Raw genomic sequence first — 51,614 nt, 5'->3', positions numbered from 1 at the left:
CACCGGCAACCATTTCGGTTCGCGCCTGGTGTTCGACCGCGATGGCTACCTGTTCATCACCCTGGGGGAAAACAACGAGCGCCCGACTGCCCAGGACCTGGACAAGCTGCAAGGCAAGATCGTGCGCCTGTATCCGGATGGCCGGATCCCGCAGGACAACCCTTTCGTCGGCCAGCCGGGCGTGCGCCCGGAAATCTGGTCCTACGGCCACCGCAACCCCCAGGGCGCGGCGCTAAACCCCTGGAGCGGCACCTTGTGGGATAACGAGCATGGGCCCAAGGGCGGCGACGAAATCAACCTGATCGAGCGTGGCAAGAACTACGGCTGGCCCCTGGCAACCCACGGCATCAACTATTCCGGTGCGCCGATTCCCGAAGCCGAGGGCAAGACCGCCCCGGGCACCGTGGGGCCACGGCATGTCTGGGAGAAGTCCCCCGGCATCAGCGGCATGGCCTTCTACGACGGCGACCGCTTCAAGGCCTGGCAACACAACCTGTTTATCGGCGCCCTGGCTTCCCAGGAACTGATCCGCCTGCAATTCGATGGCGACAAGGTGGGCCACGAAGAGCGCCTGCTGGGTGAACTCAAGGAGCGCATCCGCGACGTGCGCCAGGGGCCGGACGGTTATCTGTATGTGCTGACCGACGAGGACAAGGGCACGCTGTACAAGGTTGGCCTGGAATAAACCAATCCCTTCTTCTGTAGGAGCGAAGCTTGCTCGCGAAAAAATCTTCAACGATAACGCGTGTTGGCAGGATGAATCGCCGCTTCGCGGCTATCGCGAGCAAGCTTCGCTCCTACAGAGGCACTGCGGTCGGGTAGAGGATCACCGCCGCCTGCAGCTTGCCGCTTCCGAAACGGCACATCTTGGCGAACTCGCCGTGGCTCACCGGCAGGTGCTGGCAATCCATCGGCTGACGGTGCTGGCTGTGGTCGACATCGGGATCGTGCAGGTAGACGAACTCCTCGTCGCAGTCGGTGACCATCACCCAATGCGGGGCCTTGGAGCGAGTCAGGCGGTAGCTGCTGATCAGCACCAGGGGCTGGCCGCCGTCGGCCAGCAGCCTTGGCAGGTCCAGCGGGCCGCCCAGCACCTGCAAGACGTCGCTGCTATCCAGCTCTGTGCAGAATTCCTCGTGCACCAGGCGCATGACGTCTTTTTTATGCTCGTCGCGCACCCCACCAAGAAACAGCGGCCCGCGGGTATTGACCTGCAGCCTGACCCTGAAGCCCCGGCGCCACGCGGCCAACGCCAGCCCCTGGGGGCTGCAGCCGCCATGCCCGGAGGTCATGAACACGGTGGTCGCCTCGCGCCACAGCTGCAGCTCTTCGCGCCGCTCCAGGGCCCGTCCGGGTTGCAGCGCGCCCATGGCCATCAGCAGGCAGGCCGGGCCGCAGGTGAAATCGGTGGTCTGCTGGTAATAGGGCACGCTGATATTGCGGGTCTCGCGATGCTGCAGGATGCGCTTTTCCAGGCGCAGGGCATCGGCGTGATCCTCGTAGTAGTCGTGCAGCACGGCGAAGCGCCGGTAGCCGCTGCGTTCGTACAGGGCGATAGCCGTCGGGTTGTCGGTGCGCACCTCCAGCCGCAGGTAGGCGCAGTCATGCTCCCGCGCGCAGGCCTCGATCCGCTCCAGCAGGCGCTTGCCCAGGCCCAGCCCGCGGGCCTCGACCGCGGTGGCGATGGAGTACAGGCGGGCCAGGGACGTACCGCGATGGAACAGCACCAGGGCGTAACCCAGTAGCTGCTCCGCCTGCTCGGCGACGATCAGGCGCGCATGGGCGCGGCTGATCATCCACTGGAAGCTGCGCGCGGTGAGGCGATCGGTGGTGAAACACTGCTGTTCCAGTTGCACTAATGCGGGCAAATCCTCAGGTGTGGCAATGCGAAAGACAAGATCCATATAACCGCCGTAAAAGTTGCGTAACGAAACGAGACTTTCAGAAAAGTTCGTGCTTAATAGAAAAGGTCTTGTTCTTAAGCGGATCAAACATTATGTCAGCGGTACAAGGTCATTGGCGTGGAGTATCCGAGCAAAGTCTGCCGGCGACAATAACGCCGGTTAATTATTTTTCAACGGTGAGTGAAACTTCCAGTCAGTTGGTGATTATTGTCGAGCGCAAGGAAGATTGGGCTTCCTACTTCCCCAGCGAAGACATCCTCAGCGCCCAGGAGTACCTGGAACAGACCCGCGAAACCCAGCCCGGCAAGCGGGTCCAGGTGATCAACCTGTGCCGCAGCTACAAGTACCTGGGCCACGGTTACTACTGTTCGCTGCTGGCCGAGGCGCGGGGGCACAAGGTGATTCCCTCGGTGCGCACCATCAGCGAACTGACCCGCAAGTCGCTCTACGGACTGGCCCTGGACGACCTGGATAAAACCCTGGAAAAGGCCCTGAGCAATCATCTTTACAGCGATACCGAAGGTTTTACCCTGACCCTCTACTTCGGCAAGACCCATATCGAACCGTTACAGGAGTTGGCCCGCCAGTTATTCGAAGTTTTCCCCTGTCCGATATTGCTGGTGGACTTCAAACGAACTAACGGCTGGCATATCGAAGGCGTGAAGTCCGGGGCCTTACATAAGTTGCGCGAAGACCAGGAAGATCAATTCGCCCATTCCCTGGACAGTTTCAGCCGCAAGATCTGGCGCGTGCCGCGCTCGAAAAGACTGGCCCGGTATGACCTGGCCATCCTGCATGACCCCCAGGAAGCCTTGCCGCCTTCCAACGCCCGGGCGCTGGAGAACTTTGTCCGGGTCGGCAAGGGCCTGGGCATCGACGTCGAGCTGATCGAGAAGAAGGATTACCCGCGGATCGCCGAGTACGACGCCTTGCTGATCCGCGAAACCACCAGCGTCGACAACCACACCTACCGCTTCGCCAAGAAGGCCGAAAGCGAGGGCCTGGTGGTGATGGATGACCCGACCTCGATCCTGCGCTGCACCAACAAGGTCTACCTGACCGATCTGTTGAAAAGCCATCAGTTAGGCATGCCCGCCACCGAGATTCTCTACAAGGAGCGACCGGAAGATTTCGAGCGGGTTGGCGAACGCCTGGGCTTCCCGCTGGTGCTGAAGATTCCCGACGGTTGTTTCTCCCGCGGGGTGATCAAGGTCGAGAGCCAGCAGGCGCTGCTGGAGGCCACCGCCGAACTGTTCGAGCATTCGGTGTTGCTGCTGGCCCAGGAGTTTTTCTACACCGAGTACGACTGGCGCATCGGCGTGCTCAACCGCAAGCCGATCTTCGCCTGCCAGTACTTCATGTCCAAGGGCCATTGGCAGATCTACAACCACAAGGCCAAGGGCCAGGACATCAACGGCGAATGCCGCACCCTGGCGATCCACGAGGCGCCGCGGGCGGTGGTGGAGCTGGCGGTGAAGACCGCCAACCTGATTGGCGACGGCCTGTACGGCGTGGACCTGAAACAGTCCGGCGACAAGGTGGTGGTGATCGAAGTCAACGACAACCCCAACCTGGACGCCGGCATCGAAGATGCCTACCTGCGCGACGATCTGTATTCCCTGGTGCTCGAGGAGTTCGTCCGCCGCCTGGAACTCAAGCGCCGCGGACAGGCCTGGTGAACGGCCGATGATCAAGAGCTATCAGCTGAGCCAGGGTCGCCTGCTGGCGGTGGAGCGCCTGGACGCCGAGGTGATGCTGTTCAGCAACCCCGACCCCGCCGAACGCGATGTGCTGCACACCGGCTTCAAGCTCGACGAACACGCCCTGGCCTCGGCCCTGGACCCGGACGAGGTGTCGCGCATCGAGTTCCACCCGGACAACCTGTTCCTGATCTGGAAGCGCCCGGAGAACTACTCCGGCGGCGGCAGCCTGTCGTTCGAGGTGTCGTCCTGCGGCCTGCTGTTTTCCCCGCAGCGCCTGCTGCTGATTGCCCATGACGACAGCCAGCTCAGCGGCCTGGGCGCGCGCCAGGCCTTGAATAGCCCCCTGGATGTGCTGCTGGACCTGCTGTCCAACAACATCCATCACTACCTGGGGCACCTCAAGGTGATCAAGATGGTCGCCCGGGAGTTGCAGCAGCAGTTCAACGACTCGATGGAAAACCGCCACCTGATCCAGATGTTCAACCTCAGCGAAAGCCTGATCTATTACATCAACGCCATTCACAGCAACGGCGCGGTGCTGACCCGCCTGCGCAACCACGCCGAGAAGGAACATTTCAGCGCCGAGGCCATCGGCCTGATCGACGACCTGATCATCGAGAACAACCAGTGCTACAAACAGGCGGAGATCTATTCGACGGTGTTTTCCGGGCTGATCGATGCGCGCGGCAACCTGATGAACAACAACATGAACAGCCTGCTGCGCAAACTGACCCTGATCAACGTGGTGTTCCTGCCGCTGAACCTGATCGCCAGCATTGGCGGCATGTCCGAATTCAGCATGATGACCGCCGGCACCCCCTGGTGGATTGCCTACCCCTTGTTCCTCGTGGCGATGCTGCTGGCGGCAGGGGGGATGGTGCTGGGGCTCAGGCGCCTGGCCGGCAGCGGCAAGTGCGCCTGAGCGTTCAGGCCGGTTGCAGGGTCAGCACTTCATAGCCGTCGCGGGTCACCGCCACCGTGTGTTCCCACTGCGCCGACAGGCGGTTGTCGCGGGTGACCACGGTCCAGCCGTCTTTCAGGCCGCGCACCCGGGCGCTGCCCTGGTTGATCATCGGCTCGATGGTGAACACCATGCCTTCGCGCAGCTCCAGGCCGGTGCCGGGGCGACCGAAATGCAGGATCTGCGGTTCTTCGTGCATCTGCCGGCCGATGCCGTGGCCGCAATATTCGCGCACCACGCTGTAGCCCTGGGTTTGCGCGTGTTTCTGGATGGCATGGCCGATATCGCCAAGGCGCGCGCCGGGGCGGACCAGCTTGATGCCTTGCCACATCGCCTCGAAGGTGGTGCTGACCAGGTGCTGGGCCTTGGGGCTGACGTTGCCGACCAGGTACATCTTGCTGGCGTCGGCGATAAAGCCGTTCTTTTCCAGGGTGATGTCGATGTTGATGATGTCGCCGTCCTTGAGGATGGCCTGCTCATGGGGCATGCCATGGCACACCACTTCGTTGATCGAGGTGTTGATCGAGTAGGGGTAGTTGTACTGGCCCTTGCTCGCCGGGCGGGCGCCCAGGTCGTGGCGGATGAAGCGCTCCACCGCGGTGTCCAGCTCCATGGTGGAAAGGCCGGGCGCGACCAGGTCGTCGAGAAAGGTGAACACCGTCGCCAGCAGGCGCCCGGACTCACGCATCAGGGCCAGTTGTTGCGGGGTCTTGATCAGGGGCTGGGTCATTCGCTGCGCCCCCGGATCAGGTCGCTCTTGTTCAGCAGCAGCTTGTTGATCAGGTCGTTGTAGGCCAGGTGCGGATTGAGCTCGGCCAAGAGGCCGATCTTGATCCAGAACTCGGCCTGGGCGTTGATGGAGCGATCCATGGCGTCGCTGGCGACGCGGATCTGTTCATGCAGCTGATCTGAAATCTTGACGATGCCCACGGGGTTTCTGTCCTGGTAAATATACGAATCATATATGTTTCATATATTCATCGGCAAACGGCAATCTCTCGACCGGGCTCAAGCCTGCTGGCGGGCAGGGCGGGTGGTTCTCCGTTCACGAAAGCCGCGAACCACCAGATACAACAGCGGACCGATGGAGACGAACACTGCCGTCAGCAGCAGATAAGGCAGCACCGACAATGCGGACTGGCCACGAGAGCGGGCGTCCCGGTACATCCAGATGCCGGCCAGGGTCGCTAGCAAGTACAGGTCGATCACCACCTGCGCGGTGTCGGCGCGGGACATCAGCCCGAGGCCAAACTCGATCAGCGATTGTTCCGCCTGCAGCATCACCGCGAAGGTGTAGCCGGCAAAGGCGATCAGGGCAATCAACGGCAATCCGACAGACTTCATGGGTTCCTTCCTTGGTGGCTGAATGAGGGCTGAGAAGCGAGCCGCGAGAGTAGCGCAGGCAGCGGTCGTCTCAAAGAATTGGCCATTGACTTGCCAGCAGCGTGCCGGTTAATTTCCTGGCCATGACTTTTTCCGCATTGCGTTCCCAGCCAAGCATTATTACCGCCATTCCTGATTGGCGGGCCTGACACTGCACCCAACCCGCCCTAGAGGCGGGTTTTTTCTTTCTGTCTCCGGGGCCTTCAACACAGCCAGGAGAGCCGTATGAACCATCCCGCCGAGCCCGACACGCAACTGGACCTGCTTGAGCACTACGTGAAGAAGATTCTCGCGGCGCCGGTCTACGACCTGGCGGTGCGTACGCCGTTGCAGCCGGCGCCGGCCTTGTCGGCGGCGCTGGGCAACCAGGTGCTGCTCAAGCGCGAGGACCTGCAACCGACCTTTTCCTTCAAGATCCGCGGTGCCTACAACAAGCTGGTGCAGCTCAGTGACGAGCAGAAGCGTCGCGGAGTGATTACCGCATCCGCCGGCAATCACGCCCAGGGCGTGGCGTTGGCGGCGCGGGAACTGGGGATCAAGGCGACCATCGTCATGCCTTCCACCACGCCGCAACTGAAAGTGCAGGGCGTCAGCAGCCGTGGCGCCGAGGCGGTGCTGCACGGCGAGAGCTTTCCCTTTGCCCTGGCCCATGCCCTGCAACTGGCCGAGCACAGCGGCCAGACCTTCGTCTCGCCCTTTGACGACCCGGACGTGATCGCCGGGCAGGGCACGGTGGGCATGGAGATCCTGCGTCAGCACTCCGGACGCCTGGACGCGATCTTCGTCCCGGTGGGTGGTGGCGGACTGATCGCCGGCATCGCCGCCTACGTGAAATACCTGCGGCCCGAGGTGCGCATCGTCGGCGTCGAGTCCGAACACTCCAACTGTTTGCAGCAGGCGTTGCGGGCCGGGGAAAGGGTAGTGCTGCCCAGCGTCGGCACCTTCGCCGACGGGGTCGCCGTGGCGCAGGTCGGCGCCCATTGTTTCGAGCTGTGCCGAGTGCTGGTCGACGAGGTGATCACGGTCAGCAACGACGAACTCTGCTGCGCGATGAAGGACATCTACGACGACACCCGCTCCATCACCGAGCCCTCGGGGGCGCTGGCGGTGGCCGGGATCAAGCGGTACGTGGCCCGCAGCGGCGTACAGGGCGAAACCCTGGTGGCCATCGATTCCGGGGCCAATATCAACTTCGATCGCCTGGGGCATGTGGCCGAGCGCGCGGCTTTGGGCGCGGTTGCGCTGGTGTAAGAAGGAGCAGGGCCTCTGCAGCCGCTGGCGAAGCCTGCGCACGAGCGCGAAGCGCTCGCCAACCGAACCACTGCTGCACCGCGTTGCCTGGCCTGGCGGCTACTGCGTAGCCGATCGCAGCCTGCGGCAGCGGCTACATCACCTGCGATGCAGCCGCCGCGGTCTGGATTATTCCGCGCGGGCCTTCTCGACTTTATCGGAGGCGGACCACAGGCGGTAGCGCACTTCAATGTCCTTGGGGGCGTAGATCACGATCGGCAGCTTGCTGTTGTAGCGCAGCACGAAGCCTTCGCCGACCACCGGCACGAACGCCTGCTTGCTGGTGCCTTCGGGACAGGCCATCAGGGTGCTCATCGGGCCGCTGACCTTGTCCAGGCGGTAGTAGGGATAACCCCAGCCATCCAGGTTTTTCTCTTCCAGGGTGCCGCCCAGGCGCTGACGGTTGCAGTCGACGGTCAGGGTCTTGCCGGCCAGCACCTCGACCTTGAAGTCTTCTTCCTTGGCCTGCTTGGGCAGATGGATCACCTGGCGCACAAAACCGTCTTCGGCCTTGGGGTAGGGCGCCACGTCTTCGAGTTTGGCCGCATGGCTCAGGGTGGAAATACCGCTCAACAGCACAGCGACGGCGGTGGAAACAGGAAAAAAGCGCATAAGGCCTCCTTGCAGGTTGATCGACGGCTCTCTCCATTTAGAGGGAGTCGCTTGCTTGAAACGCCGGGCAGTTTGACCGGGTAACGCCCGATCATGCAAACCGTGGCCCGCTTCGCCGCGGCAACTGACATGATGTATTCCTTCAATATCCAATGGTAAGTCAATGATTTATAAAGCATGACAACTGGCGGGAGGACGGTATGCATATGCTCCATCCTCTATCGGCGAGAGGCAGCTATCGGTTCCGCAGGAGGTCTTCCAGTCAGGCGAAAGTCCCAGGACTGAGGGTGAAAAAAAGCCTCACTGCTCAGAGCAAAATAGAATTTAGTAGAAGCGCAAATACGGCCTAGTCTAGGAATTGGCTTTCTCTTCCAGGGAGGTTTAGTCATGCCGTACGCCGTATTTCGGGGGTGGAATCCCGAGACGATATTCTTGCCATCATTGAATGGCCACTGCACCAACGGAGAGATCTGCCATGTTCTTATCTGCCTTGGAACTGCGCAATATCATTGAATGCAGCTTCCTGCCCAAACGCTGCGAGTGCACCCTGAGCCCCGACCTGCACATGACCGTAAAAGTCTATGGCGACCATGAAACCGACCGTGTGGACCTGGTGGTCACCGGTATCGATGCGGCGAGCCTCAACGGCTGCCGGGAAATCAACGACCTGATCGCCGAACTGCGCTACGACCTGGCCAATCATCCGGGAAGCCAGCCCATCACCCTGAAATCCAGGGCTCATTGATCGGCGGCTTTGCCAATGCCTGCGTTGCCTGCCTGGCCTGGATAGATCCCGGGCCAGGCGCAAACTCGACCCTCACCGCGAATAAAATCCCCGCCTGAATCTCACAGGGCTGCCTGCAACAACCTTGCATGCGGTAGAGCAGGGGCAGTCTTCAGTTCTGATAACTGCAGGCGTCCGACAGCTTGCGGTAGCTGATGGCCTCCAGCTTGCCCGCCTTGTCGATAAAGGTCATGTCCGCGGTGATCACCTTGCACTCCGGCGTCGCAGGCTCGGTCATCGACACCACCTTGGCCACATTCAGCGGCATGCCATAGTGATAAGGCACCGGCTGCACCTGGGCCGTGTCCGCCTGAGCCACACCCACGATCCCGACAAAAGCCAAGGCCCCGACCAGCAAAATACGCATGTTCATGAGAATTTCTCCGATAAGCCCGACACAAACCGTCATCGAGCGCGCCGCGGAGGGCGGCAGAGGATTCTGCGCTGCGCGGTCCCGTACAGTTTTCGGCTGGGGGATTAATCGAAGATTAAGTAGGGGGCTAATGATTTGTGGTGTGAAGGGAGATCGGTCAGGGGAAGGGGCTGTGGGCAGAAATGTTTACCCGTTGTTCAATCCCAGTGTGAGGCTTGAAGGCAAGGGAAGCCCCCTGCCTTTCAGATCATTTCTACTATTTCAGTTAACCAGTTCCATGGAGGGAGCTTGGTAACTCTGGTCAATTTCCACTCCTGCAGTTCTTGCCTTGGACTCGGCTTCCGATCTAAGCAGTAAAAGAGCTTTCAAGTGCTCGGGAAATAGCTTCCTCCAGTTAGGGCGCTCTTCCTCTTCGAAGCTGTTTTGCCAAAAGGTATTCAGTGAGGTGAATTCGATTTTTATTAAATAGGACCCGGTCTCTGTCGAGGCAACCGCCGAGTTTCGCAAGACCTTGATGTGAGCCAGGTAGTCGCCACTGTACAAGTACCAGTCATAGAACATGCCTGATGCTGCCCACTGCTCAAGACTCATTTTTCTGTCTGGATCAAAGAGCGGATGGCCCAAAGGACTTCGCCCGAATACCGATTTTTTCCAGTCGAATTTATCCAGTTCGGAACCTGGGATTCGTGGGTCCGAAGGGAAGTAGTATTTATGCCATCCCGCCGCCTTCAGTTTGTCTACGAGGCCGTAGATCAGCGTCCGATTTTCTTCGTGTGTGCTGTTATCCGGCAAGCCACGGAGCGTAACTTCAACCTCCTCGATGTTCTTGGAAACAGCATCGTCGGCCACAACACCAAGGGATACGACCTGATTCAACTCGAGGGCACTCTCTGGCTGAGTGATGTTCAGGCTCAATAGATCCCGGTCATCCCTGCTTTTATTGATCTCGTACCAGCATATATTGGTGGTAGCCAAGCAGTCGGAGCTGAACTTGACAGGGCTTTGTTTAAGTAGGTCTTCAATAGGTGATCCTAGTTGAATATTTATGCTCTTGGTTTCTTTTTTAATCTTGTACGTGCCTTCATTTGTAAAGCCATCACAGCCAACGAGCAATACAAGGGACAGTAACCAGAGTGTTTTCATTCCTTGCTCCTCTGACTGGCAAGCGTAACGATCCCATTAACCGGTCCATGGAGGGCGATACCGTGATAAAGCCTCTCATTTCTCTAGAGCTTTGATTCGAGGGTCTTGGTAGTTTTCATCCACCTCAATACCTGCTGTGCGTACCTTTTCTTCTCGTTCTTGCCGCATTTCAGCATATTTTTTCAAACGTGCAGGGAGTAACTCTCTCCAGTTACGTCGCTCATTTTTTTCTTCAAATCCGGAAAGCCAGTAGAATTCCTCAGTTTTGAAATTCAAGGTGATTAGGTAAGTTCCGCGTTCACCAGGTGTATCTTTGGAGTTTTTTCGCCAGGCGCGAAGATTTAAATGAACTCCATCCTTGAAAAAATACCAATTATAGAAGGAGCCGACTTTAAGCCAGGAGTCCATGTCCATTTCATAGTCCGGATCCAGCCAGGGATGGCTGCTTACATAAAATCCAAGTACATCATCTGGGCTGTTTATCTTTTTTGCCTGTGAACCACTTACTCTAGGGTCAGATGGAAAGAAGTAGTGCTGCCATCCCACAGCTTTTATAGAGTTTGTCAGCGCATAGATAAAATCTCTTTGATCCTTGTGGAGGCTGTTGTCTGGAAGGCCGCGCAAGGTCAACTTGAGGTTGCTCAGATTTTTGCCAAACTCTTTGCTGACAGCAGTTGTGATATCTGAAACCTGATTGATATTTAATATTTTATTATCAAGGCTGATATCTACTGAAGGAAGGTTACTGCTGCTGGAAGGATTCTGGACTTTATACCAGCACATATCCACTGTATCCATGCAGTCTTTAGAGAACTCGACCGGACTTTTTTGTAGTAGGCTTTGTGCAGATCCGTTGAGGTCTATGTGGATGAGTTGGCTTTTTGCATATGTGTTCTCGCTTTTATTACAGCCGGCCAGAAAGGTAATAATGATAAGGTAGGACAGTCTTCTCATGTTTTGTTTTTCCAGAAAGCGATACTTGATATCTGCATCTCCATGTAGGGTTTTCAATTTTGATCGATGCGCCATATTTTTTGTTAGCGACTTCTTGCGCTTATTGACAAATGACTCTACCTCGCTTTCGCTATGCTGAAGTGCTTCATGTTTTGCGTGAACACTTTCAGTATCGCCGTCCAACCATGCTTGCGCGATTCTGAGTCGCCAGCCTGCGCGGAGACTCTTGGATGAGGAATTGCTGAAGTAGCCTTGTATTTGTATAGAGCAAGCTCTCTTTCTTTGGCGGTTTGCTGCTCTCTGCAAAAAACTGTGCATGAGCTTGACTGAGAACCATCCGCAAGATAACGGCAATGTAGTAAGGGATTCTCATAAGAGTTACTGGCTTAGCCTGTCAGGGAAAAAAGATAGAGGTGGGTGGCTAGCCTTCCACTTTTTGGATGTTTCTATTGCTTCCTCTATTTGTTGTGAGGTCATTTTTTTTGCAATTAGAGGGAGCTTGTATTCAACATTTTCTTGCATTCCACCACCCCCGTCCAACTCCTTTAAAAGATAGATGAGGGCATACCCTTTTATAGGTTCGAAAGGAAAGCCGTAAGTATCGGGTTCATGGGCAAGATCCGAGCCGTAACCATATACTGTTGGGGCATAACCAGTTAAAGCTGCTTTTTCATTCCACTGACGAAAGCCTTCTGTGTCACCTTTTTCAAACAATATGGCCGCATATTCCATCATCGCTTTTGGGTAGCCACCCTCGGCGGATGCCTTAAACCACTTCTCAACTACTTCGGCACGGTTCCATGGCAAAAGAAAACCTTCACCCTGCTTGTACAGTATTCCCATCCAGTACTGGGCAATCGCATGACCGTTAGTGGCGGATTTTTCAAGCCAAGTGTTGTCCAGTGTCAGCTCGTACATTACATACATCGCTTCTGCATCTTTTGCAGAAGTTCGAGGTTCGGCAAGTTCTTTAGCTTTATTTAACCAATCAATTGGACTCTTCTGGTCAATAGGACAGTCCTTTGCCATTTTGCAGAGGTCATCCTTATCCCGGCCAAGTTGAATCATCGCGTATAAATTGCCTTGAGATGCGGCCGCCTCATACCACTTTTTTGCCTCAGAATTCATAAAGTGGTTCTTTTTTCTGAGTGCCTCTGCCAAGAAGTATTGCGACTCATCGTCTCCTGCCTCGGCTGCAACAGTCAAAAAAGGAGCAGCCGAAGTGGCTTTGAACTGATTGTATAGAATCAAGCCTTGCTCTTTAGCGGTCTGCTGCTCCGGCGAAAGCCCCGCGTTCACTTGACTGGAGAGCAACAAGAAAATAGCCGTCACTATGGAAGATATTTTCAAAAAGTGATCTCCGGTCAAAGTAGAAAGCGATGAGGTTGTTAGTGGTGAATGTCAATACCCAAGTTTGTCTGGGAAATACGAAATGGGCGGGTGAGAGGATTTCCATTTCATTGCAAACTCTTTTGCTTCTTCGATTTGGCTGGGCGTCATTTTTGCAGCAATTTCTGGAAGTACTTCTTCAAGGTAAGATTGAACGTTTCCGCCGCCACCATCCAAGTCAGATAGAAGAGAAGTTATTCCGTAGCCTTTTACAACATTATATGGAAAATCAAATCTTGACGGCGCATGAGCCAAATATGCCCCATAGCTGCTTACACCGTCTTCCAGGCCTGCCTCGGCAGATTTTTTAATCCATTTCCGTACATCAGATAAGTCGCCGCCGTTTTCATATAAAAAAACTGCGTACTCCATCATGGCTTTGGGGTAACCATTTTCGGCAGACTTTCTTAACCATTCACCTACAATGTTATCTCGCTTCCAAGGCAGAAAGAAGCCTTCACCTTGCCGAATGCCAATTGCCATCCAGTATTGAGCAATAGCATGATCATGCTCTGCGGATTTTTCCAACCAATCTTTATTTGATGTTACTTCATACATAATGAACATGGCTTCGGCATCGCCTTGCTCTGCTTTTGGTTTGGCCATGTCTTGAGCGTGTTTTAACCATCCTGATGGGGTTCTTTTCCCATCAGGGCAGTTTTTTAACGTTGCACACAGATCTTTTTTACTGCGCCCTAGCCGAATCATGGAGTAAAAATCGCCTTGCTCCGCAGATTTTTCATACCATGATTGTGCTTCTGCTGTAATAAACTGGCTAGCAAGGCGTAATTCTTCAGCCAGATAAAATTGGGCTTCTGAGTCTCCTGCTTCCGCCGCTATTCGTAAATATCTTTCAGCAGGCTTATATTGGTTAAACAAGCTTATGCCATGTTTTTTTGCGTCTGCTTGCTCTTGGTTTATTTGAGCTGAAACAGTACTGGAAATAAAAAATAATATTAGGGCGGCTATGGTGTTTGATTTGAGTAGCATATGGCTTCCATTTACTCGCTAGAGCCAACGTAGTCTGCTTGGCCGTGAGGTAGATAGGTGCGTCCGTAATATGTTTTTCGTGTGCAAAGTCCATCCAGGTTGGCGCCAAGCAAACTAACATGTTTCTTGTAGCGCTCTCTCATGCGATCATTTCGTACGTTGTATAGATTTTGCACGCCTTCGGACATAAAATTATCCATTTTCAGGCGGTTTTCACAATAATTCTGTTTCGGATTATCATCTTTAGTGCCGAATCTACTCATGCGCATACATGCATCTTCAAACTGTTTCTGGGCTGTAGAAATAGTTCCTTGTTGCTTGGCCCTTTCTACTATCCAACCTAAGATTCGCTCAATTGCCTGTTGTTGTAATAGATGTGCCTGAGATTTGTTGTAAGTGTGTTTGTCTTCCCTGGACTCAGCTTTTGAGTCAGATGCAACATCGATAATGTCGAAGCTTTCTGCTGCTGAAAGCAGCGTCATCAGCATCGGCCCTAAAGCGCTAGGAGTAGCATTTAGAACCCACATCTCAAGCTCAGCCTGATCACGGTAGGTCATTATGGTATGAGCGATTGGTCCGCCTCGTCCTCCTCCTGTCAAGGACTCATATAGAGACATCGCTATATCCCACCCCATCATATAAATCATCGCCACATTCATCCCGGCGGTGCCTATAAAGTTGAGCCTGTCGATAAAGGTTTCAGCTTCTTGAGAAACAAATACCAGTCGGTGGCCTTGGTTCTTATGCATCTCACGACGTATCAGGTTGATCAGTTCTGTTACCCCGTCGTACCCCACCTCAAACTCAAACTCCCCACCGCCACCGGCACCTACTATCAGCGATGCTTTGAGCCTCATGATAAAGCGGCCTTCGTGCAGCGAAATCGTTACGTCTGCGTTAGCGCCAGCGCCCAGCGAGCCGGTGAATCCCGCTGTGAGCCTTGCGAGACTGAACCATTGGCTTGCCTTATTGGCATTGTCTTTACCGGCCATGCCGGGAGTCGGTGCAGTACGCAGTAATACAACTTGCTGTGGGGGGGCCCAGTTCAAGGCACCTGTCAGCAGAACTCCTGCCTGGACTCCGGCAAACAGGCTGAATTCGGCCTTGGCGCCGTCTTCGACTTTCAAGGCACTGGTGGGATTGTCCTGCATGGCGCTGCGTTGTGTGACCGCTATTGCTCGTTTCGCTTCTGGTCGTTCGGCATTTTCAATGGCTTGCAGGTTCATGCCGCCTCGAACATTACCCGCGCCCAGTTCGATGCTTGATGACAGAAGCAACGACGCGCCGGCATAGCCCCATGCCCTGGCGCCCAGATGCAAGGAAAAACGACCGAGATTGAGTGTCTGAGGCTGGTCCTGATAGTCCTGATAATTGAGTACGAACTCTTTTGCCCGACTGCGTTCCGGGAGGTCGACTTTTAGAAGTTCAACTTCACCACGCGCCAAATCAATGCCGAAGCTGGCTTCGGCAGAGGCCTTGAAACCATCGGCCAGCGTGAACTCGGGGCCTTCAAGCTTTAGCTCTTTGTGAATCATCGACTGTGCAGGAGAGAGGCACCTGATGAGCTGCGCCTGAGGGCTTTTATCGAAGAGCCTCAATTGACTGCGAACCTCACCCTTGAACAACAACTGGCGCAGCCGCAAACCCCATTCCTGCCTGACGGAGGCATCTTCAAGCGTACTGACCTTGTAGTTCTTGCTTTGCAGGTAACTATAGAAGAGCTCGACATCAAACCAGCCTTGGGCGTCAAACCAGTTATTTTCCTGGTCCTTGATCGCGATGGCGCCTTGTAGACGCAGCCATTCGTGGAATGAATTGTCGGTTGTGTCTTCAGTGGACTTTTCGCTGCTGTTACCAGGCACTTTCACCAGATCTTCTTCGAGATCGGCTCCTATTTTGCTCAAGTCCTCTTTCACTACTTTTCTGATGCCTTCAAGGTTCAACAGGCTAAAGTGCTTCAAGGGCTTGTTCACGGCGCTCAGCAAACTGACTTCCCGCAATGGGAATCCTGCCTTTACTCGACGTTCTTCCGGTTTCGGTTCGAATTGTTCCGGCTCCCACAACAGGTGGCGGAGCGGGGTGGTTTTGGCCACGGCGGCTTCCGCTGTAGCACGCAAGGCAATTCTCGATTGCTGGAGGCGTTCCCATTCAGCCTTTTCGGCATCGATCAAACCAGAGGGGGCGGGAATGTTCTGACCGCTAGCGTCAATCCAGGCTTTGTATTTGCTGCGGATCCGCTCACTGACGTCATTTTGCTGCTGTTCCGTCTCCAGATAGGACTTGAATTGCTCTATGCCCGCTTCAATGGCGCCATTTTCCGGAATCAACGCGAATTCAGGCAGAGCCAACCCGTAGTCCGCGACTTTCAGGATTGCGTCGATATAAGCGCTGAACTTCTTCTCCAGCCTCTTGCGTTCCTCAGCTTGCAATTCCAGATAACGGCACATTTGTGCCTTGCCGTCGCTCGCGCAGTTGGTGGCATCCAAATAGAACTTTTTATTTTTCGCCAGATCGTCCGCACTGAGCGTGGTCAGTTCGTCGTCGTCAATCAGCTCTTTGCGAGCCTTCAGATAAGTTTGAACACGTTTGCGCGCTTCAAGTGCTTCTGGGGTGAACAAGTTGCCGTTTTCGTAGATGTAGCCCTCTTTTTCAGCCTGTGCCACAGCGATTTTCTTGAGCTTTTTCCACTCATGATGCAGATGCTGAAGATGCATGCCTTCTTTGTGGGCTTCGAGAAACTGATCCTGTTGAGTGCTGGCCAGCTCGCGACTGAGGTAGGAGTCGGGTTGTTCTTTCGCCCCCTGAGCCTTGGCAGCGTACTCGGCTTCTCTTTTTGCCGCTTTGATGCGCATCGCCATGGTGGGTTGGTCGATGTAAGGCTCCTGTTTCTCTATCTCCAGCATGCGGCTGCGCTGCTCGCCTTCGAGGAAGTTGGCCAGTTTGGGCTCCAGGAAATACTCCAGCAGCCCAAGCTTGTTCATGGCTTTCTGCCGCTCTTCGGGAGACTTTCCAGCTGAAAGATGATCCTCGAGTTCCTTCATTGCCTCCTTGATCGAAGTCGCCGCACGATCAGGAAGCAGGTAAAACATTTGCTCTTTGGTTGCGTAAATCACTTCCCCGAAAGTGGTTGAGCAAGGTGTTTTGACCTTTTCGAAGGAAGTTTCGCAACTCTTCGGCAGTTTAGGTTGCGGGTCCAGCTGTTTTGGCGGTTTGGCCACAGTCGTCTGAGCTGCCGGTTTGGGAGCGGCTTTCGATGCAACAGAGGTATCAGATTCCATAAATGCTTCCATTCGTGCGGGGCGCGGTGAGGTTCATCAGGCGTCGCTGGCGAGTTGCTGCAGCTGTTCAACCTTGATGAACGACTCTTCCTTGGATTGCAGGACGGTCATGGCTTGTGGCCGGGTTTTAAACGGTGGCCCATTGACCACCGGGGCCAGCTTGAGCAAATGCCGGCCTTCATAAATCTGGTGTTCCAGCAGCACGTCGAGGTTCTCGGTGATGTCTGGCAGGCGTTCATCCTCGGGTTCGCCGAAGGCGGCGTATTGCTCGTCGACCCAGTACACCCAGCCCAGGCGTGCCTGGACCCTGGCAGTGTCGGCGGGGAGGTTGAAGGCAGGGCCATCGGCGCTCCAGGGTTGCTGGGTGTCGGTGCTCCAGGCCAGCCAGGGGCCGTTCTGTGGGCCGAAATTGCGCGGGGCAGGGCTGTAGACGTTCTGCCAGGGGCCGAACAGCTGATTCGTGGCGTCGCCGGCGGTGTAGACCAGGGCGGCCCACAGGCTGGCCTTGTGATAGCTCAGCAGGCTCTGGCCGCCGGAGCCGTCATTGGCCTTCAGCAGCCAGCGGGCGTGGGCCAGGGCCTGGGCGGGATCCTCGGCGCTGAGGGCGATGCCGGTGCCGTTCTCTGCGCACAGGCGCGCGGCTTCGGCGGCCAGGCGGCTGCCCCAGGGGGCGACCAGCCACAGCGGGCCTTCGCTGGCCAGTTCGGCCAAGTCGGTATTGCCGAACAGCGGCTGGGTGTTCATCGGCTCGCCGATACGATACAGAATCGACATGGCCTCGGGCTGGCGGCCGCGATCGATGATGAAGTACAGGCTCTGGCTGGAGCCCTCGCGGGGCAGTTGCTCGAAGGTATAACGCGGTGCGGCCAGCAGGGTGTTCATGGCGTTTACATGCATGTGCAATCCTTACGGCTGCAGGCGCCGTTGCTCTGTTTTCCGCACAGCGGGGTGATGCCCGACTCGTTGAGGCGGCTGGGCAGCGGGACCTTGCCGGCCTTGTCGTTATCGGCGAGTTTCAAGGGGCCCGGCAACAGCGGCGCCGCCGGTGTACCCACCCCCGGCGCGCCACCGGAGTTGACCTTCACATTCGCCCCGCTGATGGTCACGCCACCGGCATCGAGCTTCACGAAACTGCCACCGGCCTTGGCGGTGAGTTCGGCGCCGGCTTCCAGGACCACGATGTTGCCGGTCTTGTAGTGGATTTCCTGGCCAGCTTCGACGAATTGCGCGGTGCCGATGTTGGCGTGCTGGGTGACGGCCACGGTGAGGTGGTCGTTGGCGCGGATTTCGCTCTTGCGGTCGAGGTGGGTGATGCGGTGTTCTTCGGCCTTGAGCTCGGTGAGGGTGTTGGCTTCGACTGTGTCGTGGCGTTCATTGCCGACGCGGATCCGCTGGTCGTGCTCGACGTTTTCGTCCCAGTCGCGCTGGGCGTGCAGGTAGATCTGCTCGGCGCCTTTCTTGTCTTCGATGCGCAGTTCGTTATAGCCCTTGCCACCGGGCGAGCTGAGGGTCTTGAAGGTGCTGCGGGTCTTGTTCGCCGGCAGGTCGTAGGGGACCACGTTCTCCTTGTGGTACAGGCAGCCGGTGACCAGGGGCTGGTCGGGGTCGCCTTCGAGGAAGGTCACCAACACTTCCATGCCGATCCGCGGGATGGCGATGCCGCCGTAGGCCTTGCCGGCCCAGCCGCTGGCGACGCGGACCCAGCAGGAGGTGTTGTCGTCGGCCAGGCCATCGCGGTCCCAGTGGAACTGCACCTTGATCCGCCCGTACTGGTCGCAATGGATTTCTTCGCCCTTGGGCCCGGTGACCACGGCGGTCTGGCTGCCCAGGGACTTGGGTTTCGGGTGTTCCAGCGGCGGGCGGTAGTGGGCGTCCCAGGGCGTGGCGAGGAAGCGGTTGCGGTAGCCCTGGTGGAAGTCGTCCTTGTGGCTGGTGACATCGCTGGTGATGTTCTCGCCCAGCACCTGCGGCTGCTTGCCCTCATGGATCACTTCCAGCAGCAGCCACAGGTCGTTCCATTCGCTGCGCGGGTGTTCGGCCAGGGTCAGGAAGTGGCCGCTGACCAGGCTCGGCTCGTCGCCTTTGCCTTCGGCCAGCTGGTAGTCGCTGCGGTGGCGTTCCAGGGCGCGGGTCGCCAGTTGCTTGCCGCGGGCCTGCTGGGTGAACAGGCCGGGGTAGTCGTAGTCTTCCAGGTCCGGCATGGCCCCGGACTTGGCCGCGCCTTCGGGCAGCAGCCGTGGTTTCTCGAAGTCGTAGTCGCGGCGGCTGACGCGGCTGGTGCGGGTTTCCAGGCGCAGGTTGAAGCGCTTGATCACCGGCTGCTCGGCGGCCATGCCCGAGTCCTGCTGGTAGTTCACCGCCGCCAGCTTGCGGAACACCGTCTGGTCGTCGCCGAACACCAGCTTGTGGCCGCCGGCACTGTGCTGGAAGTGGAAGTGAATGCCTTCTTCTTCACACAGGCGCTGGATGAAGTGCAGGTCGGACTCGTCGTACTGGGTGCAGTAGACCCGCTCCGGGTAGGTGGCGCCGAGCTGGAAACTGTAGGCGTCGGCCAGGATGCCGCGGGCCTCGAGGACCTGGGCGATGATCTTCGGCACGCTCAGATGCTGGTAGATCTTCTGGTTGAAGTTGTGGCGCAGGTAGTTGAGCTGCGGGGTCAGGCTGATGCTGTAGCGGGTCAGCTTGCGCCCGGAGTCGCCCTGGGCGATGCGGTACACCAGGCCATGGATCAGGCCCTTGCCCGTGCTGCCAAAGGTCAGGCGGGCCGGCTTGTGCAGCAGTTCTTCGAGCTTGAGGTCGGGACGCGCACTGACCAGTTCGATATCGAAGCAGAAGGGCTGATTGAGGGCTTCGCGGCCGACGAAACTGAGGACCTGAAGGTCGACCGAGGCGCCTTCGATCGTCAGGGAAATATGGGTAGCGTTAGCATCCAGCATGCCGTGAAATCCATCCATTGAATAAGCAGGGGGCGGATGGTGCAGGAATAAGCCAGTCGATTCAAGCGGGGGCGGCCGCCGCCATCCGCCCCCCTGGAACATTCAGAAATGTCCGCGCCAACTATCCCTTAGGCCTGACAACCGATCCGGCTAACGCCCTACGGGGATCAGCGCAACTGGCTGTAGGCGATATGCCGATGGCCCCTCAGGGTTTCCCGTAGCAACCGGTCCAGGGACTGCCCCTCGGGCAGGTAATCGTCACCGAAATCACCGTCGGCCAGCAGGGTCGGATGGACCACCACTTCCAGCGCACCAGCTGGCTGGAAGCCTTGCAGCAGGTCCCGCGGGGTGCAGACGAAGTCCACCGTGGCGCCGCTCAAACGGACGATGCGCCGGTTCAGGGCGTTCTTGAACAGACGCTTGGCCAGGCCGATATTGCCCCCGACATTACGCGCCAGACGCACCGGCACGCCCTGTTGCGCGGCGAAGCGGGCGACGATCGGGGCGATCGGCCACAGGTTGTGCACGTGCTGATGGGAGTCGATATGGCTCGGGCGCAGGCCCTGGTCGACGCAGCGCTGCCATTGCGCCTGGAGTTCGTCGCGGACCGCGGCCACAGTGCTGGCTGGCAAGTGCAGCACCGAGCGCGGCAGCCTGAGGTCGAACTCGCCGCTGCTGTTGCAGAACCGCCGCTGGCTGCGGATCGGCACGCTCAGGGGCTCGCCGTAGGTCAGGTTGAAATGCAGGCCGATGCGTCCTTGCAGACTGTTCTCGCGGGCCAGCCGGCAGGCGTCCTCGAAGGCCGGCATATTGGCCATCAGGGTCGCTGAGCTGATCACCCCACGCTCGAAGGCGCGCAGGGTCAGCTGGTTGTACTCGGGGTCGAGGCCGAAGTCGTCGGCATTGACGATCACCGCCGGCAGGTTCGCCGCGGTCGTTGTGCTGTTCAAACGGCTGTTCAAAGTAGCGCTCAAGGTCGGCTCTCTTTCTGTGGGCGGGCGGCACGGCGTTCACGCCAGTTTTTGACATGGGGTTTGAGGGCTTGCCAGAAGCGATCGGCGAGGCCCAGCAGCAGGCCGCCGGGGCGGCGCGAATAGAAGCTCCAGCGCTGGTGCTCGACCTGGCCGCTCATGCGTTCGTGCAATTGATGGCTGGAACGGCTGAGGCTGACCCGCGAGGCATCGACCCACTGCCAGCCTTCGTCGAGGCCCCAGCGGATCCACTCGTCGAGCAGCAGCCGGCCGCTGCCGAGGCTGGCGTAGTCCGGCAGGAAGGCGATGTTGTAGTCGTACAGCCGCCCGCGTTCCAGCAGCCCCAGGCGATAACTGATGCAGCGGCCCTGGTGCTCGAGCAGCACCACGCGCACGCAGCCGTCGGCGGCCAGCCCACGCAGGGCGCTGCGCATCCACTGCTGGCGTTGGGTGCCGGAGAAGATCCCCAGGCCATCCGCGCCTTTCCAGCTGGCCTGTTCCACGGCGCCGATAAAGTCCAGCAGCGCGTCGATGCCCTCGCCATCGGGGCTGACGCGGATCACCCGGGCGTCGATTTCGGCGCAGCGTTTTTTCGCCCGGCGCAGCTCGTAGCGCAGGTTCTTGTCCCGGGCTTCCTGGCGGTCGGCCTCGACGATCAGGTGTTCCGGCGCCCGGCAACTGATCGCGCAGGCGCTGTACCAGCTGTGCTCGCGCCAGCTCGCCAGGGTGGGTTCGGCCGCCAGCAGTTCGCTCAATTGCAGCAGGGCATGGGGCAACTCGCGGCGGATTTCCTCCAGTGCCCGGGGCATGGCCGGCAGCGCGTCCTCGGCCACCAGCGGCGCCAGGCGGTCGCTGAGGGGGAAGCCCAGGTGGCGCACCACCTGCAACGGCAGGCCGGCCTTGCGCTCGCGGCCATGCAGCAACGGCAGGCACAGCACCAGCCGTTCCCCGTGCCAGCCCAGCAGCACCCGCAGGCGTTGCCCGGCGCCCAGCGCTTGCTCGGCGCCGCGCAGCCAGGCCAGGCGATTGAAGGGCGTGGCCAGTTCGACCGCGTTGCGCAGTTGCTCGAAGGCGGCGGCGGGAAAGTCATCGTCCAGCAGGCTGGAGCGCCAGGCGAAGCGGATCGTCACAGCGGCTCCCTACCGGCGTCGGTCGAGGTGCCTGCTTGTGCTGTCGGCCGCGACTTGCGCAGGTGCAGCAGGCGGGGCTGGTGATAGGGCACGCGCCGATGGAAATGCAGGCAACGCAACAGGCAATAGACGTGGATCGATTCGCCGACCTCAGTGAAACCCATGCGCATGTGCATCTTCAGCGCCGCCTCGTTGCGCACGTTGACCACCGCCCGGGTGGCCTTGAAGCCGCGTTCGCGGTAGTGCTCCCAGATCAGTTTCTGCGCCAGCACCACCACCCCGGTACCGCGGTAAGGCAGGGCGCACTCGCCGGCGAACTGATAGATGCAGCCCGGCGGGATGCGGATCCAGCAGCGGTACAGCTGATCGTCGTAGTAGTCGCGCTCGTTGATCCAGATCATCAGCATCACGTTGCCGTCGGCGTCGAGGTGGGCGTAGCCGCGACAGCCCTTGTCCAGCAGGCCGCGGATCGCCGGCAACTGTGCGGAAAAGTATTTCTCGAAGGCCGGCAGCAGCGCGCGGTCGATTGGCACCTGGGGCCAGCGCCGCGTGGTGACCGGGCAGGGCACCGGCAGCGCCAGGGAGCGTTCGACGCTGAGCAGTTCCCAGTGGTAATAGAAGTAGCGCTCGCGCAGGACCCGCAGGCTGTCGCGCAGGCCCTTGCGGCGGATTTTTTCCAGCAATGCGCTCAATCGGCTCATAAGGCTTTCCAGGTCAGGGCAAACAGGGTTTCGCCGGGCAGCTCGAAGTGCACCCGGCCATCGCGGCATTCAACGGCCGCGTCGCGAGGCTGGTCGTCGGGGCCGAGCAGGCTCAGCTTGAGCGGCGCGGCCTGGCACAGGTCGCCGGGGCCGTCGAGGCTCACCGCCTGCACCCGCGACGCCTTGTTCACCCCCAGCAGGCTGTGGCGGCCGGCCTCGCTCATGGCCAGGGCATCGACCTCGAAGGCCGGGTTGTCCAGGGCTTGCACATGGGCCAGCCAGTGCCGGGCAATGAACTGCTGGGCCACGGCCACCGGCTTGAGGCTGAACTGGTTGGCGCTGCGTTGCGCGAGCATGCCCTTGGGGTAGTCCGGCTCGTCGGCGGCCTGGAACCAGTTGAGCATGTCCAGCAGGCCGTCCGCCGAGGCGTTGATCACCACCGAGGCCCACCACAGGCCGGCGTAATGGGTGTCCTGCTGATAGGGGCTCAGATCGCGGCCGCTGGAGATATTGGTCTGGCTCAGCAGCAGGGCCTTGCGCGGCCGGCCCGCGGCATCCAGGCCCACCAGCTCGGCGGCGGCGCGCACGCTGTCGCGGTAGCGGCGGGTGGCGAGCAGGTCGCGGACCATCCATTCGTGCCAGGCCAGGGCGTCGATGTCCTGACCGTGCCGCTCCAGCAGCTTGCGCGCCCAGTCGATGCCGCGGCGTTGCCCGGCGCCGACCCGGAACGGCCCGTCGAGCAGCCGCGAACTGGCCGGCATGGCGATCCGCACCCCGGCCGCGCGGGCCTCGGGGTTGGCCTTGGTCCGGGCCAGCATCTGCTCGAAGTACAGGGCGTAGCTGCTGTAGTCCGGGTAGTTGAGGTTGGGCTCGTCGGCGAAAGCCAGGTAATGCAGGCCGTTGCCGGCCAGGCGCACGCTGTCGGCCAGCCAGGCGTCGAGGCCGGCGAAACTCTGGGCGTCCGCCGCGAGCACGGCGCGGCGCCCGGTGCCGGCCAGCAGGGTGATGTCGCGGTCGATCCCGAAGCGCTCGCGGTACAGCCGGCGAAAGCCGATTTCCCGCTCGGGCTCCTGCTCGATCACATCGACGAAGCTGTAGAAGTTGGCCGCGCGGGCGCCAATCGCCTGCAACAGGCCGAAGGTGGACTGCGGCGGCTGGGCATAGGGCAGGGCGATGCCCAGGCGCGGCGTGGTCCCGAGGATCTGGGCTTTCAGCTGCAGGTGGGCCTCGCCCCGGGGCTGGTCCAGCGGGTGCAGTTGCTGGACCTCCTGGGCAAACAGATTGGCCGTGCCGTCCAGCCAGAACGCCGCCTTGCCGGAGCCGCCCAGGGCCAGGCGCCAGACTTCGTCCTGTTCGGCCGGCGGCAGCGCCACCTGGTCGAATTGCCCGTAGGCCGGGTGTTCTTTCAGCTCCAGGCGGACCTTGGCGCCATCGCTCAGGCGGCTGGCCTGCAAGACGCTGACGCCGCCGTAATATTTGCCGGCCAGTATCGCCTGCTCGCCGGCCGCCACCCGGAAGTACAGCTCGGCGCCGCTGTGCACTTCGGCGCTGAAATGCACCTTGGTCGGTTCGAATTGCGCCGCGGTGCTGCCGCGGTGGCTGACGGTGAACCCGCGAAAGCTGTAGCCGGGAATCTGCAGGCGGTAGTCGCCCGTGGCTGCTGGCAGCTCGATGTCCTGTTCGCCATAGGCCTGGTCGGCGCGGATCTCCAGTTGCTTGAACAACTGGCCGTCGGGCTGCAGCAGGTACAACTGCTCGCGATTGGCGTCGCTCTGCCAGGCTGGGCTCCAGCCGATCTTCAGCCGGTCCGGCTGGGCGGCGCGCAGGTACAGGCTGCCGTCGCGGATGCTCGACCACTGCATGGATCCGGCCTGGGCGCCCGGGGCCAGGCTCAGCAGGGCCAGGAGCGTATAGAGGCCGGCTTTCAACATGCCGCCTCCCGAGGGCGCAACAGCGCGCGCAGCTGCATCAGGTCTTCGGGCAGCAGGAGCAGGGTGCGGTACCAGGCCACGCCGCTCAGGCGGCAGTACATCACCAGCATCGCCAGGCTCACCGTCAGATAGGCCAGGGACGAGGCCAGGCCGGCGCCGACTATGCCCAGGGTCGGGATCAGCACGGCGTTGAGCAGCAGGTTGAGCAGCGCGCCGCCGCCCAGCAGCCACGACAGCGCGCCGGGGCGCTGCTTGCCCAGCAGGTCCAGGCGCAGGATGCTCGCGTAGCACAGGCCGAACAGCCCCGGCAGCAACGCCAGCAGGGCCGGATAGGCCGGGCCGTAGGCCTCGCCGAACAGGCTGACGATCAGCCAGTGGCCGACCAGCGCCATGCCCAGGCAGGCGCCAAGCATCACCGTGGCAGTGATGCGCAGGGCCAGCGGGGTCAGGCGTTCGATGCCTTCGCCCTGTTGCAGCAGGCGCTTCATCAGCGGCGTGGTCACCGCCTCGGGAATGATCAGCAGCAGTTCCGCGGCGGCGCTGGCCATGGCGTACAGGCCCAGCGCGACCGGGTCGAGCAGGGCGCCGATAAACAGGTAGTCGCAGCGCAGCATCAATTGCTGCGAGAGCACGCCGGGGTGGCTCTGGGCGCTGTAGCGCAGCAGCTTGCCTTGCTCGCCCGGCTGCCAGCGCAGCCGCAACCGGTGATAACGCCCCAGCCAGTACCAGCCCGCCAGCACCACCAACAGCGTGCCGCCGAGCCAGCCGGCCAGCGCCGCCGACAGGGCCTGGTCGCGCCACAGCCACCAGAGCACGACAAACAATAGCAGCGGCACCAGGGATTCCAGCAGGCGCAGGCCATTGAACGCGCCGACCCGACCGTCAGCGTTGTGCAGGGTCAGCAGGCCGCTCTTGAGCACGGTCAGCGGCACCGCCAGCAGCAATAGCCAGGCGAAGGGGCCGAGCTGGGTGGTGATCGACCAGTCCTGGCCCAGGCTGTTCATCAGCAGCAGGCCGATCACCGTCAGGGTTCCGGCCAGCAGGCAGCCGTAGACCAGGATCTGCGTCAGCAGCAGGCCCATCGGTCGCTGGCGCGCCGCTTCATAACCCACCGCGGTGTTCAGGCCGCCGCTGGTGAGGGCGGCGATCAGGTCGGGCAGGGCGCTGAGCAGGGCGAACAGGCCGCGATCCGCCGGGCCCAGCAGGCGCGCCAGCAGCACGTTGCGCAACAGGCGAATGGCGATCATCGCCAGCCGCGTGCCCATGCTCAGCAGCAGGTGCCAGACATAGCCGTTGCGCTTCATGCCCGCGCCCCTTTCAACAGGCGCCAGGCCAGCAGTGACGGACGGCGGGCGCTGGCCTGGCTGACGTCGATGCGCGGCAGGGCCAGGGGTTCGTTGCGCGAGGGTTCGATCAGCCCCGGGGCGGTGCCCAGGGCATAGCGGTAGCCGAGGTCGGCGACGGCCTGGCGCACGCTCGGGTCATGGTCGCCATTGGGGTAGCAATAGATCGGCAGCGGCGCGGCGCAATGGTGCTGCACGCAAGCATGGGAGCGTGCCAGGTCGTCCTTCAGGGCCGCGTTGTCGAATTGGGTGAGGATGCCGTGGCTGGCCCCATGGGGGCCGAAGCGCACCAACCCGGAACGTTCCAGGCGCTTGACCTGGCTCCAGTCCAGGCTGTGGGGCGCGGCGTCCCGCGGGCAACTGTCGGCCAGCAATTGCAGGCTGTCCGGGGCCAGGGTTTTCAGGCGTTGCAGCAACAGCCCGAGGCCACGGCTGCGGGCCTCGTCGGCGCCGGGTTGCCTGAGGCTGGCCGGCAGCACCACGCCCAGTACCCGCAGTTGCTCCTGCAATTGCCGGCCGGCGATGCTCTCGGGTTGACGCCACAGGGTCTCGCCGATGGCTTCCCACCAGAACGCCTTGCCGGTGCCGATAAAGTCGGTGGACAGGAAGATGCTCGCCGGCACTTCATGACGTTCCAGCAGTGGATAGGCCTGCTCGGCGTTGTCGCGCCAGCCGTCGTCGAAGGTCAGGGCCAGCCGTGGGCGATCGCCGCCGGGGTACAGCAGCAGGTGCTCCAGCGGCACGCAGTCGAAATGCCGGCGCAGCCAGCGCAGCAGGTGCTCGAAACTGTTGCGGCCGACACACAGCGGCCCGCGATGGGGCAGGTTGGCTGCGTGTTCGTCCGCCAGCACCCGGTGCAGCATCAGCACTACACCGGCTTCGCTCAGGCGCGTGCGCCCGAAGCTATTGAGGTAGGCGCTGCCGGCCAGGCGCTTGAAGTGTTGTCTGAGTGTCATGTCAGCGGTTCTGCTGCGGGTTCCACAGGCTGTAGCGCTGCCCGCGGAGAAATTGCCAGAGGCCCATGCTCATGCCGGCCAGGGTCACCAGGACGAAACCGGCCAGGCGAAAGGGTTTGGGCAAGCGCCCGCGCTGATCGAGCAGGCCAAGCATACCGGCGCCATAACCGCACAGCTGGGCGATCAGGCACAGGCTGTAGAAGGCCCCGGCGTTCCACAGCCACAGGTTGCTGAGCAGCAGCGGGATCAACAGCACCGGCGCCAGGCGGCGGATCAGTTTGTGGCTGATCAGCGCGATCGCGTAGAAGCCGTGGCGCCAGGGATTCATCAGGCCACGGCGCTGGGCCAGGCTTTGCAGGCCGCCGACCGTGACCCGCAGGCGTCGGCGGTATTGCTTGCCGACTTCATCCACGCCCTGGTCCAGCACCTGGGCCTCCTCGACGTAGACGATGCGTTTGCCCGCGACTGGGGCGCAGGTGCTGATAAAGAAGTCGTCGTTGACCTCGGCCGGCACCCGCTCGAACAGTTCGCGGCGCAGGGCCAGCAGCGCGCCGTCCGCCGAGACCATGCAGCCGGTGCGGTTTTCCGCCTCGCGCAGCCAGGCTTCGTAGTGGCGGTAAAGGCTGTCACCCAGGCTCAGGGCGTGCCCGGGGGTGGGGATGATCATATGCCCGCCGCAGGCCCCGACTTCCGGATCGGCGAAGGGGGCGAGCAGCTTGCCGAGGGTGTCGCCGGACCATTGGTTGTCGGCGTCGGTGAACACCAGGATCTCGTTGCGCGCCAGTTCCACCGCGGCATTCAGCGCTCCGGCCTTGCCTACTCGCGGCAGGTCGAGCACCAGCACCCGCTGATCGTGGATCGCCAGCGCGGTGGCCACGGTGGCGTCGGTCGAGCCGTCGCTGGCGAGGATGATCTGCAGGTCGGTGGTCGGGTAGTCCTGGGCCAGCAGGGTGCGCAGCTTGTGCTCGATGTGCCGGCTTTCGTTGTGCGCGGCGATGATCACGCTGACCGACAAGGGCGGCCCCGGCTCGACCCGGGGCTTGCGGATAAACAGGCTGATCAGCGCCAGGATCAGCGGGTAACCGACCCAGGCGTAGACCGGCAACAGCAGGCATAACCAGAAGAGTGTCTTAGCCACGATCGGGCCTCACGGCAGTACGGTTGAAAAGGCCCTGCAGCAGGGCAGCGGCGCCCAGGTGCAGGCGCAGCCAGTGCAGCAGCCAGAGTTGCAGGAAAAACAGTGGGTCGCGGTGCCGGTAGCTCTGGCGCAGGGCCAGGCCCAGGGGCGCCAGGGCGCTGCCGAGCAGGGCCAGCAGCGCCGCCGGCCATTGCCCGCCGAGCAGGCAGAGCACGGCCAGCAGGCTGAGCAGGGCGGTGGCCAGGCACAGCAGGGGGAAACGCAACAGCCGCGGGCTCAGCCCGCCATTGCGCAACAGCTGCACATGGCTGCTCTGGCGCCAGAACTCCTTGCCGCTCCATTCGCGCCAGCTGCCCTCGAAACCCCAGTGCTGCACCACGGGTGTGGCCAGGCTCAGCTGACGGGCGCCGGCGCGGTTCAGGCGCAGGCCGAAATCCTTGTCCTCGCCGGTGCGCAGATCCTCGTCGAAACCGCCGATGCGGTTGAACCAGACCCGGGCCATGCACAGGTTGGGGGTGGGCAGCCATTGCAGCAGGCGTTCCTGCTGGTTGCCGGACAGGCTGCGGCGCTGCCAGGCACGGGCGAACCAGGGCGCGCTGCGCGGCGCGTCGCAGTCCAGGGCGAAGACATCGGCGCGCTGGCTGGCCTCGGCGGATTTCCACAGCAGCAGCCAGTTCAGCGGCACCTCGATGTCGGCATCGAGGAAGGCCAGCCAGTCACCGGTCGCGCAGGCCGCGCCACGATTGCGCAGGGCGCCGATGGACAGCCCGGGGTAATGCAGCACCCGCGCGCCCTGGTCCATGGCCAGTCGCGGACCGTTGTCGCGCGAGCCGTTGTCGACCACGATCAGCTCGCATTCGAGCCCCGCCACGGCGGCGGCGCTGCTGACGCTGTCCAGGGTACGCACGATATGCCGCGCCTCGTTGTACATCGGCACGATCACGCTGATCCGTTTCATGCTCGGCGTTCCTTGTTCCTGACCGGTAGCCGCTGCCGCAGCGCATGGCCTGTGTAGCCGCTGCCGAGCCTGCGAGGCTGCGATCGGTTGCGTAGCAAGCGCAAAGCCTGAGTCCGCGATATGTCTGGAGAAACGCGTCGGCAGGTCTTGCGGCCGCTACGCAGCCGATGCGCGGCGGCAGCGGCTATAGGGTTCGCGGTGGCCGTGTAGCCGCTGCCGAGCCCGCGAGGCTGCGATCGGTTGCGCAGCGACCGCAAAGCCTGAGTCCGCGGTCTGCCTGGATAAACGCGTTGGCAGGCCTTACGGCTACTGCGTAGCCGATCGCAGCCTTCGGCAGCGGCCACAGGGTTCGCGGTGGCCGTGTAGCCGCTGCCGAGCTTGCGAGGCTGCGATCGATTGCGGAGCAATCGCAAAGCCTGAGCCCTCGATTTGCCTGGAGAAACGCATCGGCCGCCCTTGCGGCTGCTGCGCAGCCGATCGCAGCCTTCGGCAGCGGCTACAGGGTTCGCGGTGGCTGTGTAGCCGCTGCCGAGCCTGCGAGGCTGCGATCGATTGCGCAGCAAGCGCAAAACCTGAGTCCGCGACCTGCCTGGAGAAACGCATCGGCAGGCCTTGCGGCTGCTGCGCAGCCGATCGCAGGCTGCGCCAGCGGCTACAGGGTTTGCGGTGGCCGTGTAGCCGCTGCCGAGCCTGCGAGGCTGCGATCGGTTGCGCAGCAATCGCAAATCCTGAGTCCGCGATATGTCTGGAGAAACGCGTTGGCAGGCCTTGCGGCTGCTGCGCAGCCGATCGCAGGCTGCGCCAGCGGCTACAGGGTTTGCGGTGGCCGTGTAGCCGCTGCCGAGCCTGCGAGGCTGCGATCGGTTGCGCAGCGACCGCAAAGCCTGAGTCCGCGATCTGCCTGGGTAAACGCATCGGCTGGTTTGGCGAGCGCTGCGCGCTCGATCGCAGGCTGCGCCAGCGGCTACAGGGTTCGCGGTGGCTGTGTAGCCGCTGCCGAGCCTGCGAGGCTGCGATCGGTTGCGCAGCAAGCGCAAAGCCTGGGTCCGCGATATGTCTGGAGAAACGCGTTGGCAGGCCTTGCGGCTGCTGCGCAGCCGATCGCAGGCTGCGCCAGCGGCTACAGGGGGTGAGTACATCGTCATGGGCGGCACTCCGGGGCTTCGGCCTGGCGGCGCAGGACGCTGGACAGGGCCAGGAAGATCCACAGGTATTTGTGGTTCGGCGCGCTGAGGAACAGCAGGAACACCGCCAGGGCCAGCAGGCTCAGACCCAGGTGGGTGGCGATGTCGGCCTGGTCCTGCCGGCCCTTGTGCAACCAACCGAGCCGTGCCCGTTCGAAGTTGCGCAGGCCCATCAGCAGCAGGGCGACAAAGCTCAGGCCGCCGGGAATCCCCAGTTCGCTGAACAGCTCCAGGTAAGTGTTGTGGGCGCGCCGGTAGAGGTCCGGCTCGTTCATGTTCTCCGAGAAGCCGCTGGCAAAACCGGTCTGCGCGTAATGGATCGGGAAGGTGCCCAGGCCCGAGCCGAGCAGCGGGTTCTCGCGGATCATCTGCCCGCCGACCACCAGGTACGAAGTGCGCCGGCCCAGGGAAGTGTCAGCGGAGTGAGAGCCGGACTTGAGCAGGCTCAGGGACTGGATCCGCGCCACGTAGTCCGCCGGCAGCGCGGCGATCCCTAAGGGCACGACGATTGCCACGGCGAACATGACGAACCCCAGGTGCTTGGGCCGCAGCCGCTGCAACCGATGGCGGTAGTGCCAGGCGCCGATGGCGATGGTGAACAGCACGACCAGCAGCCCGGAGCGCGAGTCGGTCTTGGTCATGCCGGCCATCAGCGTCAGGGTCACCCCGGCCCAGAACAGCCGCAGTGGCCAGTGTGGGTCGCGCAGGGCCAGGAGGATCGCCGGCGGCACCGCCATGGCGATCAGCAGGGCGAAGTAGTTGGCGTCCTGCAGCAGGCCGATGGCCCGGCCGCCGACCTGGTACTTGGCCGAGAACAGGGCGATCACGCAGGTGGCGGCCACACTCAGCGCCAGCAGGCGGCAGAGCATCAGCAGGTTGACCTCGCGGCCGATCAGCAGGGTCACGAAAAACAGCACCAGGCCCACCGCCAGTTCCCGCAGGCTGCCCAGGGATACGTCGAGGTTCTCGCTGTACATCAGGCTCAGCAGCAGGCACAGCAGGAACGGCAGCAGCGCCCGCCACAGGTTGCTGCGCAGCCGCGTCTCGCCGATCTGGCGCATCAGCAGCTTGAACAGCAGGATCAGGATCAGCGAGGCCCCCAGCAGCTTGGCCGCGGAAAAAGAGCTGTCCTTGAACAGGCCTTCGAACGGCACCAGCGCGCAGATGCCCAGCAGGCCCCAGCCGGTGCGGCGGTACAGCAGCGCCAGGCCGAACATCCCGACCACCACCAGCGGCGCCAGGTAGGGCCAGGGGCTGGCGAGCAGCAGCAGGCAGGCCAGCCCCAGCAGGGCGCCCAGGGAAAGGGAGGCGATCATCGGTTCCAGGCCTCGCTGGCCGCGCGGTACAGGGCCTGCCAGCGCAGGGCCAGGCGCGGCAGGTGATAGTCGCGGCGTTGCCGCTGGCGCGCCGCCAGGCTCAGGCGTTCACCCAGGTCGGGGTCGTCCAGCAATTCGGCGATATGCCCGGCCAGCTCAATGCTGTCCAGCGGCCGGGCGAGCAGGCCGCTGACGCTGTGTTCGATCACATCGGGAATGCCGCCGACGGCAAAGGCGGCGATCGGCGTGCCGGCCTGCATGGCTTCGAGCAGGATCATCGGCGTGCCTTCGGTGCGCGAGCTGAGCACCAGCACGCTGAGGCGATGCATCCATTTGCTCATGTTGTTCTGGTAGCCCGGCATCAGGATCTGCAACGCCAGGCCGGCGTCCTGGATGCGCTGGCGCAGCAGGTCGCTCAAGGGCCCGTCGCCGAGCAGCACCACCTTCAGCGCCGGGCGTTGCTGGCACAGCGGGATCAGCGCGTCGAGAAACAGGTCCGGGCCTTTTTCCTGGCTCAGGCGGCCGACGAAGCCCACCAGCGGCGCATTGCGGTCGCGCAGGTTCTGGTCGGGGATGCACTGCTCGGGCAGACCGTTGGGGATCACCTGCAGTTTCTCCGCCTCGACCCCCGCCTGGCGATGCAAGCGGGCGATGCTCTGCGCCACGCAGGCCACCCGGCGCACCGTGTGCCGGCGGCACAGGCGCAGGCTGAGCCAGGTGTAGAACTTCTGCTTGGCGCTGCGCGGAGTGAACCCGTGCTGGGTCCATACCAGCGGCAGGCCCAGGCGCCAGGCGCACAGCAGGGCAAACAGCTGGGCCTTGAAATTGTGCGCATTGAGCAGCACCGGCTGTTGGCCCAGGTGGCTGAGCATCGCCCGCAGCCCGCTGCAACTGTGGCACTCGACGCCGCCCGCGCGAAAACGCTCGAGCAGGGCCGGCGGCGCGTCGATGAACAGCACCCGATGCTGCCCGGGCATGCCCCGGCAATGATCCAGCAGCATGCGTTCGGCGCCATAGAAGCCGCCGCTGTGGATCACATGGACAATCGGCAGGTCGGCCATGAGCCTCTCGCGTTCCGTGCGGTTCACTGCTTGGCCCAGTGCCAGAGCCACTGCCAGGTCCAGCGCGGGTAGGGGTTGACCACCGGCGCCTGCACCGCGTCGAGCACCATCAGCACCGGCAGGTTCAGGTGGTCGCCGACCTGGGCCGGATGCTTGAAGCGGTGATCGAAGAACTCGTAGACGTAGCCCAGGGCAATCGCCAGCAGCAGGCCGGTAAGCAGGCCCAGGGGGATGATCAGCATCGGTTTGGGGAACGCTGCCTCGCTGGGTTCATAAGGCTGGCTGAGCACCCGGGCGTTGGACAGCTCGCCATTGATCAGGCGCTCGCCGCGGCTTTCTTCGTAGCGCTGGGTGTAGGTGAAGAAGGCCTTGTGCAGGGCGTCGATCTCGGTGTCGAGCTGGCGCAGCTTGCTCAGCACTTCCTGCAGGTCGCGCACGCGGGTCTTGTATTCGTTGATCCGCGCGGTCTTCTGGGCGATCACCGAGTTGGTGATCTGCAGGTCGCTGGTGCGCTCGCGCACGCGGTTTTCCACGACCTTGAGGAACTGCGCGCGGGCGCGGACGATCTGCTCGCGCTGCTGCTGCATCGGCACGCTGTCGGCGCGGTAGGTGTCGGAGGTGGTGCCGTACTGGCTCACCAGGTTGGTCAACTGCTCGCCCAGCTGTTTGATCTCGCGGTCCTCGTAGGCCACGTTGTCCACGGTGTTGGCGAAGGCGAAGGGGAAGGTGTAGTCGGTCAGGCTGCCCTTGCGCGCGGCCTTCAGGTTGTTTTGCAGGTAGTCCAGGCGGCGCTGGTTCTCCAGGGCCTGGTCGCGGTAGCCGTTGAGCGACTGCTCCTCGGTGTTGATCGCGTTCAGGCGGAAGGTGATCTCTTCCTTGGGATCGGAGGCATGGGCCGCTTCCAGCAGGGCCTGGCGCAAGCCTTCGAGGTCGTCCAGGCGCTCCTGGTACTGGACTTTCTTCTGCTCGAAGAAGGCCTGCGGCAGCTCGTTGGATTGCAGGTCCTGGCGGTTCTTCAGGTAGTTGGCCAGCAGGCGCTCGACGAAACGCGTGCCCTGGGTCGGGTCGGCGCTGGCGTAGACCACCGAGATCACGTTGGAGCCGGGCAGGGTGGCGATCTTCAGGTCCTTGACCGCCTGGTTGGTCATGGCGTCGAGGGCGGTGTCGCGCACCGGCTCGATCTTCAGGCCCAGGGCTGCGCGCAGCGGGGTGGTCACATGATCGCGCAGCGGATTGAAGAGCAGCCGGGCGAGCAGGCCCTCGCCGTCGCCGAACTCGCCGGCCTCGCGCAACTGGCCGATGGTTTCGCGGATCAGCGTCGGCGAGCGCAGGATATTGCTCTCGGTTTCCATGTCCGCCAGGGACGGCGGGATGAACTTGTCGCTGTCCGGGGTGAGCACGGTATTGGCGTCGCTCTGCGACAGCTTTTTCGACTGCACTATGACTTCGGCGGTGATCTCGTAGCTCTGGCGCAGCACCAGCGGCAACAGCAGGGCGATCACGGCGAAGCCGAGGAACACACGTTTGATCAGCCGGCGATTGACGAAGAACACGAGGAGGAACTCGTGCAGGTAGTTTTCGATTCTGTTCATCGCGGGAAGGCTCAATTGTTGTCCGATTCTTTGTTGTCGACGCGGTAGCCGAAGCTGAAGCCGACGCCCTGGAACATGATGATGTCCGCCAGTTGCTTGCTGAACGCGCCGGCCTTGGCCAGGCGGGTCTTGGGCACATAGAGCAGGTCGTCCGGCTGCAGGTAGGCGAACTGCGCGGCGTTGCGGTCCAGGGCGGCGGCGACGTCGTAGGTGCGGGCCTGCACCTGGTTGCCGGTGCGGCGCATGATCACCACCGAGTCCAGGCGCGCGGTGGGGCCGGCGCCCTTGGCCAGGGTCAGGGCCTCGAGCACCGACACCGGGCGGCGGATCGGGTAGGCGCCGGGCTGGCCGACTTCACCGAGCACGAACACTTCGTTGGCCGCCGTCGACTTGAGCAGCACGTCGGCGCTGACCTGGCCGACTTCCTTGGCGTAGCGCTGGTTGATGGTCTTCTGCAGCTGGCTGAGGGTCATGCCCTGCAAGGACATGGCACCGAGCAACGGGAAGCTGGCGCGCCCGTCCGAGCCGACGGTGATCTCGCGGCTCAGGCCCGTGGCCGGGTTGGTCAGGCTGGTGCGCAGGTTGTCCAGCTGGGCCATGGCGTGGGAAATCGAAAAGGTCACCTGGGGTTTCTTCAGCACCCGCGCATAGGCGCTTTCCAGGGTCCGGCGCGCCTCTTCGGCGGTCAGCCCGGCAACCTGTACATTGCCGACGTAGGGCATCTCGATGCTGCCGTCGGGCAATACCAGCTTGTTGCCGCCCAGCTCGGCGGCGCTGAGGAACGAGACGTCGACCTGGTCGCCCGGCTGCACCCGATAGCGGGTCTGGCTGGTGCTGCCGATGTGGAAGATCACGTCGAGCACGTCCTGGGGACGCAGGACCTGCTCCACCGGCAGCACTTCGGTCATCTGGCCCTGGCCGGCGTCGGCGCTGAGGACCTGCACCGGCATTTGCTCGACGTCGGGGCTGGAACAGCCGGCGAGGGCGGCCAGCAACAGGCAAAGGGGGAGCGCTTGAGGTTTCATGTGCAGACTTTCCTTGTGCCGGTCAGAGACGGTCGTAGACCCATTTGGGCATGTAGTACTTGCGCGCGTTGAACACGCTGCCGATCAGTTTCGCCTCGGCCTGGACCAGCCGTTGCGCGGCGGCCTGGGCCACTTCCCAGCGGGTTTCCTCGCTGCGCACCACCAGCACCACGCCATCGACCTGGGTACTCAGGGTGAGGAGGTCGCCGTTGCTGTACACCGGGTCGCCGTCGACGATCACGAAGCGGTACACCTCGTTGAGCGCGGCGAACAGTTCCCGCAGCGGCTGGCTGGTCAGGCGTTCGCTGTACTGCTGGCGACGCCCCAGGGGCAGGAAGTCGAAGCCCGGGGCGCCGGGATGCTCGATGCAGGACGCCAGGCTCGGCGGCTGCTCGGCCAGCACCAGGTCGAGGAAGCCCGGGTTCTGTTCCAGGCCCAGGCGTTGGGTCAGGCTGTCGTCGGCGAGGCTGGTGTCCAGCAGCAGCACCCGTCCGCGGCTGGTGCGCGCCAGCTCGTTGGCCAGGGCCAGACTGCTGGTGGTCACGCCGCTGTTGCGATTCGGCGCGGTAAGCAGGATCACCCGCAGTTGCTGGTCGAGTACGGTCACGGCCAGGTTGCTTTCGGTGGGGGTCTGGATCTCCAGACTGGCAAAGGTTGCAGCCGCCATTTCAACTTGCTCCGTGGCCGTTGAGGACTTTGAGAGGGGTTTTGAGCAGGATCTTCAGGTCCAGCCAGGGGCTCTGCTGAAAGATGTAGGTCATGTCCAGGGTCACCCGGCCGTCGAAATCCACATCGCTGCGCCCGGACACTTGCCACAGGCCGGTGATGCCGGGGTAGATGCTCAGGCGGCCGAGATGGTGTTCCTTGTAGGTCTGGGCGTGGAACGAGGTCGGCCGCGGGCCGACGATGCGCATCTGGCCGAGCAGCACATTGATCAGGTTCGGCAGCTCGTCGAGGCTGGTGCGCCGCAGGAAACCGCCGATCCCGGTGATCCGCGGGTCGCGGTCGATCTTGAAGTCCACCGAGTCCGGGCCGTGCTTGTTCAGGTGGCGCACCGAGTCCTTCAGGGATTCGGCGTTGACCACCATGGTGCGGAACTTGTACATGCCGAAACGCCGGCCACGAAAGCCGGTACGCAGCTGCACGAAAAACACCGGGCCGGGGCTGGTCAGCTTGATCAGCAGGGCGATCGCCAGCAGCAGCGGCGCGATCAGCAGCAAAATCAGCGCGGCCAACAGGGTCGAGGTCAGGCGCTTGCTCAGGGACAGGGTCCAGGGGCAGCCGCCGCGGCGACCGGTCAGCCAGCCACGGCGTTGCAGCTCGACGGCGGCCTCGACCTTGCGCCGGAACGGGTCGTTGCGCCGGTCGATATGGACGGGGCCGGCAGCCGGCGTCGGCTTATCGGGAACAGAAGGCGCGGGCGATGAGAATGGTCTCTCCATGTCCATCGGGGTATTTCCATAGGCAGTGGGTAGAAGCGGCGAGCGGGTTCGCCGGTGCAGCTCGGTGTGATTCGTCAGTCCCGTGGCGGCCGGTAGTAGCTCTGGAACCAGTCGACGAAGCGTCCCAGGCCTTCGGCCAGGGGCACCTGCGGGCCGAAACCGGTGACGTTCTCCAGGGCGCTGGCATCGGCGCAGGTGTTCAGCACATCGCCGGGTTGCAGCGGCAGGTACTCGACCAGCGCCTTGCGCCCGAGCAGTTGCTCCAGGGTGGCGACGTAGTCCTTGAGTTCCACCGGGCGCTGCCCGCCGATATTGAACAGGCGCCAGGGCGCCATGCTGGTGGCCGGGTCGGGCTGGTCGCGGTTCCACAGCGGGTCGCGCACTGGCGGTTTACCCAGCAGCCGTACCAGGGATTCGACTATGTCGTCGATGTAGGTGAAGTCGCGCTGGTGCATGCCGTAGTTGAACAGCTTCAGCGGCCGGCCTTCGCAGATGGCCTGGGCGAACAGGATCGGCGACATGTCCGGGCGGCCCCAGGGGCCGTACACGGTAAAGAAGCGCAGGCCGGTGGCCGGCACGTCGAACAGGTGGCTGTAGCTGTGGGCCATCAACTCGTTGGCCTTCTTGCTCGCGGCGTACAGCGACAGCGGATGGTCGACGTTGTCGCTGACCTTGTACGGGGTGTGATGGTTGGCGCCGTACACCGAGCTGGACGAGGCGTAGATCAGGTGCTCGACCGGGTAGCGCCGGCACATTTCCAGCAGGTTGAGAAAGCCGCCGAGGTTGCTGTCCAGGTAGGCCTTGGGGTTTTCCAGGGAATAACGCACCCCGGCCTGGGCCGCCAGGTTGATCACCACCTGCGGGCGGACCTGGGCGAACAGCCGGTCGAGGGCGTCGGCATCGCTCAGGTCCAGGCAGTACAGCGGGAAGGCGCCCACCTGTTGCTCGACCCAGCGCACCCGGTCGCGCTTGAGTTGCGGGTCGTAGTAGTCGTTGAAATTATCCAGCCCGGTGACCTGATGCCCATCCTTGAGCAAACGCAGTGCGGTATGGGCGCCGATGAAACCGGCGGCCCCGGTGATCAGGATATTCATGCGTAGAGCGCCCCCGGTAGACGATAGGGTAGTCCGATGCTCAGGTAATGCAGGCCGGCATCCGCCGCCTGTTGCGGGTTGTAGAGGTTGCGCCCGTCGACGATCAGCCGTGCCTTGAGGCGCTCGCGCAGCTGGTTGAAATCGACCACGCGAAAGGCCTTCCACTCGGTGCAGATCACCAGCGCATCGGCGCATTGCAGGGTGTCGTCGCGGGTCGCGCACAGCTGCAGGTCGGGGCGGTAGCCGTACAGGCGCCGGCATTCGGTCATGGCTTCCGGGTCGTAGGCATGCACCGTGGCGCCGGCCTCCCACAGCGCTTCCATCAGGTAGCGGCTGGTGGCTTCGCGCATGTCGTCGGTGTTGGGCTTGAAGGCCAGCCCCCAGAGGGCGATGACCTTGCCGCGCAGGTTGTCGCCCAGATGCGCCTTGAGCTTGCGGAACAGCACGTGGCGCTGCTGCTCATTGACGTCGCGCACGGTCTTGAGCATGTGCGGCTCCAGGCCATGGCTCTCGGCGGTGTGGATCAGCGCCTTGAGGTCCTTGGGGAAACACGAGCCGCCAAAGCCGGCGCCCGGGTAGATGAAGTGGTAGCCGATCCGCGGGTCGGCGCCGATGCCCTTGCGCACGGCGCTGATGTCGACGTCCAGGCGCTCGGCCAGGTTGGCCATTTCGTTCATGAAGCTGATGCGCGTGGCGAGCATCGCGTTGGCGGCGTACTTCACCAGCTCGGCGCTGCGGTTATCCATGAACATCAGGCGGTCGCGGTTGTGATTGAACGGCGCGTACAGCTCGCTCAACTGCTGGCGCGGCTTGTCATGGGCGCAGCCGACGATGATCCGGTCCGGGCGCATGCAGTCGGCCACCGCGCTGCCTTCCTTGAGGAACTCGGGGTTGGACACCACATGCACCCTGAGCTCGGACTTGCCCAGGTCGGTGAGCTGCTCGATGACGGTTTCCAGCACCAGGTCGGCGGTGCCCACCGGCACCGTGGATTTGATCACCAGGGTCTTGTCGCTGTGCATCAGGCGGGCGATGTCGCGGGCGACGGCAATCACATGGTCGAGATCGGCGGAGCCGTCTTCGTTGGACGGGGTGCCGACCGCGATGAACATCAGCTCGCCATGGTTCACCGCGTCCTGGGCCAGGGTGGTGAAGGACAGGCGGCCGGCTTTCAGATTGTCTTCGATCAGCGTCGTCAGCCCCGGCTCGTGAATGGGCGCGATGGCGCGCTGCAATTGGGCGACTTTCTGGCCGTCGATGTCGACACAGACCACGTTGTGGCCGACGTCGGCCAGGGCGACTGCTTGTACCAGGCCGACGTAGCCGGTACCAAAAACGCTGACATCCAAGGGAGGAACCTCATCCGTGATGGGTAATGAGTGAGTTTTTTCTGCCCACTTCTTAAAGAACTGAATAGGTGCAAGTCCTTTTCGCGTTCTTTTTTTGACACTACCACAGCATGGAGACGGTTAATTGGCGTTTTGCCGTGTTGTATAAATGACGATGGCGTTTTGGATCCTTTTATAAATTAATTAATTATTTTTAAAATCAAATAGATAGGTAGTCTGAAAGGGTGGTGAAAGCATTGTGTCAATTCCTTGATACAAAACTCGTAAGGGCAAATAAAGCCGACGAACGGTAGTTTTTTGAGTGAAAAAAACAGCGTTTTTATCGTCGGCGGACGCTTGCTTGGATCCAAAACTTCTGGAATCGCCCAATGAATGGCGCCTCGGTCAAGGGCCTCCACGACGGAAAAAAGTGTTGGAAATGATCGCTTTATCGCAGGCGGGGCAGTGCGCTGGAAGAGCGCGGGAAGTGCCAAAGGCTGTAGCAGCTTCAGACTAAAGTCGAGTGTAGCCCGTCAAAGCCATCTGCCATCATTGCGGGTCAACATTGATTTGATCAATTCACCTGGCCAGAAATGATTCGCCAGATGGATTGCTATTGCCTTTCTTTCATCCGCGTTACCGATGCACTGCTGGAGCTTTTCATGCGTCCCCCTTTCCCTTTGCTGCACTCATTCCGACCGCTGCGTTATCCAACGGTGGGCCTCGGCGCCCTTTGCCTGTGCGCGGGTTTTACCGCCCAGGCCGAGGCCGCGGGCTTCTTCGAAGACAGCAGCGCCAAGCTCGAGTCGCGCACTATCTACTTCAACCGTGACTTCCGCGACGGTCATACCAGCAACGATCAGGGCGCCTCCAAGCGCGAAGAGGCGGCCCAGGGCTTCATTCTCAACCTGCAATCGGGCTACACCGAAGGCACCGTCGGTTTTGGTATCGACGCGCTGGGCATGCTCGGCTTCAAGCTCGATTCCAGCCCCGACCGCAGCAACAGCGGCCTGCTGCCGTCCAGCGGCCAGGACCCGCGGGGCTCCAAGGACCAGTACGCCAAGCTCGGCCTGACGGCCAAGGTGCGCGTGTCGCAGAGCGTGCTCAAGTACGGCGCGCTGCTGCCGGACCTGCCGCTGCTCAAGTACAACGACGGGCGCCTGCTGCCGACCCTGTTCAATGGCGCGATGCTCACGTCCAAGGAGATCAAGGACCTGACGTTCATGGCCGCGCGCCTGGACCGCTACACCGCCCGGGATTCCACGGACGCCCAGGACATCCGCGTGCACTGCAAGAACAAGCGTTACGCCTGCAACGTCACCGCCGACCATTTCGACATGTACGGCATCGACTACAAGTTCAACGACCGCCTGACCGGCCAGTATCACTACGGGGAGCTTGCAGACATCTACCGCCAGCACTTCATCGGCCTGCTGGCCAACCAGCCGCTGGGCCCGGGCGTACTCAAGGCCGACCTGCGCCTGCTCAAGAGTGCCGACAGTGGCGCCGAGCGCGCCGGTTCCATCGACAACCGCGCCCTGAGCGGCATGCTCGGCTACGCCATCGACGGCCACACCTTCAGCGCCGGCTGGCAGCGCATGAACGGCGACAACTCGATGCCGTACCTCGATGGCAGCAACCCGTACCTGGTCAACTACGTGCAGGTCAACGACTTCGCCGCTGCCCAGGAGCGTTCCTGGCAGCTGCGCTATGACTACGACTTCAAGGCCATCGGCATCAACGGCCTGAGCTTCCTGACCCGCTATGTCAGCGGCGACCATATCAAGGTCCCGGGCAGCGACCAGGAAGGTCGCGAATGGGAACGCGACAGCGAACTCAAGTACGTGGTGCAGAGCGGCACTTTCAAGGACGTCAGCCTGCGTTTGCGTAACGCCACCTACCGCAGCAACTACGAGAAGTTCGCCCGGGACGTGGACGAGACGCGGCTGATCGTCAGCTACAACTTCTCGATCCTCTGACGGCGCTGCCGGAAGCTGAATCCGCGAGCTGCCTGGATAAACGCGTCGGCAGGCCTTGCGGCTGCTGCGCAGCCGATCGCAGCCTTCGGCAGCGGCTACAGGGGATCGCGGTGTCTTGTAGCCGCTGCCGAGCTTGCGAGGCTGCGATCGGCGGCGCAGCCGTCGCAAACCCGGTAACCGCGTTGCATCAGGTACACCGCGTGCGCTGGTTGGGCGGCTGCGTTGCAGCCGGTCGCAGCCTGCGCCAGCGGCTACAGGGGATCGCGGTGTCTTGTAGCCGCTGCCGAGCCTGCGAGGCTGCGATCGGCGGCGCAGCCGTCGCAAACCCGGTAACCGCGTTGCATCAGGTACACCGCGTGCGCTGGTTGGGCGGCTGCGTTGCAGCCGATCGCAGCCTCGCGGTGCTCGGCAGCGGCTACGGAGCGCGAAGGAGGCGGGGAGATCCGCGTCAGGCGCTTACAACCAATCCCAGAAGCGGCTCCAGAAGCCGCGGTTCAGTTCTTCCCGGCAACCGGCGTATTGCTGGCCGTACAGGCTGGAGCGGCTTTGCACCTTCATCGCCACGGTCTGCAGCCAGGGCTTGGCCGCATAGGTCTGCCGGCGGTAGCCGCCCCAGCCTTCGTGGTAGTTCAGGTACTGGCGGTAGGCGTCCTGCTTGGTCACGCCGTTGACCCGCGTGGTCTGGTCCATGTACCAGCCGATAAAGTCGGTGGCGTCGGCGAAGTTGGTGCGGCTGGCCCAGTAGTTGTCGCCCTTGCGCTGATAGTCGCCCCAGACTTCGTCCTTGGCTTGCGGGTAGCCGGCCGCCGTGCTGACCCGGCCCCAGGGAATCACCCACAACAGGTATTTGCGTGGCGGCAAGGCGTCCTGCTTGAAGCTCGATTCCTGGTAGATGATCGACAGCGGCACCTGGATCGGCACCCCCCATTTCTCTTCGGTGGCCTTGGCCGCCTTGTACCAGTCGCTTTTCTCGCGAAAGATTTCGCAGATGTCGTTGGGGTTGGCCGGCGGCGAGGTCGCACAGCCGGTCAGGACGAGGGGGAGTACTACGGCGGCATAGGCGAAGCGGGTCAAAGGCAAGGCTCTATTCGGGTCGATGGGAGCGCCGCGTGGCGCTCCTGCGATCAGTTCAGTTGGTGGCGATAGGGCAGGTCCGGTCCGGTCTTGCCACAGGTCAGCGCCGCGGCGCGGATGGCGAACCTGAGCATCTGGTCGATCTGGTCCCGGCTCAAGCCCGCCACACCCTCCAACGAATCCAGCTGTCGTTCGGTCAGCCAGGCAATCAGAGCGGCCTGGAAGGTGTCGCCGGCGCCCACGGTGTCGGCCATCTTAATCGGCATGGCTGGCGCCGACCAGCGGCCATGTGCCCGACTGAACACCGTCGCGCCCTCTGCGCCGCGGGTCAGGAACACCAGCTGGCAGTGATGCTGCAGCCAGCCTTCGATCACGTGCTGCGGGTCCTGGTCGGGGTAGAGCAGGTGCAGGTCCTCGTCGCTGACCTTGATCAGGTCGGCCAGCCGGACCAGGGTGTCGATGCGCTGGCGCCACAGCTGGATGTCCGGGGCCGGGTTGAGGCGCACGTTGGGGTCGAGGCTTATCAGGCGCTGGCCACGCTCGCGGCGCACCAGTGCCAGCAGGGTGTCGGCGATCGGTTGCACCACCAGGGAAAACGAACCGATGTGCAGGCCGCGCACCCGACTGTCGAGCGGCGGCAAATCGGCCAGTTGCAACTGGCGGTCGGCGCAGCCTTCGCCACGGAAGCTGTATTGCGGCGAGCCATCGGCGCCCACCGCGACCATCGCCAGGGTGGTCGGTGCCTGGACGTGCAGCAGGTAGTCTTCGCTCACGCCTTCGTCGCGCAGCACCTGCAACAGGCGCCGGCCGAGGTAGTCGGTGGACAGCCCGGCGAACAGCGCTGCGTCCACGCCCAGGCGGCGCAAGCCCACCGCGACATTGAAGGGTGAACCGCCGGCGATTGCCTGGAAGTTGACCCGCGATGCCCGACCGCTGGCATCGTCTTGGCTGAAAAAATCGAACAGTGCTTCACCACAGACCAGGTACATAGTCATTCGCTCTTCAAAAGGGTTGCCACATGCTGTTGGTAGCCTTCATAGGCTTGCTGGTAGGCCGCGACATTGGCCGCTATCGGCAAGGTTTCGCTGCTTGCATCGAGCCTCACGCAGCGCTGGCACAGCTGTGCCAGGCTCTGTGCCTGGCCGCTGTGGTGGGACTGGCACCAGGCCGCCTGGATCGCCGCGCCCAGGGCCGCGGCTTCGCTCTGCTCGGTGCAGACCACCGGGGTGTGCATGATATCGGCGACCATCTGCCGCCACAGCGGGCTTTTCGAACCGCCGCCGATCAGGCGGATGCTCTGGCTTTGCAGGCCGTTGTGACGCAGCAGGTCCAGGCCGTAGCGCAGGCCGAAGGTGGTGCCTTCGACCACCGCGCGGCACAGGTTGGCCCGGGTCAGGTTGTTGGCGGTCAGGCCCAGCAGGCTGCCGCTGGCATGGGGCAGGGCGGGGACCCGCTCGCCGTTGAGGAACGGCAGCATGCACAGGCCCTCGGCGCCGATCGGCGCCTGCGCCACCCGTTGGTTGAAGGCGTCGATATCCAGCTCGAACAGTTCGCGCACCGCGCTCGTGGCATTGGTCAGGTTCATGGTGCAGATCAGCGGCAGCCAGCCGCCGCTGGAGGAACAGAAGGTCGCCACCGCGGCGTCCGCGCTGACCCGGGGTTGCTCGGCATAGGCGTACAGGGTGCCGGAAGAACCCAGGCTCATGGTGATCGCCCCGGGCTGGATATTGCCGGTGCCGATGGCCCCCAGCATGTTGTCGCCGCCACCGCTGGACACCAGCGCCTGCGGGTTGAGACCCAGTTGCCGGGCGATCTCCGGCAGCAGGGTGCCCACTGGCTGGTGGGCTTCGAGCAGTTCCGGCAAGGCGGCTTCCAGGCGGCCGTCGGGGTCGATGTGCCTGAGCAGCGCGAGGTCCCATTGCCGGGTCCGCACATTGAAATAGCCGGTGCCCGAGGCATCGCCGTATTCGCTGCAGCAGCGGCCGGTCAGCCAGTAGTTCAGGTAGTCGTGGGGCAGCAGCACATGGGCGATGCGCTGGAAGATCTGCGGATGCTGCTCCCGGGTCCACAGCAGTTTCGACACCGTGTAGCCGGGGGCAATCGCCACGCCGAGGCGCTCCAGGGAGCCCTGTTCGCCGCCCAGATGATCCAGCAGGCGCTGGTTCTGCGGGGTGGATTCGGTGTCGCACCAGAGCTTGGCCGGGCGCAGCACCTGGCCCTGTGGGTCGAGCAGGACCAGGCCGTGCTGCTGGCCGGACACGCCGATGCCGAGGATGTCCTGGCCGCTGATACCCGCGGCCAATAAGGCCCGGCGGGTGGCCAGGGCGAACGCCTCGCGCCATTGCCCGACGTCCTGTTCGCGGCGGCCATTGGCGCCGCTGATCAGGCTGTGGGGTGCCGCGCCCAGGCCCAGTACGTCACCGCTGGCGGCGTCGAGGACGACGGCCTTGGTGCCCTGGGTGCCGCAGTCGATGCCGAGGAAAAGCTGTTGCGTCGTCATGGATGAACCTGCACAAAATTCAAATCAAACCCACTGTAGCCGCTGCCGAGCCTGCGAGGCTGCGATCGATTGCGGAGCAATCGCAAAACCTGAATCCGCGATCTGCCTGGAGAAACGCATCGGCCGCCCTTGCGGCTGCTACGCCGCCGATCGCAGCCTTCGGCAGCGGCTACAGGGTTTGCGGTGGCGGTGTGGCCGCTGCCGAGCCTGCGAGGCTGCGATCGGTTGCGTAGCAATCGCAAAATCTGAGTCCGTGATCTGCCTGGAGAAACGCGTTGGCAGGATTTGCGGCTGCTGCGCAGCCGATCGCAGCCTTCGGCAGCGGCTACAGGGCCCGCAGTGGCCGTGTAGCCGCTGCCGAGCCTGCGAGGCTGCGATCGGTTGCAACGCAACCGCAAAACCTGAGTCCGCGATCTGTCTGGAGAAACGCGTCGGCAGGATTTGCGTCGGCTACGCCGCCGATCGCAGCCTTCGGCAGCGGCTACAGGATTCGCGGTGGCCGTGTAGCCGCTGCCGAGTCTGCGAGGCTGCGATCGGTTGCAACGCAACCGCAAAACCTGAGTCCGCGATCTGTCTGGAGAAACGCGTCGGCAGGCCTTGCGGCCGCTGCGCAGCCGATCGCAGCCTTCGGCAGCGGCTACAGGGTTTGCGGTGGCTGTGTAGCCGCTGCCGAGCCTGCGAGGCTGCGATCGGTTGCGTAGCAATCGCAAAATCTGAGTCCGTGATCTGTCTGGAGAAACGCGTTGGCAGGATTTGCGGCCGCTGCGCAGCCGATCGCAGCCTTCGGCAGCGGCTACAGGGTTTGCGGTGGCTATGTAGCCGCTGCCGAGCTCGCGAGGCTGCGATCGATTGCGTAGCAATCGCAAAACCTGAATCCGCGATCTGCCTGGAGAAACGCATCGGCGACAGGCAAGCATCAGCGGCCCCTGGCCAATACCCGCTCCAGGGTGCGGGTCACGCCGTTGTCGCGCAGGCTGCTGTAGCAGCGCTCGAAGGCCGCGGTGAATGCCGCGCTGGCGGGGATCGCCGTGCCGAAGATTTCCTCGACCGCCAACAGCCGCTGGCCGATCAGTGCGTCATCCGCCACCAGCGCCTGGCAGAACGCGGCCCGTGGGTCGGGAATGGCGTAGGTGTCGCCGTTTTCGTCCACGCCCTTGAGGTACAGGGCCCAGGCGGCGACCACCAGGGCGGCGCGCTCGGTGTCGCGGCCGTCGGCGATCAGGCGGTTGAGGGTCGGCACGGTGAACTTGGGCAGCTTCGACGAGCCGTCGGAGCAGACCCGCTCCAGCTGGTCGGCAATCGCCCGGTTGGAGAAGCGCGCCACCAGGGTGTCCTTGTAGTCGTCCAGGTCGATGCCCGGCACCGGCGCCAGTTGCGGGGTCACGTCCAGGTCCATGTAGGCGCGCATATAGGCGACGAACAGCGAGTCGGCCATGGTCTCGTGGACAAAACGATAACCCTTGAGGAAGCCCAGGTAGGTCAGGGCCAGGTGGCTGCCGTTGAGCAGCTTGATCTTCATCTCCTCGTAGGGCGTGACGTCGTCGGTGAATTGCACGCCGACCTTTTCCCAGGCCGGCCGGCCGCTGACGAACTGGTCTTCCAGCACCCATTGCGCAAAGGGCTCGCAGACCACCGGCCAGGCGTCGTCGATGCCGTGCTGGTCGTGCAGTTGCAGGCGGTGGGCGGTGCTGGTCATCGGCGTGATGCGGTCGACCATGGCGTTGGGAAAGCTGACGTTGGCGGCGATCCAGTCGTGCAGGTTGGCGTCGCGCTGGCGGGCGAAGGCCAGCAGCGCCTTGCGGGTCACCGCGCCGTTGTGCGGCAGGTTATCGCAGGACATCAGGGTAAAGGCCGGGACCCCGACTGCCCGGCGCTGGGCCAGGGCCGCGCAGAGAAAACCGAACACGGTCTTCGGCTGCTGCGGGTGGGCCAGGTCATGCTGGATCTGCGGCAGGTGGGCCATGAACTCGCCGCTGCTGTCGTCGATGCAGTAGCCACCTTCGGTGATGGTCAGCGAGACGATACGGATCTGCGGGTCGGCCAGTTTGTCGATCAGCGCCTGGGCGCCGTCCTCGGCCAGCAGCATGTCGCTAATGGCGCCGATCACCCGCACTTCGGCGGCGTCGCTGTCGCCCAGCTCGAACAGGGTGAACAGGCAGTCCTGGCCGGCCAGGTCGTCGCGGGCGCGGCGATCCTCGGCGCGCAGGCCGACCCCGCAGATGCTCCAGTCCAGGCCTTCGCCGGTGTTCATCAGGGCATCGGTGTAATAGGCCTGGTGCGCCCGGTGGAAACCACCGACGCCGATATGCACCATGCCTTGCCGGGTCTCGGCCAGGTCGTAGGCGGGCAGCCGCACTTCAGGGGCCAGGCGGTGGAGGTTGTGTCGGTTCAGTTTCATCGTTCGGTTCTCGTTCAGGCGGCGGCGCGCAGCGGCCTGGCCACGGCCACGCCGTCGGCATCGAAGAGGTGGCAGTGTTCGGCATCCAGGTGCAGGTTCAGTTGCTGGCCATAGGCGCTGGCCAGGTCGCCGCGGATACGCAGGGTCAGGGCTTCGCCGGAAGCGGTGCGGACATGGCAGAAGGTGTCGCTGCCCAGGCGCTCGCTGACGTCGGCGGTGACCTGCAGGGTGCAGTCGCCGGGGCGGGCCAGTTCCAGGTGCTCGGGACGGATGCCCAGGGTCACCGGGCTGCCGACGCTCAGGTGGGCGCCGCGCTGTGGCAGCTGGATGCGGGTGCCGGCCTCCAGCAGCACCTCGCAGCCCTGGCCATCGACCCGGCTCAGCCGGCCCTTGAGGAAGCCCATCTTCGGCGTGCCGAGGAAGCCGGCGACAAACAGGTTGGCCGGGCTGTGGTACAGCTCCAGCGGCGAGCCCACCTGTTCCACGCGGCCGCCGTTGAGCACCACCACCTTGTCGGCCAGGGTCATGGCTTCGACCTGGTCGTGGGTCACGTAGATCATGGTCGCCTGCAGCTCTTTATGCAGGCGCGCCAGCTCCAGGCGCATCTGCACCCGCAGCGCGGCGTCGAGGTTGGACAGCGGCTCGTCGAACAGGAAGATCTTCGGGTTGCGCACGATGGCCCGGCCGATGGCCACGCGCTGGCGCTGGCCGCCGGACAGCTGCTTGGGCTTGCGCTCCAGCATCGGCCCCAGTTCGAGGATGCGCGCGGCCTCGTTGACCTTCTGTTGCACCTCGGCTTTCGCCACACCGGCCAGGTCCAGGGCGAAGGACATGTTCTTGCGCACGCTCATGTGCGGGTACAGGGCGTAGGTCTGGAACACCATGGCCAGGTCGCGCTTGGCCGGGCTGACCTCGGTGATGTCGCGGCCATCCAGTTCGATGGTGCCGCCGCTGACTTCCTCCAGGCCGGCGATCAGCCGCAGCAGGGTGGACTTGCCACAGCCCGAGGGGCCGACGAAGACCACGAACTCCTTGTCGCGCACCTCCAGGTCGATGCCCTTGATGATGGAAAAACCTTCGAAGCCTTTTTGCAGATTCTTGATTTTCAGGTTGGCCATGGAATCTCTCCGGATTTCAGAATTTCGGTGTAGCCGCTGCCGCAGGCTGCGATAGGCACCGCAGGGGCCTCGGCGTCTGTGTGGTCGCTGGCGAGCCTGCGGCTCGATCGCAGCCTTCGGCAGCGGCTACAGGGTTTGGATCAGCGTTGATCAAGGGTGGCGTTCGGGTTATTTCACGGCGCCGAAGGACAGGCCGCGCACCAGCTGTTTCTGGCTGATCCAGCCGAAGATCAGGATCGGCGCGCAGGCCAGGGTCGAGACCGCCGAGAGCTTGGCCCAGAACAGCCCTTCGGGGCTGGAGTAGGAGGCGATCAGCGCGGTCAGCGGCGCGGCGTTGGACGAGGTCAGGTTCAGCGACCAGAACGCCTCGTTCCAGCACAGGATCAGCGACAGCAGCACGGTGGAGGCCAGGCCGCCCTTGGCGATCGGCAGCAGCACCCGGAGCATTTCCTGGCCCAGCGTGGCGCCGTCCAGCCGCGCGGCCTCGAGGATGTCCCGGGGGATGTCCTTGAAGTAGGTGTAAATCATCCAGACCACGATCGGCAGGTTGATCAGGGTGTAGATCACGATCAGCGCGATGCGCGTGTCCAACAGGCCAAAGCTCTTGGCCAGCAGGTAGATCGGCATCAGCACGCCCACCGGCGGCAGCATCTTGGTCGACAGCATCCACAGCAAGGTGCGCTTGGTGTTACGGGTCTCGTAGAAGGCCATGGAATAGGCCGCCGGCACCGCGATCAGCAGGCACAGGGCGGTGGCGCTGAAGGAGATCACCACCGAGTTCCAGGCGAAGGCCAGGTAATTGCTGCGCTCGTTGATGTGCAGGTAATTCTCCAGCGTCGGCGTGAAGATGAACTGCGGCGGCGTGGCGAAGGCATCGATTTCGGTCTTGAAGCTGGTCAGCAGCATCCAGAAGATCGGGAAGAAGATCAGGATCGCGATGGCCCAGGCCAGGGTGCCGAGCAGCAGGCTTTGCAGGCGGCGGGATTGTTGCAGGGTCATGGCGCGCACCTCAGGGCTTGTCAGTCAGGTTTTTGCCGAGCATCCGTACCAGGATGATCGCGGCGATATTGGCGATGACCACGGCGATCAGGCCGCCGGCCGAGGCCATGCCCACGTCGAACTGCACCAGCGCCTGGTTGTAGATCAGGTAGGCGAGGTTGGTCGAGGCGTAGCCCGGGCCACCGTTGGTGGTGGTGAAGATTTCGGCGAACACCGAGAGCAGGAAGATGGTCTCGATCATCACCACCACCGCGATGGGCCGCGCCAGGTGCGGCAGGGTCAGGTGCCAGAAGATCGCGATGGCCCCGGCGCCATCCAGGCGCGCGGCTTCCTTCTGCTCCTGGTCCAGCGACTGCATGGCGGTCATCAGGATCAGGATGGCGAACGGCAGCCACTGCCAGGAGACAATGATGATGATCGACAGCAGCGGGTAGTGGGCCAGCCAGTCCACCGGCTGGGCGCCGAACAGCTTCCACACGGCGGAGAGAATTCCCGACACCGGGTGGAAGATCAGGTTCTTCCAGATCAGCGCGCCCACCGTGGGCATGATGAAGAACGGCGAGATCAGCAACACCCGGACGATGCCGCGGCCGAGGAACTCGCTGGCCTCCAGCAGGGCGCTGATCAGTACCCCGAACACCACGCTGATCAGCAGCACGCTGCCCACCAGCAGCAGGGTGTTGCCGGCCCCGGGCAAAAAGCCCGAATCGCTGAGGAAGTAGCTGAAATTCTCAAGTCCCACGAACTGGTTTTCCCCGGGGTACAGCAGGTTGTAGCGGATCAGCGAGAAGTACAGGGTCATGCCCAGCGGCACGATCATCCACAGCAGCAACAACGCCACCGAGGGGCTGACCAGGAACCAGCCGGGGTTGAGCAGGCGGCGCTTGCGCGCGACCTGGGGCATTGGCAAATGAGTTTTGGCAGTCGAGGTATTCATGGCGATCACAACCGTTCAGGTACGCGTAACGCGGTTCCCTGTAGGAGCGAGCTTGCTCGCGATGGTCGTCAACGATAACGCGCCCAACCTGGGTGAATGCGCTGTCTTGACGTTTTTCGCGAGCAAGCTCGCTCCTACAGGTTTTGGGGGATTACTTGGGATAGCCGGCGCGTTTCATTTCGCGTTCGGTGGTCTGCTGCGCGGCGGCCAGGGCCTGGTCGACCGTGGTCTGGCCGATCAGCGCGGCGGAGAACAGCTTGCCGACCTGGGTGCCGATGGCCTGGAACTCGGGAATGGTCACCAGCTGGATGCCGATGTAGGGCACCGGCTTGAGGGTCGGCCTGGTCGGGTCGGCGACCTTCAGCGATTCCAGGGTCACCCTGGCGAACGGCGCGGCCTGCAGATAGGCCTCGCTGTAGGTGGAGGCGCGGGTGCCTGGCGGTACGTTGGCGATGCCGTCTTTCTCGGCGACCAGGGCCCCGTACTCCTTGGAGGTGGCCCAGTTGGCGAAGGTCTGCGCGGCATCCTTGGCCTTGGAGCTGGTGGGGATCGCCAGTGCCCAGGAGTACATCCAGGCGCTGCCCTTGTCGGTCACCTGGTGCGGGGCGTAGGTAAAGCCGACGTGTTCGCTGACCTTGCTCTGCGACTTGTCGGTGACGAAGGAGCCGGCGACGCTGGCGTCGACCCAGATCGCGCACTTGCCGCTGTTGAACAGCGCCAGGTTCTCGTTGAAACCGTTGCTGGAGGCGCCGGGCGGGCCGGCCTTTTTCATGGTGTCGACGTAGAAGGTCAGGGCGTTCTTCCATTCGGTCCCGGTGAATTCCGGCTGCCACTGCTCATTGAACCAGCGCGCGCCGAAACCGTTGGCCAGGGTGGTGATCAGGGCCATGTTCTCGCCCCAGCCGGCCTTGCCGCGCAGGCAGAGGCCGTACTGCTCCTGCTCGGGCTTGTTGAGCTTGCCGGCGAATTCGCCGATCTGCTCCCAGGTCGGGTGCTCGGGCATGACCAGGCCGGCGTCCTTGAACAGGTCGGTGCGGTAGTAGGTCATCGAGCTTTCGGCGTAGAACGGCAGGGCGTACAGCGTACCCTTGGCCGACAGGCCTTCGCGCACCGCGGGGAAGATGTCCTGCAGGTCATAGGCGGCGGGCAGGTCCTGCATCGGTTGCAGCCAGCCCTTGGCGCCCCAGAGGGCGGCTTCGTACATGCCGATGGTCAGCACGTCGAACTGTCCGCCCTGGGTAGCGATGTCGGTGGTCAGGCGCTGGCGCAGCACGTTCTCTTCGAGCACCACCCAGTTCAGCTTGATCTCCGGGTGCTCGCTCTCGAAGGCTTTCGAGAGTTTCTGCATGCGGATCATGTCGCTGTTGTTGACGGTGGCGATGGTCAGGGTCTGGGCGCCGAGGCTGACGCCGCTCAGGGTCATGCAGGTGGTGACGAGCAGGGCGGTAATGCAGGGTTTCATCGTGCACTCCTCTTCCGGGCCCGGTGGGCAGCAGAAGGACGGTTATTGTTGTTGTGTCTTCCGGATGCAGGGAAGAATGTGCGGCTGATTACAGCCCTCAACGCCCGCGCTGACAAATCATCCCTGACACTCGAATCGATACTTTTTTGCACTGCGATGAAATCCTTCGCCCGGCGCAAGCCGCCATGGGCCAGGGATTCGCCCGTTCGCGCCGGGTAAAACCGGGGAGATTGCGTATTGGTTTTTTTGCCGTGGCGGCCTGGGCCGGAGAACGGCG

General features: G+C 62.6%; 43 protein-coding genes and 1 pseudogene. 6 read left to right on the top strand and 38 right to left on the bottom strand.

Annotated elements, in window-relative coordinates; genetic code table 11:
- Positions 1-685, top strand: a 685-nt coding sequence (locus J4D28_RS26125) for a PQQ-dependent sugar dehydrogenase (protein ID WP_207246478.1), incomplete at its 5' end; no start/stop codon positions are given.
- Positions 686-797: 112 nt separating this feature from the next.
- On the opposite strand, the gene J4D28_RS26120 is transcribed toward J4D28_RS26125, so the two are convergent.
- Positions 798-1,904 carry a GNAT family N-acetyltransferase/peptidase C39 family protein gene (locus J4D28_RS26120; RefSeq protein WP_041984002.1) on the bottom strand — a complete coding sequence of 369 codons (1,107 nt, stop codon included), beginning with the start codon at positions 1,902-1,904 and terminating at the stop codon, positions 798-800.
- A gap of 92 nt (positions 1,905-1,996) precedes the next feature.
- Between J4D28_RS26120 and J4D28_RS26115 the strand changes: the two genes are divergently transcribed.
- Positions 1,997-3,583, top strand: coding sequence for a RimK family protein (locus J4D28_RS26115; RefSeq protein WP_016701747.1), 1,587 nt, complete (start codon positions 1,997-1,999; stop codon positions 3,581-3,583).
- A gap of 7 nt (positions 3,584-3,590) precedes the next feature.
- Entirely contained in the window at positions 3,591-4,529 is a 939-nt protein-coding gene (locus tag J4D28_RS26110; RefSeq protein ID WP_103331210.1) for a magnesium transporter CorA family protein, read from the top strand.
- 4 nt (positions 4,530-4,533) lie between these two features.
- Here the strand turns inward: J4D28_RS26110 and map are convergent, their stop codons facing one another.
- The 3 genes from map to J4D28_RS26095 form a co-directional block, all read right to left on the bottom strand.
- A complete protein-coding gene (map, locus tag J4D28_RS26105; protein ID WP_103331211.1) occupies positions 4,534-5,298 on the bottom strand; it encodes a type I methionyl aminopeptidase in 765 nt (254 codons plus the stop codon).
- Positions 5,295-5,498: a ParD-like family protein gene (locus J4D28_RS26100; protein ID WP_009048910.1), complete on the bottom strand. Its 204-nt coding sequence runs from the start codon at positions 5,496-5,498 to the stop codon at positions 5,295-5,297. The genes map and J4D28_RS26100 overlap by 4 nt, the downstream gene beginning before the upstream one ends.
- Before the next feature lie 78 nt (positions 5,499-5,576).
- On the bottom strand, positions 5,577-5,912 hold the full coding sequence (locus J4D28_RS26095) for a hypothetical protein (protein WP_016701749.1): 336 nt from the start codon (positions 5,910-5,912) through the stop codon (positions 5,577-5,579).
- A 264-nt stretch (positions 5,913-6,176) separates the two neighbouring features.
- On the opposite strand from J4D28_RS26095, the pseudogene ilvA reads away from it, so the two are divergent.
- Positions 6,177-7,184, top strand: a pseudogene (ilvA, locus tag J4D28_RS26090) (threonine ammonia-lyase, biosynthetic); the annotation flags it as partial.
- Positions 7,185-7,370: 186 nt separating this feature from the next.
- Here ilvA and eco read toward each other — a convergent pair.
- Entirely contained in the window at positions 7,371-7,853 is a 483-nt protein-coding gene (eco, locus tag J4D28_RS26085; RefSeq protein ID WP_009048913.1) for a serine protease inhibitor ecotin, read from the bottom strand.
- Positions 7,854-8,328: 475 nt separating this feature from the next.
- Between eco and J4D28_RS26080 the strand changes: the two genes are divergently transcribed.
- Positions 8,329-8,598 carry a DUF1652 domain-containing protein gene (locus tag J4D28_RS26080; RefSeq protein ID WP_009048914.1) on the top strand — a complete coding sequence of 90 codons (270 nt, stop codon included), beginning with the start codon at positions 8,329-8,331 and terminating at the stop codon, positions 8,596-8,598.
- Between the two features lie 151 nt (positions 8,599-8,749).
- On the opposite strand, the gene J4D28_RS26075 is transcribed toward J4D28_RS26080, so the two are convergent.
- The 24 genes from J4D28_RS26075 to J4D28_RS25960 all read right to left on the bottom strand — a co-directional run bounded on the left by J4D28_RS26075 (position 8,750) and on the right by J4D28_RS25960 (position 38,891).
- Positions 8,750-9,010 (bottom strand): DUF2790 domain-containing protein, encoded by a 261-nt coding sequence (locus tag J4D28_RS26075; RefSeq protein WP_009048915.1) that lies wholly within the window; start codon positions 9,008-9,010, stop codon positions 8,750-8,752.
- A 261-nt stretch (positions 9,011-9,271) separates the two neighbouring features.
- The gene (locus J4D28_RS26070) at positions 9,272-10,153 is read right to left on the bottom strand and encodes a hypothetical protein (protein WP_009048916.1); all 882 of its coding nucleotides are present in this window, start codon (positions 10,151-10,153) and stop codon (positions 9,272-9,274) included.
- A 75-nt stretch (positions 10,154-10,228) separates the two neighbouring features.
- Complete coding sequence (locus J4D28_RS26065) at positions 10,229-11,425, bottom strand: hypothetical protein (RefSeq protein ID WP_009048917.1); 1,197 nt, start codon at positions 11,423-11,425, stop codon at positions 10,229-10,231.
- Positions 11,426-11,485: 60 nt separating this feature from the next.
- Complete coding sequence (locus J4D28_RS26060; protein ID WP_103331212.1) at positions 11,486-12,457, bottom strand: tetratricopeptide repeat protein; 972 nt, start codon at positions 12,455-12,457, stop codon at positions 11,486-11,488.
- 51 nt (positions 12,458-12,508) lie between these two features.
- The gene (locus J4D28_RS26055) at positions 12,509-13,486 is read right to left on the bottom strand and encodes a tetratricopeptide repeat protein (RefSeq protein WP_080684227.1); all 978 of its coding nucleotides are present in this window, start codon (positions 13,484-13,486) and stop codon (positions 12,509-12,511) included.
- A gap of 11 nt (positions 13,487-13,497) precedes the next feature.
- Complete coding sequence (locus J4D28_RS26050) at positions 13,498-16,764, bottom strand: hypothetical protein (RefSeq protein ID WP_009048920.1); 3,267 nt, start codon at positions 16,762-16,764, stop codon at positions 13,498-13,500.
- 36 nt (positions 16,765-16,800) lie between these two features.
- A complete protein-coding gene (locus J4D28_RS26045; RefSeq protein WP_103331214.1) occupies positions 16,801-17,661 on the bottom strand; it encodes a DUF4123 domain-containing protein in 861 nt (286 codons plus the stop codon).
- Positions 17,652-19,700, bottom strand: a complete 2,049-nt coding sequence (locus J4D28_RS26040) for a type VI secretion system tip protein VgrG (protein ID WP_103331215.1) — start codon at positions 19,698-19,700, stop codon at positions 17,652-17,654. The genes J4D28_RS26045 and J4D28_RS26040 overlap by 10 nt, the downstream gene beginning before the upstream one ends.
- 167 nt (positions 19,701-19,867) lie before the next feature.
- The gene (locus J4D28_RS26035; RefSeq protein ID WP_103331244.1) at positions 19,868-20,650 is read right to left on the bottom strand and encodes a ChbG/HpnK family deacetylase; all 783 of its coding nucleotides are present in this window, start codon (positions 20,648-20,650) and stop codon (positions 19,868-19,870) included.
- Between the two features lie 20 nt (positions 20,651-20,670).
- Positions 20,671-21,801, bottom strand: a complete 1,131-nt coding sequence (locus tag J4D28_RS26030) for a GNAT family N-acetyltransferase (protein WP_103331216.1) — start codon at positions 21,799-21,801, stop codon at positions 20,671-20,673.
- Positions 21,798-22,502, bottom strand: a complete 705-nt coding sequence (locus tag J4D28_RS26025; RefSeq protein WP_028683898.1) for a GNAT family N-acetyltransferase — start codon at positions 22,500-22,502, stop codon at positions 21,798-21,800. Before J4D28_RS26025 ends, J4D28_RS26030 begins: the two co-directional genes overlap by 4 nt.
- Positions 22,499-24,433 carry a hypothetical protein gene (locus J4D28_RS26020; protein WP_103331217.1) on the bottom strand — a complete coding sequence of 645 codons (1,935 nt, stop codon included), beginning with the start codon at positions 24,431-24,433 and terminating at the stop codon, positions 22,499-22,501. The genes J4D28_RS26025 and J4D28_RS26020 overlap by 4 nt, the downstream gene beginning before the upstream one ends.
- Positions 24,427-25,737: a lipopolysaccharide biosynthesis protein gene (locus J4D28_RS26015; RefSeq protein ID WP_103331218.1), complete on the bottom strand. Its 1,311-nt coding sequence runs from the start codon at positions 25,735-25,737 to the stop codon at positions 24,427-24,429. The genes J4D28_RS26020 and J4D28_RS26015 overlap by 7 nt, the downstream gene beginning before the upstream one ends.
- Entirely contained in the window at positions 25,734-26,732 is a 999-nt protein-coding gene (locus tag J4D28_RS26010) for a polysaccharide deacetylase family protein (protein WP_103331219.1), read from the bottom strand. Before J4D28_RS26010 ends, J4D28_RS26015 begins: the two co-directional genes overlap by 4 nt.
- Position 26,733: 1 nt before the next feature.
- Positions 26,734-27,870: a glycosyltransferase gene (locus tag J4D28_RS26005; protein ID WP_103331220.1), complete on the bottom strand. Its 1,137-nt coding sequence runs from the start codon at positions 27,868-27,870 to the stop codon at positions 26,734-26,736.
- Positions 27,863-28,828 carry a glycosyltransferase gene (locus J4D28_RS26000; protein ID WP_103331221.1) on the bottom strand — a complete coding sequence of 322 codons (966 nt, stop codon included), beginning with the start codon at positions 28,826-28,828 and terminating at the stop codon, positions 27,863-27,865. Before J4D28_RS26000 ends, J4D28_RS26005 begins: the two co-directional genes overlap by 8 nt.
- Positions 28,829-29,969: 1,141 nt before the next feature.
- Positions 29,970-31,328 carry an O-antigen ligase gene (locus J4D28_RS25995; RefSeq protein ID WP_103331222.1) on the bottom strand — a complete coding sequence of 453 codons (1,359 nt, stop codon included), beginning with the start codon at positions 31,326-31,328 and terminating at the stop codon, positions 29,970-29,972.
- A complete protein-coding gene (locus J4D28_RS25990; protein WP_103331223.1) occupies positions 31,325-32,389 on the bottom strand; it encodes a glycosyltransferase family 4 protein in 1,065 nt (354 codons plus the stop codon). The genes J4D28_RS25995 and J4D28_RS25990 overlap by 4 nt, the downstream gene beginning before the upstream one ends.
- Positions 32,390-32,412: 23 nt before the next feature.
- Complete coding sequence (locus J4D28_RS25985; protein ID WP_038632291.1) at positions 32,413-33,981, bottom strand: LPS biosynthesis protein; 1,569 nt, start codon at positions 33,979-33,981, stop codon at positions 32,413-32,415.
- An 11-nt stretch (positions 33,982-33,992) separates the two neighbouring features.
- On the bottom strand, positions 33,993-35,006 hold the full coding sequence (locus tag J4D28_RS25980; protein ID WP_009048934.1) for a polysaccharide biosynthesis/export family protein: 1,014 nt from the start codon (positions 35,004-35,006) through the stop codon (positions 33,993-33,995).
- Positions 35,007-35,028: 22 nt separating this feature from the next.
- Positions 35,029-35,673, bottom strand: a complete 645-nt coding sequence (locus J4D28_RS25975) for a CpsD/CapB family tyrosine-protein kinase (RefSeq protein WP_009048935.1) — start codon at positions 35,671-35,673, stop codon at positions 35,029-35,031.
- A 1-nt stretch (position 35,674) separates the two neighbouring features.
- A complete protein-coding gene (locus tag J4D28_RS25970) occupies positions 35,675-36,448 on the bottom strand; it encodes a sugar transferase (protein ID WP_009048936.1) in 774 nt (257 codons plus the stop codon).
- A 74-nt stretch (positions 36,449-36,522) separates the two neighbouring features.
- Complete coding sequence (locus J4D28_RS25965; RefSeq protein WP_009048937.1) at positions 36,523-37,542, bottom strand: NAD-dependent epimerase; 1,020 nt, start codon at positions 37,540-37,542, stop codon at positions 36,523-36,525.
- On the bottom strand, positions 37,539-38,891 hold the full coding sequence (locus tag J4D28_RS25960; RefSeq protein ID WP_009048938.1) for a UDP-glucose/GDP-mannose dehydrogenase family protein: 1,353 nt from the start codon (positions 38,889-38,891) through the stop codon (positions 37,539-37,541). The genes J4D28_RS25965 and J4D28_RS25960 overlap by 4 nt, the downstream gene beginning before the upstream one ends.
- Before the next feature lie 641 nt (positions 38,892-39,532).
- Here J4D28_RS25960 and J4D28_RS25955 point away from each other — a divergent pair.
- Positions 39,533-40,849, top strand: a complete 1,317-nt coding sequence (locus J4D28_RS25955; protein WP_103331245.1) for an OprD family porin — start codon at positions 39,533-39,535, stop codon at positions 40,847-40,849.
- 456 nt (positions 40,850-41,305) lie between these two features.
- On the opposite strand, the gene J4D28_RS25950 is transcribed toward J4D28_RS25955, so the two are convergent.
- The 9 genes from J4D28_RS25950 to J4D28_RS25910 all read right to left on the bottom strand — a co-directional run.
- Entirely contained in the window at positions 41,306-41,923 is a 618-nt protein-coding gene (locus tag J4D28_RS25950; RefSeq protein ID WP_103331224.1) for a hypothetical protein, read from the bottom strand.
- A 50-nt stretch (positions 41,924-41,973) separates the two neighbouring features.
- Positions 41,974-42,912: a carbohydrate kinase gene (locus tag J4D28_RS25945; protein ID WP_103331225.1), complete on the bottom strand. Its 939-nt coding sequence runs from the start codon at positions 42,910-42,912 to the stop codon at positions 41,974-41,976.
- Positions 42,913-42,914: 2 nt separating this feature from the next.
- The gene (gene xylB, locus J4D28_RS25940) at positions 42,915-44,423 is read right to left on the bottom strand and encodes a xylulokinase (RefSeq protein ID WP_103331226.1); all 1,509 of its coding nucleotides are present in this window, start codon (positions 44,421-44,423) and stop codon (positions 42,915-42,917) included.
- A gap of 916 nt (positions 44,424-45,339) precedes the next feature.
- Positions 45,340-46,821, bottom strand: coding sequence for a mannitol dehydrogenase family protein (locus tag J4D28_RS25935; protein ID WP_103331227.1), 1,482 nt, complete (start codon positions 46,819-46,821; stop codon positions 45,340-45,342).
- 14 nt (positions 46,822-46,835) lie between these two features.
- Positions 46,836-47,939, bottom strand: coding sequence for an ABC transporter ATP-binding protein (locus J4D28_RS25930; RefSeq protein WP_103331228.1), 1,104 nt, complete (start codon positions 47,937-47,939; stop codon positions 46,836-46,838).
- A 168-nt stretch (positions 47,940-48,107) separates the two neighbouring features.
- Entirely contained in the window at positions 48,108-48,938 is an 831-nt protein-coding gene (locus J4D28_RS25925) for a carbohydrate ABC transporter permease (protein ID WP_028683916.1), read from the bottom strand.
- A 10-nt stretch (positions 48,939-48,948) separates the two neighbouring features.
- Positions 48,949-49,875 (bottom strand): carbohydrate ABC transporter permease, encoded by a 927-nt coding sequence (locus J4D28_RS25920; protein ID WP_103331229.1) that lies wholly within the window; start codon positions 49,873-49,875, stop codon positions 48,949-48,951.
- Positions 49,876-50,026: 151 nt separating this feature from the next.
- Positions 50,027-51,298 (bottom strand): sugar ABC transporter substrate-binding protein, encoded by a 1,272-nt coding sequence (locus J4D28_RS25915; protein ID WP_371920938.1) that lies wholly within the window; start codon positions 51,296-51,298, stop codon positions 50,027-50,029.
- 35 nt (positions 51,299-51,333) lie between these two features.
- Positions 51,334-51,614 (bottom strand): hypothetical protein (locus J4D28_RS25910; RefSeq protein ID WP_207246476.1); only part of this gene is annotated, 281 nt, incomplete at its 5' end.

It is taken from the genome of Pseudomonas sp. GW531-T4, from assembly GCF_017349615.1.
GTDB classification, from domain to species: domain Bacteria; phylum Pseudomonadota; class Gammaproteobacteria; order Pseudomonadales; family Pseudomonadaceae; genus Aquipseudomonas; species Aquipseudomonas chlororaphis_I.
This window is presented reverse-complemented; position numbering and strand designations above follow the sequence as displayed.

Bases quoted from the DNA above. Each gene is read 5' to 3' on its own strand.
- J4D28_RS26115 (WP_016701747.1), top strand. From the start codon at position 1,997: ATGTCAGCGGTACAAGGTCATTGGCGTGGAGTATCCGAGCAAAGTCTG.
- J4D28_RS25930 (WP_103331228.1), bottom strand. From the start codon at position 47,939: ATGGCCAACCTGAAAATCAAGAATCTGCAAAAAGGCTTCGAAGGTTTT.
- J4D28_RS25935 (WP_103331227.1), bottom strand. From the start codon at position 46,821: ATGAAACTGAACCGACACAACCTCCACCGCCTGGCCCCTGAAGTGCGG.
- J4D28_RS26010 (WP_103331219.1), bottom strand. From the start codon at position 26,732: ATGACACTCAGACAACACTTCAAGCGCCTGGCCGGCAGCGCCTACCTC.
- J4D28_RS25915 (WP_371920938.1), bottom strand. From the start codon at position 51,298: ATGACCCTGAGCGGCGTCAGCCTCGGCGCCCAGACCCTGACCATCGCC.
- J4D28_RS26020 (WP_103331217.1), bottom strand. From the start codon at position 24,433: ATGTTGAAAGCCGGCCTCTATACGCTCCTGGCCCTGCTGAGCCTGGCC.
- eco (WP_009048913.1), bottom strand. From the start codon at position 7,853: ATGCGCTTTTTTCCTGTTTCCACCGCCGTCGCTGTGCTGTTGAGCGGT.
- J4D28_RS25975 (WP_009048935.1), bottom strand. From the start codon at position 35,673: ATGGCGGCTGCAACCTTTGCCAGTCTGGAGATCCAGACCCCCACCGAA.
- map (WP_103331211.1), bottom strand. From the start codon at position 5,298: ATGACCCAGCCCCTGATCAAGACCCCGCAACAACTGGCCCTGATGCGT.
- J4D28_RS25945 (WP_103331225.1), bottom strand. From the start codon at position 42,912: ATGTACCTGGTCTGTGGTGAAGCACTGTTCGATTTTTTCAGCCAAGAC.
- xylB (WP_103331226.1), bottom strand. From the start codon at position 44,423: ATGACGACGCAACAGCTTTTCCTCGGCATCGACTGCGGCACCCAGGGC.
- J4D28_RS26120 (WP_041984002.1), bottom strand. From the start codon at position 1,904: ATGGATCTTGTCTTTCGCATTGCCACACCTGAGGATTTGCCCGCATTA.
- J4D28_RS25980 (WP_009048934.1), bottom strand. From the start codon at position 35,006: ATGAAACCTCAAGCGCTCCCCCTTTGCCTGTTGCTGGCCGCCCTCGCC.
- J4D28_RS26040 (WP_103331215.1), bottom strand. From the start codon at position 19,700: ATGCTGGATGCTAACGCTACCCATATTTCCCTGACGATCGAAGGCGCC.
- J4D28_RS26070 (WP_009048916.1), bottom strand. From the start codon at position 10,153: ATGAAAACACTCTGGTTACTGTCCCTTGTATTGCTCGTTGGCTGTGAT.
- J4D28_RS25955 (WP_103331245.1), top strand. From the start codon at position 39,533: ATGCGTCCCCCTTTCCCTTTGCTGCACTCATTCCGACCGCTGCGTTAT.
- J4D28_RS26000 (WP_103331221.1), bottom strand. From the start codon at position 28,828: ATGAAACGGATCAGCGTGATCGTGCCGATGTACAACGAGGCGCGGCAT.
- J4D28_RS25990 (WP_103331223.1), bottom strand. From the start codon at position 32,389: ATGGCCGACCTGCCGATTGTCCATGTGATCCACAGCGGCGGCTTCTAT.
- J4D28_RS26015 (WP_103331218.1), bottom strand. From the start codon at position 25,737: ATGAAGCGCAACGGCTATGTCTGGCACCTGCTGCTGAGCATGGGCACG.
- J4D28_RS25965 (WP_009048937.1), bottom strand. From the start codon at position 37,542: ATGAATATCCTGATCACCGGGGCCGCCGGTTTCATCGGCGCCCATACC.
- J4D28_RS26065 (WP_009048917.1), bottom strand. From the start codon at position 11,425: ATGCACAGTTTTTTGCAGAGAGCAGCAAACCGCCAAAGAAAGAGAGCT.
- J4D28_RS26080 (WP_009048914.1), top strand. From the start codon at position 8,329: ATGTTCTTATCTGCCTTGGAACTGCGCAATATCATTGAATGCAGCTTC.
- J4D28_RS26050 (WP_009048920.1), bottom strand. From the start codon at position 16,764: ATGGAATCTGATACCTCTGTTGCATCGAAAGCCGCTCCCAAACCGGCA.
- J4D28_RS25985 (WP_038632291.1), bottom strand. From the start codon at position 33,981: ATGAACAGAATCGAAAACTACCTGCACGAGTTCCTCCTCGTGTTCTTC.
- J4D28_RS26075 (WP_009048915.1), bottom strand. From the start codon at position 9,010: ATGAACATGCGTATTTTGCTGGTCGGGGCCTTGGCTTTTGTCGGGATC.
- J4D28_RS26045 (WP_103331214.1), bottom strand. From the start codon at position 17,661: ATGCATGTAAACGCCATGAACACCCTGCTGGCCGCACCGCGTTATACC.
- J4D28_RS25920 (WP_103331229.1), bottom strand. From the start codon at position 49,875: ATGAATACCTCGACTGCCAAAACTCATTTGCCAATGCCCCAGGTCGCG.
- J4D28_RS25970 (WP_009048936.1), bottom strand. From the start codon at position 36,448: ATGGAGAGACCATTCTCATCGCCCGCGCCTTCTGTTCCCGATAAGCCG.
- J4D28_RS26110 (WP_103331210.1), top strand. From the start codon at position 3,591: ATGATCAAGAGCTATCAGCTGAGCCAGGGTCGCCTGCTGGCGGTGGAG.
- J4D28_RS26055 (WP_080684227.1), bottom strand. From the start codon at position 13,486: ATGCTACTCAAATCAAACACCATAGCCGCCCTAATATTATTTTTTATT.
- J4D28_RS25925 (WP_028683916.1), bottom strand. From the start codon at position 48,938: ATGACCCTGCAACAATCCCGCCGCCTGCAAAGCCTGCTGCTCGGCACC.
- J4D28_RS25995 (WP_103331222.1), bottom strand. From the start codon at position 31,328: ATGATCGCCTCCCTTTCCCTGGGCGCCCTGCTGGGGCTGGCCTGCCTG.
- J4D28_RS26025 (WP_028683898.1), bottom strand. From the start codon at position 22,502: ATGAGCCGATTGAGCGCATTGCTGGAAAAAATCCGCCGCAAGGGCCTG.
- J4D28_RS26095 (WP_016701749.1), bottom strand. From the start codon at position 5,912: ATGAAGTCTGTCGGATTGCCGTTGATTGCCCTGATCGCCTTTGCCGGC.